This window comes from Mucilaginibacter calamicampi (assembly GCF_042676765.1).
GTDB classification, from domain to species: Bacteria; Bacteroidota; Bacteroidia; order Sphingobacteriales; family Sphingobacteriaceae; genus Mucilaginibacter; species Mucilaginibacter calamicampi.
Map to the genome: position 1 here is coordinate 689,892 of NZ_JBHTHU010000005.1, position 57,671 is coordinate 747,562.

At 41.4% G+C, this 57,671-nt stretch carries 48 protein-coding genes (2 of these 48 cut by a window edge); 31 read left to right on the forward strand and 17 right to left on the reverse strand.

The window, feature by feature from the left end:
- Together gltB and ACFQZS_RS08755 are read left to right on the forward strand one after the other, a co-directional pair.
- Positions 1 to 801: the 3' portion of a glutamate synthase large subunit gene (gene gltB / locus ACFQZS_RS08750; RefSeq protein WP_377099296.1), read on the forward strand. Its footprint begins 3,717 nt before the window's first position; the window shows 801 of its 4,518 coding nt (coding positions 3,718–4,518); its start codon lies beyond the left edge, outside the window; it ends in the stop codon at positions 799 to 801.
- Between the two features lie 3 nt (positions 802 to 804).
- On the forward strand, positions 805 to 2,289 hold the full coding sequence (locus tag ACFQZS_RS08755) for a glutamate synthase subunit beta (RefSeq protein ID WP_377099298.1): 1,485 nt from the start codon (positions 805 to 807) through the stop codon (positions 2,287 to 2,289).
- Between the two features lie 114 nt (positions 2,290 to 2,403).
- Here ACFQZS_RS08755 and ACFQZS_RS08760 read toward each other — a convergent pair whose 3' ends face one another.
- Together ACFQZS_RS08760 and ACFQZS_RS08765 are read right to left on the reverse strand one after the other, a co-directional pair.
- Positions 2,404 to 3,150, reverse strand: a complete 747-nt coding sequence (locus ACFQZS_RS08760) for a hypothetical protein (RefSeq protein WP_377099300.1) — start codon at positions 3,148 to 3,150, stop codon at positions 2,404 to 2,406.
- Between the two features lie 171 nt (positions 3,151 to 3,321).
- On the reverse strand, positions 3,322 to 4,407 hold the full coding sequence (locus tag ACFQZS_RS08765) for a mannose-1-phosphate guanylyltransferase (RefSeq protein WP_377099302.1): 1,086 nt from the start codon (positions 4,405 to 4,407) through the stop codon (positions 3,322 to 3,324).
- Positions 4,408 to 4,743: 336 nt separating this feature from the next.
- Here ACFQZS_RS08765 and recQ point away from each other — a divergent pair, with 336 nt between their 5' ends.
- On the forward strand, positions 4,744 to 6,936 hold the full coding sequence (gene recQ / locus ACFQZS_RS08770) for a DNA helicase RecQ (protein ID WP_377099625.1): 2,193 nt from the start codon (positions 4,744 to 4,746) through the stop codon (positions 6,934 to 6,936).
- Positions 6,937 to 7,028: 92 nt separating this feature from the next.
- Here the strand turns inward: recQ and ACFQZS_RS08775 are convergent, their stop codons facing one another.
- Entirely contained in the window at positions 7,029 to 7,520 is a 492-nt protein-coding gene (locus tag ACFQZS_RS08775; protein WP_377099304.1) for a YajQ family cyclic di-GMP-binding protein, read from the reverse strand.
- Between the two features lie 166 nt (positions 7,521 to 7,686).
- On the opposite strand from ACFQZS_RS08775, the gene ppk1 reads away from it, so the two are divergent.
- The 3 genes from ppk1 (at position 7,687) to ACFQZS_RS08790 (ending at position 11,353) form a co-directional block, all read left to right on the forward strand.
- On the forward strand, positions 7,687 to 9,741 hold the full coding sequence (gene ppk1, locus ACFQZS_RS08780) for a polyphosphate kinase 1 (protein ID WP_377099306.1): 2,055 nt from the start codon (positions 7,687 to 7,689) through the stop codon (positions 9,739 to 9,741).
- The gene (locus tag ACFQZS_RS08785; RefSeq protein WP_377099308.1) at positions 9,738 to 10,622 is read left to right on the forward strand and encodes a Ppx/GppA phosphatase family protein; all 885 of its coding nucleotides are present in this window, start codon (positions 9,738 to 9,740) and stop codon (positions 10,620 to 10,622) included. Before ppk1 ends, ACFQZS_RS08785 begins: the two co-directional genes overlap by 4 nt.
- Before the next feature lie 170 nt (positions 10,623 to 10,792).
- Positions 10,793 to 11,353, forward strand: a complete 561-nt coding sequence (locus ACFQZS_RS08790) for a UbiX family flavin prenyltransferase (protein WP_377099310.1) — start codon at positions 10,793 to 10,795, stop codon at positions 11,351 to 11,353.
- A gap of 6 nt (positions 11,354 to 11,359) precedes the next feature.
- On the opposite strand, the gene ACFQZS_RS08795 is transcribed toward ACFQZS_RS08790, so the two are convergent.
- Positions 11,360 to 13,579, reverse strand: a complete 2,220-nt coding sequence (locus ACFQZS_RS08795; protein WP_377099312.1) for an ATP-binding protein — start codon at positions 13,577 to 13,579, stop codon at positions 11,360 to 11,362.
- A 214-nt stretch (positions 13,580 to 13,793) separates the two neighbouring features.
- On the opposite strand from ACFQZS_RS08795, the gene mtaB reads away from it, so the two are divergent.
- The 4 genes from mtaB to ACFQZS_RS08815 are packed head-to-tail and all read left to right on the forward strand — an operon-like array spanning position 13,794 to position 17,553.
- Positions 13,794 to 15,113, forward strand: a complete 1,320-nt coding sequence (gene mtaB, locus ACFQZS_RS08800) for a tRNA (N(6)-L-threonylcarbamoyladenosine(37)-C(2))-methylthiotransferase MtaB (protein ID WP_377099314.1) — start codon at positions 13,794 to 13,796, stop codon at positions 15,111 to 15,113.
- A 29-nt stretch (positions 15,114 to 15,142) separates the two neighbouring features.
- Positions 15,143 to 16,315, forward strand: a complete 1,173-nt coding sequence (locus ACFQZS_RS08805) for a prolipoprotein diacylglyceryl transferase (protein ID WP_377099316.1) — start codon at positions 15,143 to 15,145, stop codon at positions 16,313 to 16,315.
- Positions 16,308 to 16,793, forward strand: coding sequence for a GtrA family protein (locus ACFQZS_RS08810; RefSeq protein ID WP_377099317.1), 486 nt, complete (start codon positions 16,308 to 16,310; stop codon positions 16,791 to 16,793). The genes ACFQZS_RS08805 and ACFQZS_RS08810 overlap by 8 nt, the downstream gene beginning before the upstream one ends.
- Positions 16,759 to 17,553 carry an inositol monophosphatase family protein gene (locus ACFQZS_RS08815; RefSeq protein ID WP_377099319.1) on the forward strand — a complete coding sequence of 265 codons (795 nt, stop codon included), beginning with the start codon at positions 16,759 to 16,761 and terminating at the stop codon, positions 17,551 to 17,553. Before ACFQZS_RS08810 ends, ACFQZS_RS08815 begins: the two co-directional genes overlap by 35 nt.
- A gap of 67 nt (positions 17,554 to 17,620) precedes the next feature.
- On the opposite strand, the gene ACFQZS_RS08820 is transcribed toward ACFQZS_RS08815, so the two are convergent.
- The 3 genes from ACFQZS_RS08820 to purB all read right to left on the reverse strand — a co-directional run bounded on the left by ACFQZS_RS08820 (position 17,621) and on the right by purB (position 20,358).
- Positions 17,621 to 18,169, reverse strand: coding sequence for a NifU family protein (locus ACFQZS_RS08820; protein WP_377099321.1), 549 nt, complete (start codon positions 18,167 to 18,169; stop codon positions 17,621 to 17,623).
- Positions 18,170 to 18,282: 113 nt separating this feature from the next.
- Positions 18,283 to 18,921, reverse strand: a complete 639-nt coding sequence (locus ACFQZS_RS08825; protein ID WP_377099323.1) for a hypothetical protein — start codon at positions 18,919 to 18,921, stop codon at positions 18,283 to 18,285.
- Positions 18,922 to 19,014: 93 nt separating this feature from the next.
- Complete coding sequence (purB, locus tag ACFQZS_RS08830; RefSeq protein WP_377099325.1) at positions 19,015 to 20,358, reverse strand: adenylosuccinate lyase; 1,344 nt, start codon at positions 20,356 to 20,358, stop codon at positions 19,015 to 19,017.
- Between the two features lie 148 nt (positions 20,359 to 20,506).
- Between purB and ACFQZS_RS08835 the strand changes: the two genes are divergently transcribed.
- From ACFQZS_RS08835 to ACFQZS_RS08860, 6 genes are all read left to right on the forward strand, one after another.
- Complete coding sequence (locus ACFQZS_RS08835) at positions 20,507 to 21,118, forward strand: TetR/AcrR family transcriptional regulator (RefSeq protein WP_377099326.1); 612 nt, start codon at positions 20,507 to 20,509, stop codon at positions 21,116 to 21,118.
- 80 nt (positions 21,119 to 21,198) lie between these two features.
- Positions 21,199 to 22,554, forward strand: a complete 1,356-nt coding sequence (locus ACFQZS_RS08840) for a TolC family protein (RefSeq protein ID WP_377099328.1) — start codon at positions 21,199 to 21,201, stop codon at positions 22,552 to 22,554.
- A gap of 26 nt (positions 22,555 to 22,580) precedes the next feature.
- Positions 22,581 to 23,681: an efflux RND transporter periplasmic adaptor subunit gene (locus tag ACFQZS_RS08845; RefSeq protein WP_377099330.1), complete on the forward strand. Its 1,101-nt coding sequence runs from the start codon at positions 22,581 to 22,583 to the stop codon at positions 23,679 to 23,681.
- Between the two features lie 21 nt (positions 23,682 to 23,702).
- Positions 23,703 to 27,113: an efflux RND transporter permease subunit gene (locus tag ACFQZS_RS08850; protein WP_377099332.1), complete on the forward strand. Its 3,411-nt coding sequence runs from the start codon at positions 23,703 to 23,705 to the stop codon at positions 27,111 to 27,113.
- Positions 27,114 to 27,205: 92 nt separating this feature from the next.
- The gene (locus ACFQZS_RS08855; RefSeq protein ID WP_377099334.1) at positions 27,206 to 27,691 is read left to right on the forward strand and encodes a DUF4126 family protein; all 486 of its coding nucleotides are present in this window, start codon (positions 27,206 to 27,208) and stop codon (positions 27,689 to 27,691) included.
- Positions 27,692 to 27,791: 100 nt separating this feature from the next.
- A complete protein-coding gene (locus tag ACFQZS_RS08860; protein WP_377099336.1) occupies positions 27,792 to 28,406 on the forward strand; it encodes a TetR/AcrR family transcriptional regulator in 615 nt (204 codons plus the stop codon).
- A gap of 190 nt (positions 28,407 to 28,596) precedes the next feature.
- Here ACFQZS_RS08860 and ACFQZS_RS08865 read toward each other — a convergent pair whose 3' ends face one another.
- From ACFQZS_RS08865 to ACFQZS_RS08875, 3 genes are all read right to left on the reverse strand, one after another.
- Entirely contained in the window at positions 28,597 to 28,995 is a 399-nt protein-coding gene (locus ACFQZS_RS08865) for a hypothetical protein (protein WP_377099338.1), read from the reverse strand.
- Positions 28,996 to 29,078: 83 nt separating this feature from the next.
- Positions 29,079 to 30,332 carry a nucleoside recognition domain-containing protein gene (locus tag ACFQZS_RS08870; protein ID WP_377099340.1) on the reverse strand — a complete coding sequence of 418 codons (1,254 nt, stop codon included), beginning with the start codon at positions 30,330 to 30,332 and terminating at the stop codon, positions 29,079 to 29,081.
- 58 nt (positions 30,333 to 30,390) lie between these two features.
- Positions 30,391 to 31,413: an exonuclease domain-containing protein gene (locus ACFQZS_RS08875; RefSeq protein ID WP_377099342.1), complete on the reverse strand. Its 1,023-nt coding sequence runs from the start codon at positions 31,411 to 31,413 to the stop codon at positions 30,391 to 30,393.
- A 122-nt stretch (positions 31,414 to 31,535) separates the two neighbouring features.
- Here ACFQZS_RS08875 and ACFQZS_RS08880 point away from each other — a divergent pair, with 122 nt between their 5' ends.
- Positions 31,536 to 33,512, forward strand: coding sequence for a transglutaminase domain-containing protein (locus ACFQZS_RS08880; protein ID WP_377099345.1), 1,977 nt, complete (start codon positions 31,536 to 31,538; stop codon positions 33,510 to 33,512).
- A complete protein-coding gene (locus ACFQZS_RS08885) occupies positions 33,509 to 35,422 on the forward strand; it encodes a DUF3857 domain-containing protein (protein ID WP_377099347.1) in 1,914 nt (637 codons plus the stop codon). Before ACFQZS_RS08880 ends, ACFQZS_RS08885 begins: the two co-directional genes overlap by 4 nt.
- Here ACFQZS_RS08885 and ACFQZS_RS08890 read toward each other — a convergent pair whose 3' ends face one another.
- From ACFQZS_RS08890 to mutS, 4 genes are all read right to left on the reverse strand, one after another.
- On the reverse strand, positions 35,423 to 35,545 hold the full coding sequence (locus ACFQZS_RS08890; protein WP_377099349.1) for a hypothetical protein: 123 nt from the start codon (positions 35,543 to 35,545) through the stop codon (positions 35,423 to 35,425).
- Positions 35,546 to 35,574: 29 nt separating this feature from the next.
- A complete protein-coding gene (locus ACFQZS_RS08895; protein ID WP_377099350.1) occupies positions 35,575 to 36,006 on the reverse strand; it encodes a DinB family protein in 432 nt (143 codons plus the stop codon).
- A complete protein-coding gene (locus tag ACFQZS_RS08900) occupies positions 36,003 to 36,578 on the reverse strand; it encodes a C40 family peptidase (RefSeq protein ID WP_377099352.1) in 576 nt (191 codons plus the stop codon). Before ACFQZS_RS08900 ends, ACFQZS_RS08895 begins: the two co-directional genes overlap by 4 nt.
- A 96-nt stretch (positions 36,579 to 36,674) precedes the next feature.
- Positions 36,675 to 39,284: a DNA mismatch repair protein MutS gene (gene mutS / locus ACFQZS_RS08905; protein WP_377099354.1), complete on the reverse strand. Its 2,610-nt coding sequence runs from the start codon at positions 39,282 to 39,284 to the stop codon at positions 36,675 to 36,677.
- 563 nt (positions 39,285 to 39,847) lie between these two features.
- Between mutS and ACFQZS_RS08910 the strand changes: the two genes are divergently transcribed.
- Positions 39,848 to 41,113, forward strand: coding sequence for an L-lactate MFS transporter (locus ACFQZS_RS08910; RefSeq protein ID WP_377099355.1), 1,266 nt, complete (start codon positions 39,848 to 39,850; stop codon positions 41,111 to 41,113).
- Between the two features lie 421 nt (positions 41,114 to 41,534).
- Complete coding sequence (locus tag ACFQZS_RS08915; RefSeq protein WP_377099357.1) at positions 41,535 to 42,089, forward strand: thioredoxin family protein; 555 nt, start codon at positions 41,535 to 41,537, stop codon at positions 42,087 to 42,089.
- Between the two features lie 87 nt (positions 42,090 to 42,176).
- Here ACFQZS_RS08915 and ACFQZS_RS08920 read toward each other — a convergent pair whose 3' ends face one another.
- Entirely contained in the window at positions 42,177 to 42,839 is a 663-nt protein-coding gene (locus ACFQZS_RS08920; protein WP_377099359.1) for a hypothetical protein, read from the reverse strand.
- 125 nt (positions 42,840 to 42,964) lie between these two features.
- Here ACFQZS_RS08920 and ACFQZS_RS08925 point away from each other — a divergent pair, with 125 nt between their 5' ends.
- The 4 genes from ACFQZS_RS08925 (at position 42,965) to ACFQZS_RS08940 (ending at position 46,822) form a co-directional block, all read left to right on the forward strand.
- Positions 42,965 to 44,224 (forward strand): putative DNA modification/repair radical SAM protein, encoded by a 1,260-nt coding sequence (locus tag ACFQZS_RS08925; protein ID WP_377099361.1) that lies wholly within the window; start codon positions 42,965 to 42,967, stop codon positions 44,222 to 44,224.
- 133 nt (positions 44,225 to 44,357) lie between these two features.
- Positions 44,358 to 45,134: a TIGR03915 family putative DNA repair protein gene (locus tag ACFQZS_RS08930; RefSeq protein WP_377099362.1), complete on the forward strand. Its 777-nt coding sequence runs from the start codon at positions 44,358 to 44,360 to the stop codon at positions 45,132 to 45,134.
- A gap of 60 nt (positions 45,135 to 45,194) precedes the next feature.
- Positions 45,195 to 45,377: a hypothetical protein gene (locus ACFQZS_RS08935; protein ID WP_377099364.1), complete on the forward strand. Its 183-nt coding sequence runs from the start codon at positions 45,195 to 45,197 to the stop codon at positions 45,375 to 45,377.
- Between the two features lie 260 nt (positions 45,378 to 45,637).
- On the forward strand, positions 45,638 to 46,822 hold the full coding sequence (locus ACFQZS_RS08940) for a PQQ-dependent sugar dehydrogenase (protein WP_377099366.1): 1,185 nt from the start codon (positions 45,638 to 45,640) through the stop codon (positions 46,820 to 46,822).
- A gap of 130 nt (positions 46,823 to 46,952) precedes the next feature.
- Here ACFQZS_RS08940 and ACFQZS_RS08945 read toward each other — a convergent pair whose 3' ends face one another.
- Both ACFQZS_RS08945 and ACFQZS_RS08950 read right to left on the reverse strand, forming a co-directional pair.
- Positions 46,953 to 47,840, reverse strand: a complete 888-nt coding sequence (locus tag ACFQZS_RS08945; protein WP_377099368.1) for an SDR family oxidoreductase — start codon at positions 47,838 to 47,840, stop codon at positions 46,953 to 46,955.
- A gap of 70 nt (positions 47,841 to 47,910) precedes the next feature.
- Positions 47,911 to 48,492 carry a Crp/Fnr family transcriptional regulator gene (locus tag ACFQZS_RS08950; protein WP_377099370.1) on the reverse strand — a complete coding sequence of 194 codons (582 nt, stop codon included), beginning with the start codon at positions 48,490 to 48,492 and terminating at the stop codon, positions 47,911 to 47,913.
- 57 nt (positions 48,493 to 48,549) lie between these two features.
- On the opposite strand from ACFQZS_RS08950, the gene ACFQZS_RS08955 reads away from it, so the two are divergent.
- The 7 genes from ACFQZS_RS08955 to ACFQZS_RS08985 form a co-directional block, all read left to right on the forward strand.
- Positions 48,550 to 48,996, forward strand: coding sequence for a hypothetical protein (locus ACFQZS_RS08955; protein ID WP_377099372.1), 447 nt, complete (start codon positions 48,550 to 48,552; stop codon positions 48,994 to 48,996).
- Between the two features lie 84 nt (positions 48,997 to 49,080).
- The gene (locus ACFQZS_RS08960; RefSeq protein WP_377099374.1) at positions 49,081 to 49,947 is read left to right on the forward strand and encodes an OmpA family protein; all 867 of its coding nucleotides are present in this window, start codon (positions 49,081 to 49,083) and stop codon (positions 49,945 to 49,947) included.
- 60 nt (positions 49,948 to 50,007) lie between these two features.
- Positions 50,008 to 50,187 (forward strand): hypothetical protein, encoded by a 180-nt coding sequence (locus tag ACFQZS_RS08965; RefSeq protein ID WP_377099376.1) that lies wholly within the window; start codon positions 50,008 to 50,010, stop codon positions 50,185 to 50,187.
- A gap of 162 nt (positions 50,188 to 50,349) precedes the next feature.
- On the forward strand, positions 50,350 to 51,594 hold the full coding sequence (locus ACFQZS_RS08970) for an SGNH/GDSL hydrolase family protein (protein WP_377099378.1): 1,245 nt from the start codon (positions 50,350 to 50,352) through the stop codon (positions 51,592 to 51,594).
- Positions 51,595 to 52,097: 503 nt separating this feature from the next.
- Positions 52,098 to 52,370 carry a hypothetical protein gene (locus tag ACFQZS_RS08975; RefSeq protein WP_377099380.1) on the forward strand — a complete coding sequence of 91 codons (273 nt, stop codon included), beginning with the start codon at positions 52,098 to 52,100 and terminating at the stop codon, positions 52,368 to 52,370.
- Positions 52,371 to 52,623: 253 nt separating this feature from the next.
- The gene (locus ACFQZS_RS08980) at positions 52,624 to 55,449 is read left to right on the forward strand and encodes an outer membrane beta-barrel protein (protein ID WP_377099382.1); all 2,826 of its coding nucleotides are present in this window, start codon (positions 52,624 to 52,626) and stop codon (positions 55,447 to 55,449) included.
- Between the two features lie 168 nt (positions 55,450 to 55,617).
- A protein-coding gene (locus ACFQZS_RS08985) for an NADP-dependent malic enzyme (RefSeq protein ID WP_377099384.1) crosses the window boundary here: on the forward strand, positions 55,618 to 57,671 show its 5' portion. It continues 211 nt past the right edge of the window; 2,054 of the gene's 2,265 nt are visible here — the first part of the coding sequence; the start codon lies at positions 55,618 to 55,620; the stop codon falls past the right edge of the window.

Below are 57,671 nucleotides of genomic sequence, written 5' to 3' on the forward strand. Positions count from 1 at the left end.
ACCATTATTGATTGGAAGCTGTGGGAAGATGCAAAAGCAGCTTTAGCTGATAAAACACCTGTATTCGGTACTTATGATGTGAAAAACACAGATCGTACCATAGGCGCGTTGTTATCAAACGAAATATCAAAAATTTATGGTTCTGCAGGCTTGCCTGATAATACCATCAATTATAAGTTTAAAGGCCCAGCCGGTCAAAGCTTCGGTGCATTCTCAACCAAAGGCGTATCTTTTGAGTTAGAAGGCGAAGCGAATGACTATGTAGGTAAAGGCTTGTCGGGTGCGCAATTAGCTATCTACCCTGATGCTACAGCTACCTTTGTACCTGAGGATAACATCATCATTGGTAATGTTGCACTTTACGGTGCAACATCAGGCGAGTTATTTGTAAGAGGTATGGCCGGCGAGCGTTTCGCGGTGCGTAACTCGGGCGCTACAACGGTTGTTGAAGGTGTAGGCGACCACGGTTGCGAGTACATGACAGGTGGTATAGCCCTTATATTAGGTAAAACAGGCCGCAACTTTGCAGCCGGTATGAGCGGCGGTATAGCATGGGTGTATGATGTTGATGGTACTTTTGCCGAAAACTGCAACACCGAAATGGTTGACCTTGATCCGCTAAGCGCGAAAGACGAACAGCAGATAGGCGAGTTACTGCGCAAGCATGTTAGCTTAACCGGCAGCGAACTGGCTAAAGATATCCTTAAAAACTGGAGCGTTGTTTCTGAACGCTTTATTAAGGTGTTTCCTAGAGAGTACAAGAAAGTTATTGAAAAATTAGAATTACAATCAGTTAATTAATAGATGGGAAAAGTTACAGGTTTTCAGGAGTATGACAGGAAAATGCCTGCCAAATTACCGCCTGCGGAACGTATTAAGAATTATAACGAATTTGAAAGTTTATATTCCGACGAGGAATTAAACAAGCAATCTGCCCGTTGCATGAACTGCGGCATACCTTTTTGCCATAGTGGTTGCCCACTGGGTAATATTATTCCGGAGTTTAACGATGCCGTTTATAATAAAGATTGGGAAGAAGCCTACCAGATCTTGTCATCAACCAATAATTTCCCGGAGTTTACAGGCCGTATTTGTCCCGCTCCATGCGAGTCGGCTTGCGTGTTGGGTATCAACAAACCACCGGTAGCTATTGAAGAGATTGAAAAGCACATCATTGAGATTGCTTATGAGAAAGGAATGGTTAAACCAACCGCACCGTTGATTAAAACAGGTAAAACAGTAGCGGTTGTTGGTTCGGGCCCGGCTGGGCTTGCTGCTGCCGCTCAATTGGCAAAAGCCGGGCATGAGGTAACCGTTTATGAGCGCGACGACAAAGTTGGCGGCCTATTACGCTATGGCATCCCTGATTTTAAACTGGAAAAAAATGTCATCGACCGCCGCATGGAGGTTATGGAAAAGGATGGTGTTGTATTTAAAACCAACATTGAAATAGGAAAAGATATTTCTGCGGAGGATTTGGTACGTAACAATGATGCGGTGGTTTTAGCCGGTGGCTCTACTATACCGCGTAACTTACCGGTGCCGGGGCGTGAGTTAAAGGGCGTTTATTTTGCTATGGAGTTTTTAAAACAGCAAAACAAACGCGTTGGCAATTCGCCTATAACTGCCGAAGATATTTTAGCAACAGGTAAAGATGTTGTAGTTATTGGCGGCGGCGATACCGGCTCTGACTGCGTTGGTACATCAAACCGCCAGGGAGCTAAATCTGTAAAGCAATTTGAAGTGATGGTGCAGCCACCTGCTGAGCGTACACCAAATATGCCATGGCCAACGTACCCAATGGTATTAAAAACAACCACATCGCACGAGGAAGGCGTTGAGCGTTTCTGGGGTGTTAACACTAAGGAATTTTTAGGAGACGAGAACGGCGAGCTAAGAGCGCTAAAAGTGAGCGATGTAAGCTGGGAGTTAGATATTATGGGTCGCCCGGTAAAATTTGCTGAGGTTGAAGGGTCTGAGCGCGAAATACCTTGCCAGCGTGTGTTCCTGGCAATGGGTTTCCTTAACCCGCAGTTTGAAGGCATGTTGGATAATTTGGGTGTTGAGGTTGACGCGCGTAAAAACGTAAATGCTAAAGAAGGTGTTTACCGTACCAACGTAAGCAAAGTATTTGCAGCAGGTGATATGCGTCGCGGACAATCTTTGGTTGTTTGGGCAATATCAGAAGGCCGCGAGTGTGCGCGTAAAGTTGATGAGTTTTTAATGGGTCATTCTGTTTTAGAAAGCAAAGACTCTATCAATCAGTTTGAACAAGTATTTCATTCTTAAGCTGAACCCCTGAAACCCTAAGGGTGTTATAAATAATGAATCCTCTTTCGTTTAGGCGAAAGAGGATTTTTTGTTTTGCTTTGTGCTTCTAAATGACAAACAGGTCATTGATTATTACTTCTCCAATACTTCCCGCTTCGTCCAACACTCATCCAGTGGCCCGCCGGTTGATTTTTCGCCCTTATGACGCCAGTCGCCATCAACAAATGAATATTGAAACGATAGTGATTTGCCAATACTTTCAGGCGTTTTGGTAAAGAACTCTATTTGCTCGGTGTATTTGCCGTCTTTAGCGCTATAGTTACCGCCACCGGCGTTTATAAACTCCTTGGTTTGCACGTTATAGGCTATCCAATGAAAACGGCCGCCGGCAATAACTTTCATCGTTCTGCGTGGTATAAACGGGCTTGAGCGTTTGGTTACCTTGTCATTTACGTAGTTGCCGGTTATAACCCATGCACCGGTAAGGTCGTCGCCTTTGCCGTCATCAACTTTATTCCAGTTTTCTTTTGATGTTACGGTTGTGAGCTTTTTTCCGGCTAAAGTGATATCAGTTGTTACCTCCGTACCTACCTGTTGTGGATTTGAATTATTCCATTCTATTTTTTGCACTAGTTTGTTACCGTTTACTTGCCAGGTTCCGCCGTATGAACTAATGAATTTCTTGCCGGGCAGATCGTAAACTGCAACAGCAAAAACTTTGTCAGTATTAATCATTACCGTACGCTTCTCGGCAGGGCCGTATTCCCACGCGCCTTTAAGGTCTTTGCTGTCAATGGCTGATTTTTTTATGGAAGTAAATGCGGTAATGGCTGAAAACGCTAATAAAGCGACGGTGTAAATTTTGAAACTCGTTTTCATAATAATGTAGATTAAGCTCGCTAACCCTCTCAAAGGGGGGATTAAAGAGTGGGTTTATATCATTAAAGATAAATAAAATTAATTATCGTAACCAATTGATATAAAAGCAAAAAGCTTCGGCGCGATAACACCGAAGCTTCATATAAAGATATTAGAAGCTAATCTCTACACTTAAATATATTTTACGCCAAACTGCTGTTTTACATCAGCTACTACTTTTTTAACATTTTGCTCCTGGTCGCGCGGGCAGATTAACAAAGTATTGTTTGATTCAACCACAATGTAATCATGTAGTCCTTGTAGTATCACCAATTTATCTTCAGGTACGTTCACCATGCAATTGGATGAATCGTACATAATCACTTTTTCTGATGGGATTACAGCGTTGCCCACGTAGTCTTTTTCAGAAAGCTCGTAAATAGAAGCCCAGGTACCCAGATCAGACCATCCAAATTCTGACGGTAGCACATAAACGTTATCGGCTTTCTCCATAATACCATAGTCTATGGAGATGTTAGTACATTGCATGTAAGCCTGGTTAACGTGGTTGCGTTCGTTGTCTGTATTGTAATAAGGGCGCGCATCGGCAAAAATATCGTTCATGTCCGGCAAGTACTGTCCAAACGCTTTGACTATCGCTTTAGCAGACCATACAAAGATCCCCGCGTTCCATAAAAAATCGCCGCTTTGTAAAAAAGTCTTGGCTATATCCAACGTGGGTTTTTCTGTAAAGGTTTTTACCTTATGGAAGTCGTCGCCTATGACAGTATCGGTAAACTGGATATATCCGTACCCGGTATCAGGGCGCGATGGTTTGATTCCTAATGTAATAAGGCAATCTTTCTCTTGCGCTACCTTTAATGATTTTTCAATTGTATTAACAAATGCCTGCTCGTCCAATATCAAGTGGTCTGACGGAGCAACAACAATGGCAGCATCAGGATTAAGACTTTCAATTTTAAAGCATCCGTAAGCAACGCAAGGCGCGGTGTTACGCATAACGGGTTCGGTCAAAATCTGGTTATCGGCCATGTCTGGCAATTGTGCCTTTACCAACGATGTGTAGTTCTCGTTAGTTACCACATAAATGTTTTCCTTAGGGCAAACCTTTAAAAACCTGTCATAAGTATTCTGTATCAGGGTTTTACCTGTGCCTAATATATCTATAAATTGTTTAGGGTGCGATGTTCTGCTTATGGGCCAAAAACGGCTTCCGATACCGCCTGCCATTATTATGGCGTAATAATTTTTATTCATTTTTTATGTGGAAATAGTTTAGCATTAAGCTGCAAATGTGGAAATAATAATTTAAAGCAACACCAAAAAAAATGCACCTCTGCTGCCGCTGATAAAAGAAATAAATAAACGAATTGTTTTTGATTTAGGCAATAGTTTTTGGCATTGAAAAAAAGGTAGCCGGCCCGTTAGGACCGTAAAATAAAGGGACTAAAAACCTTACTTTATCAATTTATTGACAATTGCATACAATTGTCATAAATAATCATTTTAGTATAAAATTTATAAGTAAAAGTATCGTTTATTGATAAAATTTTGTTACTTTAAACTTTTATATTAATACAGAATACCATAATGATAGAAACCAAAAAGTCGCTTTTTGATAATCTTCAAAACTTTTTTGGGTTTGATAATTTCAAAGGCGAACAAGAGTCGATAATTACGAATATATTAGCAGGCAACGACACTTTTGTTATTATGCCTACGGGTGGGGGCAAATCAATGTGTTATCAGTTACCGGCTTTGATGAGTGAGGGGACCGCCATTGTAATATCACCGTTGATAGCATTAATGAAAAACCAGGTAGACCAGTTACGGGCATTTGGCGGATCAGACAGCATAGCACATTTTTTAAATTCATCGCTTACAAAATCAGATATAATACGTGTTAAAGAAGATGTGCTGAGTGGAAAAACAAAGTTACTTTACGTTGCCCCCGAATCACTTACTAAACAAGAAAATGTCGACTTTCTTCGCCTTAATCATGTATCGTTTGTAGCGGTTGACGAGGCGCACTGTATATCTGAATGGGGACATGATTTTAGACCTGAGTACCGCAAGATCCGTCAGGTAATTAGCAATATTGGCGATGGGATTCCTATTATAGCACTAACCGCAACAGCTACGCCAAAAGTTCAGCAGGATATCCAGAAAAACCTGCAAATGAACAACGCTACGGTTTACAAATCGTCGTTTAACCGGTCTAACCTGTTTTACGAAGTGCGCGCCAAGCGTAACGTAAATAAAGAGATTGTTAAATACGTTAAACAAAACGCGGGCAAGTCTGGCATTATTTACTGCCTTAGCCGTAAAAAGGTGGAAGAAGTGGCCGAAGTGCTTGCGCTGAATGGCATAAAGGCTTTGCCGTATCATGCCGGTTTGGATGCTAAAGTGCGTGCAGATACGCAGGATAAGTTCCTGATGGAAGATGTTGATGTTATTGTAGCTACTATTGCTTTTGGGATGGGTATTGACAAACCGGATGTGCGTTATGTAATACACCATGATGTGCCTAAAAGCATGGAAGGGTATTACCAGGAGACCGGGCGTGCCGGGCGTGATGGGGGCGAGGGTGTTTGCGTAGCCTTTTATTCGCAGAAGGACGTTGATAAGCTGCAAAAGTTTATGAAAGACAAGCCGGTTTCTGAACGCGAGATCGGTACACAGATATTGAAAGAAGTAATTGACTACGCTGAATCATCTGTATGCAGGCGCAAACAGTTGCTCCATTACTTTGGCGAGAACTTTAACGAAGCCGGTTGCAACAACATGTGCGATAATTGCTGCGCATCTAAACAGCATTTTGATGGCGAGGAGCAATTGCATAAAGCACTTAGCATTATAAAGCAAACCGGCGAAAAGTTTGATGACCACCATATCTTTAACATTTTAATGGGTATTGACGGGCCGCAGATACATAATTACGAGCATCATTTACTTGATCTGTTCGGATCAGGTAAAGCGGATGGCGAAATACTATGGCACTCATTATTACGCCAGGCTTTGCTAAACAACTATCTTTCAAAAGATATTGACCAATACGGCTTATTAAGGCTAACCAAGTTGGGGCATTCGTTTTTAGAAAACCCGCACAGCATTCGTTTTGTAATGAACCGCATTATAGAAGCTTCTGATGATGATGACAGCGAAGACGGCCCTAAACAGGCAGGTGGCGCGCTTGATTCGCAATTGCTGCAATTGCTGAAGGACCTGCGCAAAAAAATGGCAAAGCAAAAGAATCTGCCGCCATTTGTACTCTTCCAGGATCCGTCGTTAGAGGAAATGTGTACGCACTATCCCATCTCGCAGGAAGAACTTCGCCAAATATCAGGCGTTGGTGCCGGTAAAGCCATGAAGTTTGGCGGACCGTTTATTGATCTGATAAAGAAATATGTTGAGGATAATGATATTGACCGTCCGGTTGATATGGTTATAAAAAGCGCTGCCAATAAATCTGCGCTTAAGGTATTCATTATCCAAAATATAGACCGCCATTTAAATCTGGAAGATATTGCAGCATCAAAAGGCCTTACTTATGAGGAGGTTTTAAAAGAGGTTGAAACTATTGTTAACTCGGGCACCAAGCTTAACCTTAATTATTATATTGATGAGGTTATAGATGAAGACAAGCAGGAAGAAGTGTTTGATTATTTCCGCTCGGCCGAGATAGATTCTATTGATGATGCCCTTGTTGAACTGGGATCTGACGATTATACCCGCGAAGAAGTACAGCTGATGCGGATAAAGTTTATGTCAGAGTTGGGGAATTAGATTTTTTTTGATTGCACCGATTTTTTATATGATTACACCGATGATTGACTATAAAAATCGGTGTAATCAAAACTAAATCATTGTAATCACCATTAATCTCTCATATTAATATACTGCAACGGCTGCCCGAAATCGTCTTTTCGGCATAAGCTGATGACCGCCTGCAGATCATCTATTTTCTTACCTTGTACCCGCACCTGGTCGTCCATAATAGAGGCCTGAACTTTTAAGCCGCTGTCTTTTATTTTCTTCACTATTTTCTTGGCGGCTTCTTTGTCTATACCCTGCTTAATTTGGATCTCTTTACGTATCATATTGCCTGATGCATATTGCTCCTTGCCAAAATCCATCGCCTTTGGGTCAAGCTGCTGCTTTATCATCCGGCTGATGATGGCATCCTGAATAGCCTTCATGCGCATATCATTCTCGGTAACAACAGTTACTACGTTGGTTTTTTTATCCAGCTCAATAGAGCTCTGTGAGCCGTTGAAATCATAACGGTTCAGTATTTCTTTTTTAGCGACGTTAATAGCGTTATCTAACGTTTGTCCGTCAATTTTACTTACAATATCAAAGGTTGGCATAATAGTTTATTTAAAGGCGGTAAAGATAATGTATATAAGCTTTTAATTGTTGAAAAATAGGCGAGTGTATATTAATCAAAACATTCAATATACCAATCTCTTAATATTAAGTTAACAAATAAATAAGCAGTTTTGCAATTAATGCCTTCCGGCAGATGATGATTCTATGGATATTAAACGTATACCTTTAGTTAACAGGGAAATAAGTTGGTTGTTTTTTAATGATCGCGTTTTGCAGGAAGCTGCCGATCCGACTGTTCCGCTTATTGAAAGAATTAAATTCCTGGCCATATTTTCATCCAACCTTGATGAGTTTTATCGTGTTAGAGTGGCAACGCTAAGCAGGCTTACCAACCTTAACATAAAAGCTAAGGAGATATTAGGATATAACCCTAAAAAACTGCTTAGCCAAATAAAAAACGTGGTGGTAAAGCAGGAACGGAAGTTTCACAACCTTTACGAGAATATAATTGTAAAACAGCTTGCTGAGGAAAAGATATTCCTGTTAAATGATAAACAGCTTAACGTTGCCCGTGGTACATTTGTTAAAAACTACTTTCGCGAAAAATTATTGGCTACGCTTGTGCCTGTTATGCTTGAAGCAAGTAAGCCCTTACCCGAACTGCGCGACCGCGCTATTTACTTTTTTGTTAAGCTCACGCGTGATAAGAAAGTAAACTATGCTTTGATAGAGATACCTGATAACCTATCGCGGTTTATAGTACTGCCTGATACCAATAATCTTAAGTTCATTATTTTATTGGATGACGTTATAAGGTACAGCTTAGAAGACATCTTTTTCATTTTTGAGCACGATGCTATAGAAGCCTTTTCTATACAACTAACCCGCGACGCGGAGCTGGATCTGGATAAGGTAGTTAGCGAGAAGTTTATTGACGCTTTATCTAAAAGCCTGGATAAAAGAAAAAAAGGCAAACCCATGCGTTTGTTATACGATGCGGACATGCCTTTAGAAATGCTTAAGTTTTTAGTAAGCAAAATGGGGGTGCATGGCGAAAGTTTGATACCGGGTAACCGCTACCATAATTTTAAAGATTTTATTGCCTTCCCCAATGTAGGCAGGCCGGAGCTGGAGTATGCAAAATATCCTGCTTTATCTGTGGATGGATTAACGTTTGACAGAAGCCTTATAGCCATGATCGCGAAGCGCGATTATTTGATAAGTACACCTTACCAAACTTATGATTATGTGATCCATTTTTTGCGCGAAGCGGCAATTGATCCCAAAGTTAAAGAGATAAGCATAGCTGTGTACCGTTTGGCCGAAAACTCAAGGATAATGCACGCCTTAATAAACGCTGCAAAAAACGGCAAAAAAGTGAACTGCCTGGTTGAGCTGCGTGCACGCTTTGATGAGCAGAACAATATTGGCTGGAGCCGTAAACTGGAGGAAGAAGGCGTAAATGTAATTTACGGCATCGAGGGCTATAAGGTGCACTCTAAAATATGTTTAGTTAGCCGTGCAGAAAAAGATAAGATAGTTTATTATGGCTGCCTTTCAACAGGTAATTATAATGAAAAAACCGCTCGCATTTATGCTGACCACACCTTGCTTACAGCTAACAAGAAGATAACGGCAGATATGGCAGAAGTTTTTAAAGCCGTGAATAAAGGCATTCTGCCAAAAGGTTTAAAGCATTTAATTGTATCGCCTTTTGACTCAAGACCGGCAATTTATAAGCTGATAGACAATGAAATTAAGCAAGCCAAAGCAAAAAAGCCTGCTTACATGATATTGAAAATGAATAGCCTGGCCGATGAGCAGTTGATAACTAAACTATACCAGGCCAGTAATGCCGGCGTTAAAATCCAAATGATAGTGCGTGGCATGTGCTGTTTGGTGCCGGGCGTAAAAGGCTACAGCGAGAACATTGAAGTAGTAAGTATAGTTGATAAATACCTTGAACATGCGCGTGTACACATATTCTGCAACGGAAGTGATGAACTGATTTACCTTACATCTGCCGATTTTATGAGCAGGAACATTGATAGCAGGGTGGAAGTAGGTTTCCCTATTTACGATAAGGCGATAAAAAAAGAAATACGCGACATCATTGACATACAGTTGGCTGATAACACCAAGGCGCGCGAGATTAACAGCCACAATAGTAATAAGTACCATAAAACCCGTTCTGAAATTCCGTGCAGGGCGCAGATAGACATCTACAATTATTTGAAATTTAAAAACACCGCAAGTTGAGATACGCAGCAATAGATATAGGTTCAAACGCAGTAAGAATGCTTATTGCAGATATAATTGATAACAATGGTTCAGTTTCCTTTAAGAAGAACACGCTTATCCGCGTTCCGTTACGTTTAGGTGATGACGCGTTTTTAAACAAACACTTATCTGATAAGAAAGCGAATGATCTTGTTAAAACTATGCACGCTTTTAAGGGCCTGATGGATGTTTACAAGGTAACCGATTACAGAGCCTGTGCTACGTCTGCAATGCGCGAAGCTAAAAACGGAGCGGAAGTTGTAAAGCGCATTAAGGAAGAAGCCGATATAGATCTGGAGATAATTCATGGTGAGGTAGAGGCCAAAATTATATATGCCAGCCATGCCGAGGATGAGATAGACCGCACTAAAAACTATTTGTACATTGATGTGGGTGGCGGAAGTACAGAGTTATCATTGTTTTCGGCAGGTAGCCTTGTCGCTTCTCAATCTTTTAATATAGGTACCATCCGGATATTGGATAATCAGGATACCGAGGAGACCTGGAACGATATGCGGGAGTTTCTGCGCGAACACACCCGGCATTACAAATCCATAGCTGGCATAGGTACCGGTGGTAACATCAACAAGCTTTACCGTTTGTCTGACGAGAAAGATAAACAGCCGCTTAGTTTCGCTAAATTAAAATCGCTTTATAACTATCTGGAGTCGTTCTCACTTAAAGACCGCATCAATGTTTTGGGCCTTAATCAGGATAGGGCGGACGTTATTATCCCCGCAAGTGAGATATACCTGGCGGTGATGAAATGGGGAGGTATAAAGCATATTTACGTGCCAAGTGTTGGTATGGTTGATGGTATAATACAGACGCTTATAGATAAAAACCTGGCGGGGCGTTAAATTAATTTTTACTAATTGTTAAAAATTAATAAAAACTCTTATTATATTTGTGTTGCCCTTTCCAAAGGGCATGTTTTTCATAGGTAGATGTGGGGTCGGGTACTTGTATTCGACCCTTTTTTATACCCATAACTTTCTTCATCTTTGCTCCACTATTTGTTTACCGGTTTATGAAAAAAAAGCTTGTTGTTGCTGTTACAGGTGCAAGCGGATCTATATACGCTGATCTGCTTTTTAAAAAACTGGCGCAATTGAGCGATCAGCTACAAGAGGTGGCTGTTGTAATGAGCGATAACGCCAAGCAAGTGTGGCGGTTTGAGTTAGATAACGATAACTACCAAAAGCTACCGTATAAATTTTACGCCAAAACCGATTTCATGGCTCCGTTCGCATCCGGATCTGCAAAGTTTGATACCATGATAGTCATCCCTTGCTCTATGGGTACTTTAGGCCGTATAGCAGCCGGAACGTCAGACGATCTTATAGCCCGGGCTGCCGATGTAATACTGAAAGAAAGAAGGAAGCTGATTTTGGTTGCACGCGATACGCCCTTAAACCTTATCCACATTAAAAACATGTATACGGTTACAGAAGCCGGCGGTATTATTTGCCCGGCAATGCCATCGTTTTACAGTAAACCGCAAACTGTTGAAGAAGTTGCGGCAACTGTTGTTGATAGGGTGGTAGACCTTGCAGGTTTACAGAACCAGAGCTACCGCTGGGGCGAATAGCGGTTATTAAGCAATAAATCTTATCGCGCTTATATTGTGCTGAATATTTGCTGCTATTTTCCCAATCAGATCGTGCTCTAAAAAAGGTTTTACAACAACATCATTGGCACCTGCCATTACATACTTATCGCGGTCCTCTTTTAAAACATTAGCCGTAAGTGCCATTATTAATGTATTAGCTTTTGACTCGTCGTTATGGGTGCGGATGTATTCCATCAATTGAAGCCCATCAAACTCAGGCATCTCAATGTCAGTTAAAACTATATCATAATCATTAGCATCTATTAGCCGTGTAGCCTCCAATCCGTTGTAAGCTTCATCATAGGTTATCTTCCATTTTTTTAAAATGGTTGCAGCAAGTAGTACGTTAAAACGGTTATCATCAACTATAAGAGCATGCTTGCCGCGTACTATGTCGGCTATAAAATCTATGTTAAGCGTTTTGTCAGCTACGCAGTCGTTGCTCTCAGTTATTTTAAGTGGTAATTCAAAGCTGAAAGTTGAGCCAACGCCGGGCGTACTGGTTACTTTTATGCTGCCACCCTGCAACTCAATTATCTTTTTGCAGATAGCCAAACCCAGGCCGGTGCCTTTGTGGCGGGTAGCTTTCTGTGCTTTCTCAACCTGAGAGAATTCTTCAAAAATGTGAGGCAGGTCATCCTTATCAATACCTAAACCCGTATCAATAACACTAACTTTTAAAATGGGATTGTTAAGATGTGACTTATCTATATCGGCATACAAAGTTACCTTACCTTTAACTGTAAACTTTATGGCGTTACCCAGCAAATTCATTATTACCTGTTTTAAACGGGTAGCATCACCATCACAGCAAAAATTTTCGGGAACGTTATTGTATTTTTCAAGTTGGATGCCTTTCTTTTTAGCATGAATATGCATGGTGGTAAATATGTCTTCAACAGCATTGCAGGGTAAAAAAGGCTGACTGTCAAAGTTCATTTTACCGGTTTCGTATTTAGAAAAATCCAGTATCTCATTCACAAGCTCCAATAGCATTTCTGATGAATTGCGAATGGCCATAACTTGTTCTTTTTGGGTAGACGAGAGGACGCTTTTAGTAAGTTGCTCAGAAAAGCCTATTACAGAGTTAAGCGGGGTGCGTATTTCATGACTCATGCCGGCCAAAAAATTACTTTTAGCCTGTGCGTATTCTTCGGCTTTCTCACTGTATTCAATTATCAATTGCTCATTGCGAAATATCTTCCAGATATTGTAAAAAACCAACACAAGCAAAAACACCACAAAAAGAAAATTTACAACAGATACTTTCTTGAACTCCCAAAAAATACCCGCCAAATTTTTCTGTAAAAAGTTTTTACTGTTCTCGGCATACACGATCTCTGAAGCGCGGTAATTTTTTAAACCCGATATTATTTGTTGAGTAAGGTTGTTATTCAACAGTAACAGTTCTTCCTCTTTATCACGTAGTTTATCATTTACCGTGTTTAGGTTATTAGAATAAGTTTTGTAAGCATGTGTATGCCTGGTTATTGCAGCTTTATTAAGTACTTGTTTATAAACAACGGTGTCTTTTTTAACTATAACCTCTTTTTCAACAGGGGTACCTGTTTCGTTTTTATTAGTTTGTAACCTGTTTTTAGGGTTTAGCGAGGAGATCAACTTTCCAAAAAACTTTTTCTTTGGTTGTGCCGCGATATTTTGTTCGGGCTGCGATACAGTTACAGTATCAAAAGTTATAGTATGTTCAACTTTTACAGCGGGTTTGTCTATTTGCTTTTCAACCTGCGTTAAAGATTGGACTATAGTTTTTGACCGATCTATAAGCTTGTCGTTGAGTATCTTTAACTTAATATATTCGTTACTCTTTGCCTTTTTTTGTTTAATAAGGTCGCTTAAATTCTGCGCGGTGTTTTGGTTGACGCCGCTGGCAGCTCCCAATCGCAGCTTTTCGCTTATGCCCAACACATCATCAATATCTGCAGATGATCTTTGAAAATAATATTTTTCGCCAGTAACAGTGTAAAGCCTGGCATTGTTATCGGCATTATTAAGTTTAATGATGCAGCTATCTATAAGCTCCGAGTTTTCCCGCGCCGAAATTAGTTTGCCAATGTTATTTCTTAAGGCATCTGCCTTTTGGTAATGAAGCAGCAGGTATTCTGTACTCACAAATAGCACGACAAATAATAGCACTACAAGGCCATAGCGCATTACAGGTATTTTTTGTTTACTAAGGGGAAGCATAAGCAAAAACAGGGGTAGTGTAAAGTATCAGTTGTTAATTAATAATTAAGTAACGCCTTGCTATATAAAAGGTTCATAATAAAGCCATTCTATTTAGTTGTAAAAATGAACGAAATGGATGATTTGTTAATTTGTGAATAGATGAGAACGGCTTGCTTGAAATGCCAAACTGATTTTCAACCTCGGTTTAAATAGCTATCTTTGCAGATTGAAAATGAACAAGAAAGTTGCTTTTTATACGCTGGGGTGTAAGCTCAATTATTCCGAAACTTCCACCATCGGTCGGCTGTTTAATCAAGCCGGTTTTGATACGGTTGATTTTACTGATACACCCGATGTATTCGTAATTAACACCTGCTCGGTAACCGATAATGCTGATAAAAAATGTAAAAAGGTTGTTAAGGAAGCGCTAAAAATATCTCCCAACGCATATGTTACTATAGTAGGCTGTTACGCACAGCTAAAACCAAAGGAAATAGCCGAAATACCGGGCGTCGACATGGTTTTGGGTGCTGCAGAAAAGTTTCAGATAGTTGACCATATTACAGACCTTACCAAGAAGGAAAAGGCGTTGGTGCTTAATCAGCCGGTGTCTGAAGCTAACGAATTTGTATCTGCCTTTTCCATAGGTGATCGTACCAGAACTTTTCTTAAGGTGCAGGATGGTTGCGATTATTCTTGTACATTTTGCACTATACCATTGGCCCGCGGCGCCAGCAGAAGTGATACCATTGCAAGCGTGTTGCTGCAGGCTGAAAAAATTGCCGCTTCGGGCGTACGCGAGATAGTATTAACGGGTGTTAACCTTGGCGATTTTGGAATAATAAATGGAGAACGCGCCAATAAATTCTTTGATTTAGTGCAGGCATTGGATGAAGTGGTTGGAATTGATCGCATACGTATATCATCCATAGAGCCCAACTTACTTACAGACGAAATAATTGAATTTGTTGCCACATCTAAAAAATTTGTGCCGCATTTTCATATTCCCCTACAATCAGGCTCTAATAAAATTCTGGGTTTAATGCGCCGTAGATATAAGCGCGAATTATATGTGGATAGGGTAGAAAAAATAAAACAAGTAATGCCCGACTGCTGCATCGGTGTGGATATTATTGTTGGTTTTCCCGGCGAAACCCGCGAGGATTTTATTGATACATATAACTTCCTGAATGATCTGGATGTTTCTTACCTGCATGTATTTACTTATTCTGAACGCGAAAACACACTTGCTGCCGAAATGAAAGGCGTTGTGCCGGGCTCAACCCGTGCCGAGAGGAGTAAAATGCTGCATATTCTTTCGGATAAAAAGCGTCGCGCTTTTTATAACACCCAGTTAGGTAAAACTGCCGAAGTTTTATTTGAGGGGGATGTTAAAGAAGGCTTTATGCATGGCTTTACACGTAACTACGTTAAGGTTAAAACTAAATTTGACCCGGTGCTAGTTAACGAGTTAAAAACCATACAATTAACACAAATTTCACCCGATGGTGATGTTGAAATAACCGAAAGCGAAGAAATTTTGGTGCATTAAAACCTATATTCGTTTCAAATAATATAACTATGTTTCCAAGCCTGAGTTCGCTTATTGAATACCTTTTTGGTTGGAATGTCCCCCTGCCCATACAAACGTTTGGCTTCTTTGTAGCACTTGCTTTTTTAGCAGGTTATTGGGCTTTCTCATCAGAATTTAAGCGGAAAGAGCAACTTGGTGTAATTCATCCCTTTGAAAAAGAGATAACTGTTGGCGAGCCGGTGTCTATGTCTGAATTGGCAGGCAACGCTGTGTTTGGTTTTCTGTTTGGTTTTAAGGTGGTTGATATGCTGTTTAACTACCGCGCTTTTGTTGACGACACACAGGGGTTTATCCTGTCAGGCCGGGGTAATTGGATTGGTGGAGTTGCTGCTGCGGCTATATTTACGTACTGGGCCTATGCAGAAAGTAAAAAACAGGTTTTAGCTAAACCGGTAACAAAAAAGGTCAAGGTACATCCGTACGAATTAATGGGTACTTTGTTACTCTGGGCTGCAGTTTTTGGTTTTGCCGGCGCAAAGCTGTTTAACGCCTTAGAGAACTGGAACGATTTTATGAGAGACCCCGTTGGCATGCTGATAGGGTTTGAAGGACTTACCTTTTATGGCGGCTTAATATGCGGCGGAGCTGCTGTGCTTTATGTAGCTAATAAAAACGGTATCAACTGTCGCACCATGTTAGACATTGGCGGACCCGGCATGATGTTAGCTTACGCCGTTGGCCGCATAGGCTGCCAAATGGCGGGTGATGGCGATTGGGGGAAACCAAACATCCACCCAAAACCGGGGTGGTTAAGCTGGGCACCTGATTGGATGTGGGCATTTAAGTATCCGCATAACGTAAGTCATATGGATTACGATAATGTGATACCTGGCTGTGTTGGTAAATTTTGTAATGAGTTGAAATTAGCCGCTTACCCAACACCATTTTACGAGTGCGTGATATGTTTAATACTATTCGCGTTTTTGTGGAGCATACGCCACCGGATAAAACTTCCGGGTGTTATGTTTGGCATTTACATGATATTAAACGGCGTTGAGCGTTTTTTAATAGAGCTTATACGTGTTAACACTAAATACATATTGTTCGGCATACCATTTACGCAGGCCGAGTTAATTGCACTTTGTTTGATTATAGGTGGCATTGCACTTATTGCAACGGCAAAAAAATATACAGTAACACCCGCAGTTAAACATGGCTAATGCAATTGCAGGGCATAAATTATTAAAGAACCAGGCTGTAAGGTTTATCCTGTCTGCCGGGGCTGGCTTTTTGGTTGATATTTGTGCCTTTTACCTGCTATACCACAATTTTTTTGAAAGACCTTTTTATACCTTCTTTGGGTTTGAATTTAATAATCACACGCTGTCGTTAGGTGTGTCATTCTTTTTGGGGGTGATGGTTAACTTTTTAATTACCCGGTATTTCGTTTTCAATGAATCTGTCTCTACGCCGCTCAAGCAGTTTTTACGTTTCTCTACAGTAGCGGTTATCGGTTTCTTTGCTAACCTGTTTTTGTTAGAGATCTTTGTAAAACAACTCAATATGTATCCGCCGGTTGCACGTATAACCGCGGCATTAAGTTTGTTCTTCGCCAGCTTTTTTGTGCATAAAGCATTTTCATTTAGTTTATCATTACGTCACCATGCATCTACAAGAAATAACAGCGAAGGTAATTGAAGTATCAAAACAGGCCGGAGCATTTATACGGAAAGAACGCGAAACTTTCGCCGCTGATAAAATAGAATTCAAAGGACTGAATGATCTGGTATCATACGTAGACAAAACCGCCGAAGAGATCATTGTAAAGGGACTGGAACAAATACTGCCTGAAGCGGGTTTTATTACCGAAGAGCAAACCACTACAAAATTAGGAGAACGCTATAACTGGATAATTGATCCGTTGGACGGTACCACCAATTTTATACATGGCCTGCCTGTGTTTTCTGTAAGCATAGCGCTTAAGGAGGATGATGAGTTGGTTATAGGTGTAGTTTATGAGGTAAATCTAGACGAGTGCTTTTACGCCTGGAAAGGCGCTCCGGCTTATTTAAATGGTAAAGAAATTAGCGTAAGCAATGCGCCAACCATTAGCGACAGTTTATTGGCTACGGGTTTCCCTTATTACGATTTTAGCAAGCAGCGGCAGTACATAGCTTTGTTTACACATTTAATGAAAAGCTGCCATGGTCTGCGCCGTTTAGGCTCTGCAGCTGTTGATCTGGCTTATACTGCCTGTGGCAGGTTTGATGCTTATTACGAGTATAATTTAAATCCGTGGGACGTAGCTGCAGGTATTGTAATTGTGCGACAGGCAGGTGGCCACGTAGTTAACTACAGCGGTGGCGATGAGATACTAAACTCGCGCGAGTTACTGGCAACTAACGGTAAGCTAACGGGGGAGATGCTGGGAGTGATAGATGAGTATTTTAAAGATTAGTTATTGAAGATTAAAGATTGGTGTTGGCTTGACTACTAATCTTTAATCTTCAATAACTAATCTTTAATTATAATGCTTCCGATACTACTTCAGTAACTTCAGGCACCATACGCTTAAGTAAATTCTCAATACCCGCTTTAAGTGTAACAGTTGATGATGGGCAGCCACTGCATGAGCCACGAAGCTCAACAGTTACAACACCTTCGTTAAACGAGCGGTAAGATATAGCGCCGCCATCCTGCTCAACAGCCGGGCGTACGTAATCATTTAATATTTGCTGTATTTTTATTTCGGTATCAGTACCTTCAAACGCAACTTCTTCCTGCTCTTCCAGCTGAACCTTATATTCAGATTCAACGGCGCCTTTAACAAACTCTTTTATTATCGACTCAATATCGTTCCATTCCGCATCCTCAGTTTTAGTAACCGTAACAAAGTTGCTGGCAAAGAATACACCGTTAACAAACGAGAATTTGTACAACTCCTTAGCAAATGGCGATTTCTCGGCGCTTTCTTTAGTAGGATAGTCAACACTGCCGTTTATCAGCAACTTGTTCACTATAAACTTCATGGTGGCCGGGTTCGGGGTGCTCTCGGTATATACGTTGATGGTCATCTTAATCTTATTTAAATTGAATAAACAAAGTTAAACAGGTTTTTCAATTAATGTAATCCGCTCGTTTCATTTGACTTCGTTGTGACTAATGAAACATTCCCATTCAACGAATGTTATTTTTCGTAAGGAAAATTCCTTGCCACTTTTTTCATCATACGCTGCATCATTTCGTCAGCGGTAGAAAATACCCCCTCATTCATTTGCTTATAAAACCTCCATAACAAGTTTCCATCCTTACCGTCGTTTATTTGCATAGTAAGAGAGCCGGATGCAGTACTACCCCCAAACCCAAATACAAGCGTTTTCGCAATAGCGGCTGCTTCGCTACCAGTACGTTGGTATGCGTACCCCGCCTGTATAACTGCATCCACCTTCAATATCTTACAGATAGAATCGGCGGTTATAGCGTCAATTTTATCGAATATGTTGGCTTGTTTAAGTAATATATTAGTGCGTTGAGTTTCTTGAAATGTTACAAAGTAATCATTAGATTTTCTTAAAAGATAAGTATACATACCTTGTTGCATATTGATACCTTCTTCCCGTTCTTGAACAGCATTATCCGCAGCATTGTAATTTTTAGGGAATTTTTTATAAGATATCGTAACTCTCATGGGCAAAATGGCGACGGTTTTATGTGATGTCAGTATTTGCTTGAGATTGGCAATTTCATACGTCTGTTTTGCTTGACCGAATGAGTTTGAAGCGACAAATAAAATCAGGAATGTCAATAAAAGGAACGTTTTCTTCATAATCAAAGAATGTTTAGGGTTTGAATGTTAAAAATTGTGAATAAGTATCTAATATAAGAGGAATAACCGAAATCATGAATGAGAAAATATGAGTCAAATACCTGTGTAATTGCTCGGACTAATTCCCTTTATTTCTTCTTTTATATCCTCATCAACCTGCAGTGTCTCTACAAATTCAGCAATAGTCTGCGCATTAACATGTGTATTAGTGCGCGTAAGCTCTTTCAATGCTTCGTAAGGATTTGGGTAACCTTCTCGGCGCAATATGGTTTGTATAGCTTCGGCAACAACTGCCCAGTTAGCTTCCAGGTGGTTGTTCAAGGCATCCTGGTTAAGTAATAGCTTATTCAAACCCTTTATGGTTGATTTTATAGCAATTAATGAGTGAGCAAACGGCACGCCAATATTACGCAGCACGGTTGAGTCGGTAAGGTCGCGCTGTAAACGGGATATAGGCAATTTAGCCGCCAAATGCTCAAACACCGCGTTAGCTATACCCAGGTTACCTTCAGAGTTTTCAAAATCAATAGGATTTACTTTATGCGGCATGGCAGATGATCCTATTTCGCCCGCTTTTATCTTCTGCTTAAAGTAATTCATAGATATATAGGTCCACATATCCCTGTCCAGATCTATCAATATGTTATTAATGCGTTTTAAAGCATCACACTGTGCAGCAAAGTTGTCGTAATGCTCAATTTGGGTGGTTGCCTGCGAACGATTTAGGCCCAAAGTATCATTAACAAATCCGTTGCCAAAGGCTACCCAATCTATAGCCGGATAAGCAATTGCATGCGCGTTAAAGTTGCCGGTAGCCCCGCCAAATTTTGCGGCATGTGGCACATGCTTTAACTGAGCTAATTGCTTTTCTATCCGCTCTATAAACACCTGAATCTCCTTGCCCAAACGGGTAGGAGATGCAGGTTGCCCATGCGTATGCGCCAGCATGGGGATGTTGTCCCAATCGGCAGCATATTTTTTAAGGATCGCTATCAATTCATCAAGCGCCGGATAGTAAACTTCATCAAGTGCCAGTTTAAACGAGTAAGGTACAGCCGTATTATTTATATCCTGTGATGTAAGGCCGAAGTGGATAAACTCTTTGTAAGCCTCCAGGCCAAGACCATCAAATTTCTGTTTAATAAAGTATTCAACTGCTTTAACATCATGGTTGGTTATCTTTTCGATGTCCTTAATGCTTTGCGCATCAGCTTCGGTAAAGTTTTGATAAATGCCGCGTAACTTACCGGATGCGTCTTTGTCTAAACCCTGTAGTTGAGGTATAGGATGCTGGTATAAAGCTATAAAGTATTCAATTTCAACAAATACACGGTGTTTTATAAGGGCGAATTCCGAAAAATAAGCGGCAAGCGATGATGTTGTATTCCGGTAACGTCCGTCAATAGGTGATATAGCTGAAAGTGCAGTAAGATTCATTTACTTATGGTCTGAAATTTTCTGCAAAGGTAACAAATTTTGAGTTGTGATTTGCTTTTTGAGCAGCTGTTGAAGGAAGTTGAAAAATATTTTGATTTGGAAACTTTAAAATCTAAAAATGTTTCCATAGTTTTGACCAATTAATTCAATGGTTCAAATAGAAAGAATAATACAAGGCGGCGAGGACCTGTTTTTAAAGGCAGGGATAAAGAGCGTAACGATGGATGACATAGCCAAACATGTAGGCATGTCGAAAAAAACCATCTATCTTTTTTTTAAGGATAAGAACGAGCTGGTGATAGCCCTGGTGAAGAAAAAATTGCATGAGGATGAATGCCAGATCAAGGATATCATAAGTAAGTCAGCCAATGTGATAGACGAGATGATCAATATGATGAAGTGTTCAGAAGACGTTTTTTCACGTATCAATCCTATTGTTATCCATGATATGCAGAAGTATCACCCAGAGGCCTGGGAAGTTTTTCAAAATTTTAAGGCAGATGTGATAATACACACATTGGAGGAATTGCTGACCAAAGGAATAAACCAAGGCTACATACGCCCTGAAATTGATGTTAGAATAATGGCTCGTATGCGCGTAAACCAGGTAGAAATGGGTTTTAACACCAAGCTTTTTCCATTGGCCGAGTTTAATCCCTGGAAAGTGCAGAGCCAGTTTCTGGAGCATTTTAACTACGGCATCTGTACGCTAAAAGGGTATAAACTTTTAAATCAGTATAAAAATATTAACAATGAGTAATGCTGCTGACATAGGGCTGTCATTACAGAGAGCTTACTTTGACAACAATAAATAGAAACAAACCAACACACAATATATACATGAAACATATACTATTAATTACATCGCTCTTCTGCGCCACGGTCCTAACGGCGGTTGCGCAGCAGGCACCCGCATCGCATAGCTTTTCGCTGGCTGATGCCATTAAATATGCCCATGAGCACCAGGACTCGGTTAAAAATGCCCAGCTTGACGTGCAAAGTGCAGAATATAAAGTTAAGGAAACCATAGGCACCGGATTGCCGCAGATAAATGGCTCAGCTACCTTTCAGGATTTTATAAAGCCGCCAGTATCTGTAGGTCCTAACTTCTTGAGCGGAGGTCCTATTGATCCAAAAGCCAGATTAATAACCTTCCCTTTTGGTCCTATAAAGTATAACAATACTTATTCTTTAACGCTAAATCAATTGTTGTTTAGCGGGACTTTTATTGTTGGCTTACAGGCTGTTAAAACATTTAAAGAGCTTTCGTTCCGCAGTTTGAGCAGGTCTAAGATCGAAAGCAGTGTTAATGTTACCAAGGCATACTACCAGGTATTGGTAAGTGGCGAACAGGTAAAATTGCTCGACGCTAATATCGAGCAGTTAAAACAACAGTTTGACCAAACTTCACAACGCAACAAGCAAGGCTTTGTTGAAAAGATAGACGTGGACCGTTTAGATGTTCAATATAATAATTTGCTTACCAATCGTGAGAATGTGGTAAGATCGCTTACGTTATATAACCAAATGCTGAAGTTTCAAATGGGAATGCCTATTGAAGAAGAGTTGGTTTTAACAGATAAGTTGGCAGATCTGAAATTGGATGCTCAGGTTGGGCAAAATACTGTAGATACTTCCTTTTATCGCAATAGAATAGAGTACAAGTTGTTAGAAACTAACATCACACTTAATCAGTTAGATGTAAAAAGCAGAAAAGCAGAGTTTTTGCCTTCACTTGGTTTAAATGCCGGGCTGGCAGGAGTATTCCAGGAAAACCAGACGAAGTATCTTTACGATAACATTTACTATAATAGCTATTTTGGTTTAAGCTTAAATGTTCCAATTTTTAGCGGTGGCCAACGGGTGGCACGTTTACGCCAATCGCAAATAAACGTTTTAAAAGCTAAAAACGATCTATCTAATGCTGCCAATGGGTTTAAATTACAGGCTAATGCCGCTAACCTAACTTATTTAAATAGCTTACAATCGCTCAACAATCAAAAACGTAGCCGGGCTTTAGCGCAGGAAGTTTTGCGGGTATCAAAGATAAAATATGAGCAAGGTGTTGGCTCAAGTATTGAAGTTACTCAGGCTCAGACAGAATTGGAAACCGCCGATAATCAATATATAGAAGCTTTGTACAATGCATTGCTCAGCAAGGTAGACGCAGACAAGGCATACGCACGTATCAATTAAACTAAACTCACAATACAAATTATACAATGAAAAAAATTATATACATACCCGCAATATTGCTTTTAGCAGCATGCTCAAAGCCGAAAGATAAAAAAGCTGAGTTGGCTGAACTTAAAAAACAGCAATCTGAGTTAAGCGACAAAATAGCAAAGCTACAGGCAGAAATGCCCGCAGCTGATTCTGCAAGAACTACTGACGTTGGAGCAGTTACTGTTAAAACAGGCAACTTTACTAACTACGTAGAGATACAAGGTAAAATTGATGCCCAGGATAACGTTACAGCTTACCCACAGGCGCAAGGCACAATTACAAATATTTATGTAAAGCCGGGCCAGCATGTAAGCAAGGGGCAAACACTTGCAGTGTTGGATAGCCGCGTATTAAAACAAAATATTTTGCAAGCCGAGTCGCAGGTTAGCCTGGCTAGAACGTTGTTTCAGCGCCAAAAGAACCTTTGGGATCAAAAGATTGGTACTGAAGTTCAGTTTCTGCAGGCCCAAACTAATCTGGAAGCCGTGCAAAAGCAATTAGACGCTTTACGCGAGCAAAATGATTTGTACCGGATAGTATCACCTATCAATGGTACTATTGATCAGATGGATCTAAAATTGGGTCAGGCTGCAAGCCCGGGTCAAACAGGTATACGTATTGTTAACGCTGATAACCTTAGGGTTAAAGCAGATGTTCCTGAGTCGTATGCAACCAGCGTAGCGCAAGGTAACAAAGTAAAAATTGTGTTTCCTGATGCGAACGATTCCCTGATAACCAATATCACCTTCGCAGCTAAGGTTATTGATCCGGTGTCAAGAAGTTTTGGTGTAGAGATCAAATTGCCGTCAAGCAGAACGCTTCGCCCTAATATGACCGCTGTTTTAAAGATCGCCGATTACTCAAAAAATAATGTAATAAGCGTGCCTATAAAGGCTGTACAAAACTCGGGCGCGGGTAACTATGTATATGTTAACGCAAATGGTGTTGCTACACGCAAAACAGTAACGTTAGGGTCTACCTCGAACGGACAATCTGAAATATTAGCAGGTTTAGCTTCCGGTGATCAGGTAATTGTTGAAGGTGCGAGCGATATTGAAGAGGGTGACAAAGTTAGAGTTATACAAGTAGGTAAATAACCTTTTAAAAATATCGATCTAATGAAAGATCTGGACAAACAATTTGGACCCTCCAGTTGGGCCATTGAAAATAAGACCGCTATATACGTGATGGTGTTTTTGATCACAGTATTGGGCTTGGTCAGCTATAATAATTTGCCGAAAGAGAATTTTCCGGATATCGCACAATCAAAGGTGTTTGTTACAACACAATATATCGGGCAGTCGCCGCAGAATATTGAAATATTGGTAACCCGGCAGATAGAGAAACAGTTAAAATCACTTAAAGGCCTTAAAAAGGTTACATCAAACTCTTACCAGAACGTATCTATCATTACCTGCGAGTTTAATGGCGGACGTGAAATACGGGAAGCAAAACAGGATGTAAAAGAGGCGGTTGATAAGGCCGACCCCGACCTGCCGCAGGGAGATGTTAACTTAAAGGAATCTACAGTATCAGACATTAACGTTGCCGACCTGCCTATTCTATACATCAATATATCAGGTAACTATGGCTTGAAAAAGTTAAAAGAGTATGCTGATAATTTGAAAGACGAGATAGAAAGCTATAAGGAAATATCACAGGTAAAAGAAATTGGCGCGCTTAAGCCGGAGATACAGGTAAATGTTGATCTCAACAAAATGACTGCCGCGCAAATTAGCTATGGTGATATTATTCAAGCTATAGGTGCCGAGAATATTATTACATCTGCAGGTAATTATAAAGTAGATGGCATGCAGCGTGCTATTGATATTAAGCAGGATTTTAAGAACGCCGAGGAAGTAAAAGCAATGGTGGTTAGAAATCCTAAAGGACAAGCTATCTATCTGCGCGACATTGCAGATGTACAGGATGGTTTCCACGAGCAGGAAAGCTACGCGCGCTTAAAAAACAACAATGATAACGACTTTAAAGACGTTATTACCCTTGCTGTTAGTAAACGCGCAGGCGAAAACCTTATTGAGGCATCGGATAAGATAACCGAGATGATAAAGGAAAAGCAGAAAACAGATTTTCCTAAAGGCCTTAATATTGTAGTAACAGGCGATCAATCTGAAAAAACGCGTACTACTATTAATGACCTGGTAAATACCATCATTATTGGTTTTATTTTGGTAACCATTATTCTGATGTTCTTTATGGGTACCACAAACGCTGTTTTTGTGGCCTTATCGGTTCCGCTGTCATGTTTTCTGGCGTTTATGGTAATGCCTGTGATAGGGTTTACGCTCAACATGATCGTGCTGTTTTCTTTCTTGTTGGCCTTGGGTATTGTTGTGGATGATGCCATTGTGGTTATTGAGAATACACACCGGATATTTGACAACGGAAAGGTACCTATTAAGCAAGCTGCTAAAATGGCGGCAGGAGAGGTGTTCATGCCGGTATTTTCAGGTACCATGACAACCCTTGCACCGTTTGTACCTTTGGCTTTCTGGAATAGTTTGATAGGTAAATTCATGTTCTTTTTACCTATTACATTGATTATAACGCTCCTTGCATCGCTATTGGTAGCTTATATTTTCAACCCTGTTTTCGCGGTTGATTTTATGAAACCTCATGTTGAAGGTGAGCATGACAAGCCAAAGTTTGACAAAAAGGTAGCCCGCGTAGTTATAATCATGGCCATTATTGCAGGCCTTGGTTATATGGTAAACGTAGGTGTGGGTAACTTTGTAATATTTGCAATTTTTATCTACCTGCTTAACCACTTTGTATTATTAAGGGTGATAGACAGGTTCCAGAAAAATGCATGGCCTAAAATACAGGGAGGATATGCTAATTTGATAGAATGGGCTGTGCAACGCCCATGGCAAATATTTCTGGCAACCATTGGTTTGTTTATTTTCAGTATCATGTTCATGGTGGCGCGCGCCCCTAAAGTGGAGTTTTTCCCGCAGGCCGATCCTAACTTTGTGTACGTGTATATAACATTGCCTACAGGTACAGATCAGGCTTATACCGACCAGGTAACCCGCCAACTGGAGCAACGGGTAGCTAAAGTTGTTGAGCCCGATAAGGACATTATATCTTCTGTAATCTCCAACGTTACAGTGAGCGTTACCGACCCGCAGGATGAGGATCAGGGAAACTATCCCAATAAGGGTAAAATTACCGTAGCTTTTGTTGAGTTTGGTAAACGTAATGGCAAGGATACTAAGGAGATACTGGCGAGGATACGTAAAGCGGTAACTGGCGTTCCGGGAGCTAAAATAACTATCGACCAGGAAAACGGCGGCCCGCCAACGCAGAAAGATATTAGTATTGAATTGATAGGCGATGATCTGGATTCGTTGGTGAAAACATCAGACAGACTGAAAAAATATCTGAATAAGCAGAACATTGCAGGTATTGAAGAACTGATACCCGATGTGCAAAGCGACAAACCCGAAATAGTATTTGATATTGACAGGGAACGCGCTAACAGAGAAGGTATTAACAGTACCCAGATAAGCCAGGCGTTAGGTGCCAGTATTTTTGGCGCGAAAGCCGCTGATTTTAGGAACACTAAAGAGGATAACTACGAGATAAATATAAGGGCACGCGAAGACCAGCGCAATAATTTAGACGCGCTGCGCAACCTTAAAATAACCTACCGCGACATGGCTACCGGTGGTGCAGTAAGGCAGGTGCCTATCTCGGCATTTACCAACATAAGGTACACTAATACTTATAGCAACATTAAGCACAAGCAGCAAAGGCGTGTACTCACCTTAGGTTCAAACGTGGTTAAGCCGTTTAACGCCAACGAGGTTAACGCTGAGATAGCACAGGCTTTAACTGACTTTAAAAAACCGGATAACATTTCGATAAAAATGGGTGGCGGACAGGAAGACCAGGCAGAAGCCATGAATTTCCTTTTAGGAGCCCTGGGCGCATCGTTTGGTATCATCCTGATCATTCTGATGGTTCAATTCAACTCTATCGGCAAAACGTTCATCATCCTAAGCGAGATATTGTTTAGTATAATAGGCGTGTTTTTAGGCGTGAGTATATTCGGAATGACAATAACCATTGTAATGACAGGTGTGGGCATTATAGCCCTTGCCGGGGTGGTTGTAAGGAATGGTATTCTACTGGTTGAATTTACCGACCTGCTAATGGAGCAAGGTCAGAATTTGCATGATGCAGTTGTGGAAGCCGGAAGGACCCGTATGACGCCTGTAATACTAACTGCTTTGGCGGCTATATTAGGCTTGATACCGCTGGCAGTTGGTTTCAATATTGACTTTGTGGGACTGTTCACGTCGTTTAAACCACACATTCACTTTGGTGGCGATAACGTAGCATTCTGGGGCCCTTTATCATGGACAATGATATTTGGTTTGGGCTTTGCTACACTTATTACATTAATATTAGTGCCTTGCTTGTACATAATACATTACAGGATGAAGCAACGTTTTTCCGGTAATAAAAAAGTAGATAAGAAAGCTGAGTTAAAAGCTGTATAAATACAGTAAACTATACTTTAAGCCGCCCTTATAAACAGGGCGGCTTTTTTGTTTTGGGAATGATTATTGTATTATCATTGGAAACATCAACAATGGGTAAACAGAACAATATAAGATCCTTTAAGCAGGTATTAGGAATGGGTTTATTGGCGGGCATGCGCTCTGCTGCTGCACCTGCATTGGCCAGCCATATTTTAAGCGATCATAAAGGGGCTGCATTCCGTAATCACCCCATCGGTTTTTTATCATCCATCGCTATAGCAGATGTTTTAAAAGTAATGGCATTGGGCGAATTTTTAGTGGACAAATTGCCTTTTACACCTAATCGTACCAGGCCTGTTTCTGTAGCAGTCCGCTGTTTGTCGGGTGCTTTAGCCGGAGCAGGAATATATAGCGACGCGGGTAGAAAGCCATTAACCGGCGCGGTATTGGGTTGTTTGGTGGCAGGCGCGTCAACCTATGCCAGTTTTTATCTGAGGAAAGGACTCTCTCGTACGGGCGCGGGTAACTTTATATCGGGGGTAATTGAGGATGCATTTGTGGTAAGTGCGGGTATTAAACTAGCTCAAACTGTATAATCTATACGTAACATTTACAGGTTGTAGCAGCTAAATCAAAGCAAACCATAGAATTTTTGATACTTTTGTTAAAAAAGTCAGTTTTAATAAAAAGTTTTTCATGAGTTCAGTAGTTGATCAGCAGGATATAAAACGGGAAAAGATTTTAGAGGCAGCTTATCAGCGGTTTTTGCATTACGGTTATTCCAAAACAACCATGAACGAGATAGCCGGCGACTTATCTTTTTCAAAAGCACTACTGTATTATTATTTTCCTGATAAAAGTCAGTTGTACATAGCGGTAATGCGCAAACTGGCAAATAACTATTTGGATAAGTTAGCAATGGAAGTAGCCGGGTTTGACAACCTGAAAAGCGCCTTTATTTTCCAGATAAATACGCAACATGATTTTATTGTAGAAAACTATAATTTTTTTGACTATTTCAGGCTTAACGAGCAGAATTTGCCAGAAAGCATATGGGAAATAATAGGGGAGATACACGAGACGGAAACCGCCTTGTTAACATCTGCAATAAAAAACGAGGTTGATAAGGGCAGGATAAAACCGGTAGTAAATCCCGGGGAAATTATAGATCTGTTGCTGGATGCTTTACACGGCGTAAGGGTAAGGTCTGTATCCTATAAAAAGGCCATGTTCCCTAAAAAAGAGCATTTAGAAGAGATAAGAGGAAAGAGATTACTTCTTGCCGAAATATTTATCAGAGGGCTTAATTAAAGGGTTTGACTCTGTCAGGTTTCAGTAAAAAAAGCTGAAACAATGTTTAAACACTTAGATGGTAGGTATATTTGTAGATGATTGACAGATAAGGGTTTCCTTATCTGTACAATTAAAGATACTTCTAAAGTTAAGAGGTGATTGTTTTAGAGTGATTAACAGGTTGGCTGTATAGCCAGCCTGTTTTTTTTTAAAATATACTCAGATCAATAACCGACCAGTTTTTTTGCTTGCTGGGCTCGCCACCTTTGTATTGTAGTTTTATTTTAAACTCAGTAGTCGTTCCTTCGGTTTCTACGGTGGATTTTATCACATAAACCGAATCGGAAGTCTTAGCGAACTGGTAACCATCGTCGGCAAAAGATACGCTTGACGATTTTAGGGTGGGCCTTACATATTCTTTTGCAATTTTATAGGCATCCTCATTACTTGGCAGGCCTCTAAAAAACTCCGGCTTTAACGATCCTGTTAATGATATCTTTACCATCATGGAAATTATAATTGCACAAAAAAACAGTACTATCCATACAGCTTTATTAGCAGATTTTTTCTTTACAGATTTTTCTTTTAGGAACTTGTTTTCGGCCATTGGTTTTCAGAAGAAAATTTCGTTAAAATTAAAATTAATTCACAAGAATACAAGGTGAGTGAAACAATAAAAATGGTTGTTAATTACGCAAAAAAGAGGTAGGATATGAGTATCGCTGTGATGATACCGAATACATCTGCAATAAGCATGGCCGGTATGGCGTATCGCGTTTTTTTAACATTTACCGCTCCAAAATAAAGCGCTACTATATAAAAGGTAGTATCGGCAGTACCGTATAAAACGCTTGATAAATGGCCGGTAAAGCTATCTACGCCAAATGTTTTCAAATTATCCAGCATCAGCGCTCGTGCACCCGAACCGCTTAACGGACGAAGAAAGGCGATAGGTAACACATCGGTAAAGCGGGTATCCATATTAAAATGGCTGAAGACCCATTTAAACGCGTCGCCTAAATACGTAAGGGCCCCACATGTTCTGAACAAACTTACAGCGGCAAGTAAGCCAACCAGATACGGTATAATTTTAACTGACACCTCAAAGCCTTCTTTTGCGCCATCAATAAAGGCCTCAAAAACATTTATTTTTTTACGCAACCCGCCTAAAATGAATAATACGGGTATAGATAACAATACCACATTGCTAAATACTTTTGAGAATTCTGATATTTCAGTTTTGTTTAAAAACACGGTAAGATACCAAACTAAGCCGGCAACAACTGCAGTTATACCGCCCAGCCACGCTATAATTACCCTGTCAAAAAGGTTAATGCCCTGTTTTATGCTGACGATAATGAGAGCCGCTAAGGTTGCTACATAAGATGCAACTATACAAGGGATGAAAACATCAGTAGGATCTGCAGAATTATATATAGCCCGTTGCGCTATTATGGCGATAGGTAATAAGGTTAACCCGGACGCATGCAAAGTAAGGAACATGATCTGCGCGTTGGAAGCGGTATCACTTTCCTTACCATCCTTATCTTTGTTTAATTCCTGCAAGCCACCCATGGCCTTTAAGCCGAATGGAGTAGCGGCATTATCCAAACCCAATAAGTTAGCCGAGAAATTCATCATCATCTGACCCGTAGCCGGGTGATCTTTTGGAACTTCTGGAAACAAACGGTTAAAAAATGGCCCTACAATGCGCGAAAGGAAATTAATAGCGCCTGCCTTTTCGCCTATTTTCATAATGCCCAGCCAAAGCGACATAATACCTACCAATGGCAGGGCTATCTTCATAACCGCGGCTTCAGTGGTCTCAAAAGTACCTTCCGCCATTAATTTGAATATCTCGGTATCTCCGAAAAATATCAGTTTAATAAGCCCTATAACAAAGGCTATTATAAAAAACGATACCCAGATGTAGTTTAAGGCCATATAATTTGCTGAAGTGAAAGTAAGTAATGATTTTTAATTCAGCAAAGGGAATAATGGGTTAGCCCTTTTTAAATTTGTCAGCTAGTTGCTTTAACATATCATCATTAACAGGTTTTGCGGGCTCTTCTCTTCTCTTAAAAGGTTGATTATAAGCCTGGCGCTGATTGTCTGGTCTTTTATAAGTTTGCTCAGTGTTTGATTTTATATTGTTTTCTGCAATGGTCGCTGCTGGTTCAGGTTTGTTTTGTGTTGCCTTTTGCTGCCTTTCTGCCTGTTTTCTGGCGTTCATACGGGCATAGATCTCTTCCAGTTTGCGTTTGGTATAAAGCGGGAAATCGCCTTGCATCATCCACGAATAGTAGCTTGGCTCCAGGTTAAAAACATCCTCTACCTTTTTTCCTTTATGCTTGCCAAAGTTAAAAACTTCTTCGCCTGCATCATTAAAGGCCAGGCGCCCTGCAAAATCAACGGGCCTGTGCAGGTTGGTAAATTTGTGCAGCGCTGCTACATCATTTACCACCGGGATACTTTTGTTGCCCTTTTTATCTTCCCATTCCACATCAGCGTAACGTTCTAACTGAGCAAGCAAAACTTCCATTGTAGCACGCGTATCAGCTTCGGCAGAGTGCGCATTGATAATGTCTTTGTCGCAATAAAACTTGTAAGCTGCTTTCAACGTGCGTTGCTCCATTTGATGGAAGATGTTTTGTATATCAACAAAATGCCTGTTATCCAGGTTAAATTGCACACCACCACGCAAAAACTCTTCCATCAGCATAGGGATATCAAATTTATTTGAATTGTATCCCGCCAGGTCGCTATCGCCAATAAATTCAGCTACATCAGCCGCTAAAGCATTAAATAAAGGCTCATCTTTAATATGGTCATCATAAATGCCATGTATCAATGATGATTCCAACGGAATAGGTATCCCCGGATTAACTCGCCAGGTTTTTACTTCTTCGCTGCCGTCAGGGAACAATTTTATAACTGATATTTCTACAATACGGTCAACACCAATATTTATTCCGGTTGCTTCCAGGTCGAAGAACGCCAGAGGGCGTGTAAGGTTTAATTTCATAAGTTGATGTTCGGCAGTGCCGAATTGCAAAAGTCAAAAAAAAACGGCAAAATAAGATACACTGTTAATATTATTCTATTAAAAAGATTTATCTTAACCTCACTTAAATATAACATCACAATATGAGAGCCCCCTTTTTTGCTATAATAGCTCTTTTTTTATTTACCTGCCGTGCCGGTGCTCAGGATTTTGCGTTTGGGAATATTACGCAGGAAGAAACAAGTATGGTAAACTATGTAAAAGACCCTGCGGCCCATGCGGTGGTTTTAAATGAATATGGCGATGCCCGGATAACGATGACCAACGCGGACGAAGTAAGGCTGATCTACAAGTACCACGTAAAAATTAAAATATTTGATAGCGAAGCCTTTAAAAAAGGAACGGTTGAAGTGCCTTTATATATTGGCAAGGAGCGGCAAGAGAAGATTGACGATATTGAAGGTATTACTGTTAGTACTGATGCCAATGGCGGTGTTAAGCGGGAGGAGTTGCTGAAATCGCAAATATTTACGGTGGCTGTAAACCAAACGCACGAGTTAATTAAGTTTGCTATGCCTGGTTTACGCAATGGAAGTGTTATTGAATATAGATATACAATTACTACACCTTATTTTGAAGATTTTCACGATTGGCAGTTTCAAAGTGATATCCCTAAGATCCACTCGGAATATGAGGCTCATATACCTGGTTTTTGGCAATATAATGCCGTAAAAAGGGGAGCCCTAAACCTGGACAAAAATATTTCTGAAATAGAAAGAGACTGTTTTAGTTCGCATGGTGCACAGTCGGATTGCGCGCATTTTATTTACGGTATGAATAATATCCCGGCTTTTGTTGAGGAAGATTACATGACCGCTCCCAGAAATTTTATATCAGCCCTTTACTTTGAACTGTTTGAATACACTAACCCTTTTATTGGTGGAACAACTAAATTAGCTAAAGAGTGGAAAGATGTTGATTATCAGCTTAAAAGAGATAGTTATTTTGGATCTCAAATTAAGAAAAGCGATCAGTTTAAGGATAAAATTGCCCCTGTTATTGCCGGAAAGACGGACGAACTACAAAAAGCAAAAGCGGTTTACGCGTTGATTCAGAAAAATATAAAGTGGAATGAATTTATTTCGTTCGGAAGTGAAAACGTTCGTAAAGCTTTTGAAAATCATACAGGCACTTCTGGCGATGTTAACCTGGCTCTGGTTGCGGCGCTCGCGTCAGCAGGAATAAATGTTGAGGCTGTATTGATATCAACCCGCAGCCATGGTGTAGTTAATAAACTTTTCCCGGTTATTACTGAGTTCAATTACGTATTGGCTAAGGCAAATATTGGTGGCAAAAGCTATTTACTTGACGCTACCGATCCGCTGCTTTCATTCGGTATGCTACCTATGCGCTGCCTTAACGATCAGGGCCGGGTAATGAGTCTTGATAAACCTTCCTACTGGATTGATATCAACACCCCCAACATACAAAATACAACACGCATATTTGATCTTACCTTATCAGGTGATGGAAAATTGGTAGGTAAAATAACAAATTACTCCAGAGGTTATTCCGGCTATCAAAAACGACTGGCCATAAAAAAATTCAATACGGTTGATGAATTTGTTGAAAATATGGACGAAAAACTCAGCAAAACAAAGGTTAAAAAGTTTGAAATAACCGGACTTGACAGTCTTGATGGAGCAGTTGCCGAAGTTTACGAGGTTGAAATGGATGGATATGAAGGACTAAATCACGAAAAATTAAGCTTTAATCCGTTTGTATTTAGTCAGATAACTACCAATCCGTTCAAACTTAATGAGCGCAGTTATCCTGTTGATTGGGGTATGGCGTCTGAAGAGCGTGTTATACTAAATATGAAATTGCCCGAGGGCTATGTAATTGAAAACAAGCCACAAAATACCAGTGCCGCACTACCCAACCAAGGCGGAGTGTTTATAGTTGATTATCACGAATTAGGCAACTCTTTTTCTCTGTCGCATGTTATACAATTCAGAAAATCAATTTATGCTCCGGAGGAGTACCCGTATCTCAAAGAGTTGTATAATAAAATAATCCTGTCTGAAAAAAGCGAGATGGTATTTAAGAAAAAGATATGAGAGCTGTTTTCTGGATTTCACTTTTCTGCTGCCTCAACTTTAGTGTAGCGGCACAAACCGTTTATACAGCTGCATCTATTCCTAAAGAGCTAATGCCTTACGCCAGTGCTGTGGTAAGAAATGAGGTTGTCTCTACCGAAGTTAAATCAGTTGATAATGTAATTTACCACGTTAAACGTATTGTTACTATACTTAACAAAAATGGGGATGATGAGGCCGAAGTAAATATTTTTTATGATAAGGCCAATTCAATAAAGGAAATGCATGGTGTGGTTTATGATGAATTTGGCAAACAGGTAAGTAAATTTACAGCAGGTAGTTTTAAGGATGAAAGCGCCGCATCTGATTTTTCGTTATTTGAAGACGCCCGCGTAAAGCATTATCAGCCTCAGTCCATATCATACCCCTATACTATAGAATACGAGTACGAAACCAGGTCGCGGCAATCGCTTAATTTTCATGACTGGCACCCCATGCGCTCAAGGGGCGTTGCTGTAGAGAAAAGTATATTCACATTCATTAACAGGTCTGGTTTCAACGTGCGTTACAAAGAGATTAATACCCCACAGCAAGTTGAGATAACTAACAGCCCTGAAGGTAGCAAAGTATATACCTGGAAAGTTGATAACATACATGCAGCCCGGTTTGAGCCATATGGTCCGGACCCCGATCTATATAGGATAGGTGTAAAAATAACTCTCGAAAAATTCTCATACGGCGGCATTGAAGGCACATATACAAATTGGAACGATTTGGGTAAATGGGTATATGATAAATTATTAAGAGGCCGCCAGGCTTTGACGCCCGAAACGGTTAGCCTGATAAAGCAACTTACTGCCGATGTAAAGGACCCAAAGGATAAGGCGAGGAAAATATATGAGTATATGCAGAAAAAAACGCATTACATTAGTGTCCAGATAGGTATTGGCGGTTATCAACCCTTCCCGGCATCTGATGTAGACAAGCTTAATTACGGTGATTGTAAGGCTTTGGTTAATTACATGCAGGCACTATTAGCCACCGTAAATATCAACTCGTGGTATTGCGCGGTAGCGGCGGGCTCTGATTATAAATCCAGCCTTTTGCCGGGTTTTGCCAGCATGGGGCAGGCTAACCATGTTATTTTGTGTATACCTTTTACTAATGATACTACCTGGCTGGAGTGTACAAGCCAAAAAATACCCTTCGGGTTTTTAGGTAATTTTACCGATAACCGTAATGTACTGGCCTGTACACCTGATGGTGGTAAATTGCTGCACACGCCAAAGTATATCAGCAACAATAATTTACAGGTGCGTAAGGCAAATTTTAACATTAACCACGAGGGAGAACTATCTGGCGGGATTGAAACCCGTTTTACCGGAACGCAATATGATAACCGGGAAGAACTGGTAGATAAATCAGAAACGGAAAGGCTAAAAGCAGTTGCCAGGATATACGCTATTAACAACCTTGATATAACTGAGTACGGCCTTACGCAAAACAAAACAGATGAGCCGGTCACCACGGAAACGATAAGATTTTCCGCGCCATCATATGCTTCTGTGACTGAGGGAAAAGTCTATTTTTTATTGAATGCCACTAATCGCACTGCAAGGACGCCTGCCGAGGTGAGAAATAGAACAACAGACGTTTACATAAATGATGGTTATGTTGATGAAGACGAGATAGTTTACAATCTCGCTTCCGATAGTTATCGCACAGAAAAAATACCCTTGAATATTGTAATAAGCAAGCCATTTGGAAGTTACAGCGCTACTATGCAGCTTAAAGGGAACCAATTAATTTACCACCGCAAAATTCAACTGTTGGCGGGTACGTACAGTAAAACTGTATACGATGATCTGGTTGACTTTTACCGCAGAGTTGGAGATGCCGACGCTTATGGCGTAGCATTGGTTAAGAAATGATCAACTAAAGATCCAAATGCCCAGCACAATGCCCACTATCATTATTACGTATAATAAGATCTCGTTTACGGCAAAGCGTTTATATTTTGTCCAAAAGGAGTAATCTTCTTTTTGTTTGGGCATAGCGCAAAGGTACTAATTGCATTATAAAGCTAATCGGTGTATTTCAGCTCAATTATCTGATCCAGATGATGCCGCATGTGGTCAATATAATCAATGGCCAAAAATTCAACAGTATGATCATTGCACCTGGCGTCCCAACGATCAGCAGGGTAATTGTCCAACACAACAATTATCTGCTTATTGATTAACTGCCATAAGGTAAGCAGCTCTGTTACATCAGCTTCTTCACAACGTTGGGCTGCTACCCATTCGTCCTGCGCATAGGTGAGCACAAAATCACTTTCGTAGGTACACCTTACAAACCTTTGCAGATTTACCAGGGCGCTATCTGTTAAGTGTCCTAATATTTCAATTCCCAACCACGATTCGCCGGTAGCTTGCTTTTTCCAGTCGATATCGGGAGCATGGTTACAAACAAACCGCTCAATTGTATTTAATAGATCGGCCGTTATATTTATCATGGATCATCAGGCTGAGCGGCAATAGTTTGGTTGATAATAGTGCCGCCACGAGAAAAATACTTATAGATACCGTTATCGCGCAGCCGCGCTACCATAACCCCTTTACGGGTGCTGGCATGAACAAACCAACCATTTTGCAGGTATACACCTACATGACTGAACTGCTTGCCATCAAAATCAAAAAAAACAAGATCACCCTCTTTTAGCTCGTCTTCGTACTTCCTTTTTATAACGTTTATTTGCTGCGATGTCATCCGCGGCACTTTCACGCCATATACTTCCTGTTGCAGTAATTGGGTCAGTCCGGAACAGTCTATGCCGCCTTTATCCTGTCGGCCAAATTTGTAAGGAGTGCCGGTCCATTGCTCTATAAATGCATACAGACGACCATTTTGAATATCGCGCTCTTTAACACCCATAATTTCCGAGTATTTTTCGGCAATGCTAGCCTGAGGTTTTACCATTTCGCCCGGGTGCCCTTTCATAGCCGCTTTACGGGTATGGCAGGAGGACAAAACAATAACACCAATAAATACGATCAGCGCATGTTTAAGGTAGCGATGCAGGGTCATGATTCAAAAATACACGTCATGCAAAGAATACCATCCCAAATCTTCTCAACATATCAACATCAAACAAATCCGAAATCGAAAATTCTATATTCGAAATCAAGACTTTATCAGCCTATGTATCTCATCCAGCTTCATCAAAGCCTCAACAGGGGTGAGGGTGTTTACATCAAGATTGTTAAGCGTGTCGCGAATCTTCACCAGCACCGGGTCATCAATACTAAACATCTGCATTTGCACGGCTTGCTTTTGTACTTTGCGGATACTCTCTTTAATGTGCTCGCCGCCTGTGCGTTCGTGTTCCAGCTTTTTCAAGATTTCGTTTGCGCGACTTAATACTTTTGGCGGCATGCCTGCAAGTTTAGCCACATGGATACCAAAACTGTGCTCGCTTCCACCCGGTACCAGTTTACGCAGGAAAATGATCTGGTGACCGATCTCCTTAACCGTGACATTGTAATTTTTGATACGGCTAAAGCTGTTACTCAGCTCATTCAATTCGTGGTAGTGGGTAGCAAAGAGTGTTTTTGCTTTGGCTGTAGGGTGATTATGCAGATACTCAGCTATTGACCATGCAATAGAGATCCCATCGTAAGTGGAGGTGCCGCGACCTATCTCATCCAGTAATATCAAACTTCTGTCTGATATATTGTTCAGGATACTGGCTGTTTCGTTCATCTCCACCATAAAGGTTGATTCGCCCGAAGATAGATTGTCTGATGCGCCCACGCGGGTAAATATCTTGTCAATAATGCCCAGGGACGCAGATTTAGCCGGTACAAAGCAACCCATTTGCGCCATCAGTACGATCAGCCCGGTTTGGCGCAGTAAGGCTGATTTACCCGCCATGTTAGGCCCGGTAATGATAATGATCTGCTGGCTTTCTGAATCAAGAAAAACATCATTAGTAATATAATCCTCGCCAACAGGCAGCGTTTTTTCAATAACCGGGTGGCGGCCGCCTTTAATATCAATTACCCGGCTGTCGTTCAGCTCGGGCTTAACGTAGTAGTTTTTTATAGCGATATCGGCAAAGTTGAGCAGCACATCCAGGTGGGCTATCAGCTGCGCGTTTAGCTGTACGGGTTTTATAAACTCTGCTACGGCGTACAACAATTCGTTATATAACCGGGTCTCTAACGCCAGTATCTTTTCCTCGGCACCTAATATCTGCTCTTCGTATTCCTTTAGTTCCGGGGTTATATAGCGCTCCGCGTTTACAAGCGTTTGCTTGCGGATCCAGTCGGTGGGTACCTTATCGCGGTGGGAGTGGGTTACTTCCAGGTAATAACCAAATACATTATTGAAGGACACTTTAAGTGATGGTATCCCTGTGCCTTCTGCTTCACGTTTCTGTATCTCCAGCAAATAACCTTTACCCCCGAAAGCTATTTTACGCAGGCGGTCCAATTCCTCATCAATACCATCATTCATCACCGATCCTTTTATCAGCATTACCGGCGGCTCGGGATGAAGTTCCTTCGCTATTTTTTCGCAAATTATACCACAGGGGTTCAGTTGCTCGCCAATAGCCTTTAGCGGTAAGCTATCAGATGTTTCGCAGATTTTTTTGATATCAGCAATAGCCGTTAACGCTTTTTTAAGCTGGCAAACCTCGCGCGGGTTGGCCTTTTGCAAGCCGATCTTAGATATCAGCCTTTCCAGATCGCCTATTTGGCGGATGTGCTGCTGCAGGGTCTCGCGTAGTTCTTCCCTGCCTATCAGGTATTCTACAACGCCCAGACGGTCGTTAATTGGTTTTAGCTCTTTAAGCGGCATTACAATCCAGCGGCGCAGCAGGCGGGCACCCATGGGCGAGCAGGTATGATCCAACACTTCAACCAGCGTATGCGCGTTCTCATTGGCCGAACTTATCAGTTCCAGGTTACGCACGCTAAAACGATCCAGCCACAGGTAACGGTCCTCTTCAATACGGCTGATGGACGAGATATGCTGAAGGTTTCTGTGCTCTGTTTCATTTAAATAATGCAACGCCACACCGGCAGACACAATACCTAAATTAAGCTTATCAATGCCAAAGCCTTTTAAAGATTTTACACCGAAGTGCTTCAACAGCGTCTCGTAAGCATAATCACCGCTGTAGGGCCATTCATCAAGCGTGTAGGTGTAGTAGCGGTCGCCGTAGTTTTCTTTAAACTCCGTTTGACGGGATTTTTGATAGATTATCTCGCTGGGGTTAAAACCCTGCAAAAGCTTATCAATGTAATCGCTATTGCCTTGCGCGGTTAAAAACTCGCCTGTTGATATATCAATAAAAGCCGCGCCGATGCTGTTCTTCTCAAAATATAAGGAAGCCAGGTAGTTATTGCTTTTTTGTTGAAGGATATTATCATTGGTTGAAACGCCGGGCGTAACCAGTTCGGTAACGCCACGCTTTACTATGGTTTTGGTGGTTTTTGGGTCTTCCAGCTGATCGCAAATAGCTACGCGCTGACCCGCACGCACCAGTTTGGGCAGGTAAGTATCCAGTGAATGGTGCGGAAAGCCCGCCAGCTCTATATGCGTTGCCGCGCCGTTGGCCCTGCGGGTAAGGGTAATGCCCAATATGCCTGATGCCTTAATGGCATCCTCGCCAAAGGTTTCGTAAAAATCGCCTACACGAAAAAGCAGCAACGCGCCGGGGTACTTGGTCTTAATGGCATTGTACTGCTGCATTAAGGGCGTTTCTTTAGTTGCGTCTTTGGCCAAGCGTTTTACTCCTTTTTAACTGAACGGGTAAAGTTAATGCATTGCCGCTGCTTTAGCTGCATTGTTGAAAATTTGACGATTTGTGGAAAGCGACGTGTTGCAAAGAATATGCAACAGTTTGCAACACTTGCAACAGTGTTTTTTGCATTCAGTTGACTATTAGTTATTTACGAGTATTATAAGTTTAAACATGCAACACTTTGCAACACACTTATTCGTCAGTAAATTTAGCTGTGAATTGTAGTTAAGTTATTGTTTTTCAGATGATTGAAAAATGGAAAATTATCGCGTTTTTTTGTGTCCCCTTGCAACACCTTAATTATTCAATCGCCTGCATGCTCAACCAACTTTATGGTAGTAAAGAGACTACTGGCATGGTAGTCATGCGAGGTTTTAATTTACGGACAGGGCAGGGGGATGTTCCCCAAACAGAGATAATAAGCATTTGCCTGTTGTGCAGAGATTGCTTCATATCCTCGCGATGATGTGCAGCGTACATTATTTATATTCAATTGCTTATAAATAATTATTTACCTTATCTTCAAAAAACCAAATTCATCACAATGTCTTCTAAAAAGTTAAAAAACCGTTGGTTAATCGCGGCTTCGGCGGTAGGTATCCATATTGCTATTGGTTCTGTTTATGCCTATTCTGTAATGACCAATCCCGTTAAAGATATTTTTGGTGTTGATGAAGCTACAATTAAATGGTCGTTTAAAATAGCCATTTTGTTTTTGGGCTTATCGGCCGCTTTTATGGGTAAATGGGTAGAACGGGTTGGGCCAAGGGTAAGCGGTACCGTTGCCGGTATATTTTACGGTGCGGGCATTTTAGGTGCTGGTGTGGCTATTCAAACAGGTTATATGCCTTTGTTTCTTTTTTGCTACGGCGTTATTGGTGGCATTGGTTTAGGCATAGGCTACATAACGCCGGTAAGCACGCTGGTAAAATGGTTTCCGGACAGGAGGGGCCTGGCAACGGGTATGGCCATTATGGGGTTTGGATTTTCGGCGTTGATATTTGGGCCGCTGATGCAGGCGCTGTTTGATGCGGTAAGCGTTATAAGCGCTTTTTATATTTTGGGTGTGGTTTACCTGGTTCTGATCTTATCGTCTGCCAGGTACATTGAGAAACCGCCCGAAGGCTATTTGCCCGAAGGGTACAAACCCGGGGAAGGAAAAAGCATAAAAACAGACCTGGCCTATATGGGTGCCAATGATTCTTTAAAAACAGCACGTTTTTATTACATCTGGATAATGATGTTTATTAACATCACCTGTGGCATTGCCGTAATAGCGGCTGCAAGTCCGCTAATGCAGGAGCAGTTGCACTACACGCCAATGCAGGCCGCCGCTGTAGTTGGTTTAATAGGTGTGTTTAACGGCTTGGGTAGAATAATATGGTCGGGTTTGTCTGATTATTTAGGGCGATCAAACATCTACGTTCTGTTTTTTGCGTTTCAGGCCCTTGCCTTTTACTTGCTGCCGGGAATACGGAGCGAGCTATTGTTCCTCATTATCATCTTCACTATCATTACCATGTATGGCGGCGGATTTGCCGCGTTACCTGCTTTTTTGGGCGATCTGTTCGGCACCAGGCAATTGGGTGCCATACACGGCCTGGTATTAACCGCTTGGGCATTGGCAGGTGTGGCGGGCCCAACAATTTATGATGTGGTGAAAAAGGCAACCGGATCTTTAACAATAACCTTGCAGGTATTTTCCGGTTTATTTATTATCGCCCTATTGGTGTCGCTGTTGATGAACGTAAATATTAGGAAAATCCGTCGCGGTCAAAAATTTGGTGCTTCTTCTGGGGTGGTAGTTTAAATAATTTTCGTTCCGGGGAGGGTAGCGCGCGCCAGCAATGGTCCGGCGTCTTTGCGAGGAACGAAACAATCTCTACACGCGCTAATAAAAACCGAAGTGATCAAACTTGGGCAAATGTCTTTTGCTATCATCCGGCGTCTTTGCGAGGAACGAAGCAATCTCTACACGCGCTAATAAAAACCGCGGTGATCAAACTTGGGCAAATGTCATTTGCTATCGTCCGGCATCTTTGCGAGGAACAAAACAATCTCTACACGCGGTAATAAAAACCGCGGTGATTAAATTGAGGCAAAAGTCTTTTGCTATCGTTCCTCGCAAAGACGGGTGGGAATGAAGCACACGTTAGGTTCGCTACCCTGAGTACCACAATTATTTCTTCCTTTCCAACCAAATTTCTATAACTTGCTTAAAAAACCAAACCATGAAAAAGCACCTGTTCCTTTCAATCGCATTACTGCTGGCCTTTGTTACAATAACTTTCGCTCAAACCGCCGTTCTATCAACAGAAGAAGTAATGAATAAAGCCTACGCGCAGGCCAAAAAGGAGAATAAAAAAGTAATGGTGATCTTCCACGCTTCGTGGTGCGGCTGGTGCAAAAAAATGGAAGCATCAATGAACGACCCCAAGCTGAAAAAGTTTTTTGATGACAATTATGTAGTAGCCGCGCTTACAGTAAAGGAGAGCAAGGGTAAAGAAAACCTGGAAAACCCCGGTTCGTTAGATTTTATGAACAAACATAAAGGCGATAAGGCCGGTTTGCCGTTTTGGTTTATTACCGATGCCAGCGGCAAAGAACTGGCAGATAGTCAGGCCCGCCCTGAAGGTGCCGGTTTAGATACTTATGGCAACAATGTTGGCTGTCCGGCATCGCCCGCGGAGGTGGCTTATTTTGCTAAAGTACTTAAACAAACTACTCCGTTAAAAGATAGCGAGATAGCTATGATAAGCGAGCGTTTTGCTAAAAATCAGGAATAGTAGCAGCGGTAAAACGATCAGCCATAATTGATAAAATCTTCAACGCTGGCTGTTGTTTCAACGGTTTTATTAGGCACAGGTGTTAATTTATTTTATTGGCGGAAAAGATAAAGTTTCTGTTTGGTCTTTTCTTTCTTCTTCGTCACGGTATAAGCCATAAGCCACAACTCTCGTTGAATCGGCATCAAAAAAAACTTTGATGTGACCCACATCCATTTCGTTATAATCGCTGGTTTTTAAATGTTTTTCAAAAATAAAATGCTTCGCAAATATGTCAATCTTAGCTGGTATCAACATCCCTTGGTAGGTTGATTGAACCCTTAATTTCTCATCTTCATAATAGATATTATTAACGGGCATAACAAGTTTTCCAATCAGGGATAATACCATCACTACACCTAAAAAAGGTATTAATAACGTTCCTGCCATAAACATAGGGACAAGCGAAAATATTTTAAAATACCATTTTTCAATTTTACTTTTTGATGCCTCGTTTGATATTAAACGAAAGAATATGCCGGTTAGTAAGGTAAGTATAATAACAATTCTTGTTGTCCACTGGCCCCTAAGCCCCAATGAAAATACCCCGTAAAGCAGGGCAACTATTATACAGAAAAACAAGGCGGTAAAATGCACCTTTTTTAAGGGGCCTGATATTTTAGGCGTTAATTTCCAGGCTACATTTTTGTTCCGGTAAAAAAAAGCTACCAGATAAATGCAGATAAATAGTACAGTTAAAACAAGCGACATACGTTGTGATAAAAAGGGTTTTGACTATAAATATAAACGAAAAATGAATTCTACTCCTATAACCTCTAATTAAAAATATTAATTACTAAAAAAATTAGTAATTTAGCTTTTGTTAGTATTATGGTATGAAGGTAAGCGAAAGAGCATTTGAAAAGCTGGAAATATTGGCGGATGCGGCAAAGTACGACGTATCATGCGCATCAAGCGGGAGTAAGCGGCAAAATAAAGACAAAGGTTTAGGCAACGCCAGCAACGGCATTTGCCATGCGTATACCGAAGATGGGCGGTGCGTATCCTTACTTAAAATTCTGTTAACCAACCACTGCATATTTGATTGCGCTTATTGTGTTAGCCGCAAGAGCAACGATGTTAAACGCGCTGCTTTTACGGTAGAAGAGGTGGTTGACCTCACCATAAACTTTTACCGCAGAAATTACATTGAGGGCCTGTTTTTAAGCTCGGGGATATTTGACAGTGCCGATGTTACCATGGAGCGCCTGGTGCGTATTGCCAAAAAACTACGACTGGAAGAAAACTTTAATGGCTATATCCATTTAAAAGCCATACCCGGTGCCAGCGCCGAGTTATTGAAAGAAGCAGGCACTTACGCCGACCGCCTGAGTGTTAACGTAGAAATGCCTACTGAAAGCGGCCTCAAACTGTTAGCGCCTGATAAAAGCCACAAAGACGTAATACAACCCATGCAATATCTTAAAAAGGCAATTGTGGGCTATAAAGAGGAAAAAAAGCTAATTAAAAGTACCCCCGCATTTGCACCCGCGGGGCAAAGTACGCAAATGGTTATTGGCGCTACCGGCGAAAGCGATATGGAGATTTTGGGGATGGCCAATTACTTTTATAAAAAGATGAATTTACGGCGGGTGTATTATTCGGGTTATGTGCCGATAAGTATGGATAACCGTTTGCCTGCCATTGGTACGCCTGTGCCGATGATCCGCGAGAACCGGTTGTACCAGGCCGATTGGCTGGTGAGAAATTACGGCTTTAATGTTAATGAACTGGTGGGTTTTGATCTGCCTAATCTCGATCTGGAAATTGACCCTAAATTGGGATGGGCATTGCGCAATTTGCACGCGTTCCCGGTAGACATAAATACTGCCGAACTTGAAATGATAAAGCGTATACCCGGCATAGGTGTTTTAAGCGCGCAAAAAATAGTTTCGGCCAGGAAGTTTAGAACGCTGCAACCCGAAGATCTGCAAAAAATGGGTGTGGCTTATAACAGGGCAAAATATTTTTTGGCGGCGAGTAGTCCGTTTGCTATGCATAAAGATTATACGCCAATACAGATACGGCAGCAGATCTTAGCGATACAAAACAGCAAGTACGTTAACAACTTTTCGCCGCAGATGGCAATGTTTTAAAAGAAAAAAATCTGTCATTCTGAGCGATAGCGAAGAATCTTATAAAAGAGGCTCTACCAAGCGCTTGGTTTGCAAAACGTATAAGATTCTTCGCTGTCGCTCAGAATGACAATACATTTAGAGTGAAGTTATTATGACCACCATAATTTACGACGGCACCTATAAAGGCTGGCTTACCGCAGTATTTGAGATCTATGAGCATAAATTGCAGGATATAACTTTCGCAAGGGAAGGGGAGCCGGCCGCGTCGCTTTTTGGTGTAACGCATCATGTAGTTACCAACCAGGGTAAGGCAGAACGGGTGCTTAATGGTTTGAAGCAAAAACTATCTGCTGACGGCTTAAATCAGCTATACAAAACCTTTTTTTCTGAGGTGGATAAGTTTGATGAGAAGATGTGGCGCTACGTACAATATGTTTTTGCATCGGCGCATAATGTAGAGGGGGACCTGAGTAATAATGCCATTTGGGAAGTTAGGCAGGCGGCTAAATTTGTACATCGCGAAAGTCACCGGATGAAGGCGTTTATCCGCTTTAAACTAACAAAGGATCAACTGTTCTACGCTATTGTTGAGCCCGACTGTGCTGTGCTGCCGCTAATAGCTGATCATTTTAAAAAGCGCTATGCAGATCAGCGTTGGTTGATCTATGATGCCAGGCGAAGGTATGGCGTTTACTATGATCTGGAAACCTCAAGCCATGTTGAGTTAACGTTTAACACATCAGCATCAGCTCAAAATATTACCGAATTATATGATGAACGCGAGGAGTTCTTTCAGGATATGTGGCGGCGTTATTTTGGCTCGGTAAATATTAAGGCCCGGAAAAATTTACGCCTGCATGTGCAGCATATGCCCAAACGTTACTGGAAATATCTAACAGAAAAACATCCCGAAAGCCGGCTGCTTTAAAAGAAGAACATGCTTGTTTAAAATATTTTTTTTATTGTATTCCTCATCGTAAATTTAAGTGTGAAAATAGCGATCATCATTTTGAGTTTGCTAAATGGTGGGTACATGCTGGCCGATGGAATTTATGTACTTGTTAATGGCAAATATATAGGGCCAGCCAAACCCGGCCCCTGGGCCAATGTTTTTCAGTTTTTTAAAGTAGATGTATTTAAGCTGGTCCGCTATTTATTGTGTTCGGCATAGCCTGGTTGAGTTTTGTATTACTATATCTGGCTAATGTTAGCTGGGCATTCACTTTTGGCATTATCCTATGTATGCTCACATTTTGGTATCTGCCTGTTGGTACCGTTTTTTCGCTTATTATTCTTAGCCTTATTCTGTTTTTAAGATCCAAGTCGGGATAACTGTGAGGATTATTCCCAATTTTAATAGCCGTTAATACTTTGAAACAATGCCCGTTGCCGGATGTTGTAAATAACAGTATCTATCTAATTGTTAAAGCAATGAAAAATACCGCCATACTGTTATTGGCAGCTCTCTGCATTCTGATCAGCTGTAAATCAAACAACACACCCCAACCCGATGATGAGAATGCCAACCCACCTGCATTGGGAAAATATAGCATTGTGCAGGCTTTTCCTAACATGGCCGCCATTACCAATCCCATAGAACTTACTGCACCCAATGATGGTACCAACCGTATTTTTGTAGCATCAGTAAAAGGCACTATTAATGTATTTGCTAATGACGCTACCACAAGTGCGAAAAATGTTTTTTTAGATATTATTAGCAAGGTGGCCAGTGGGGGGGAGTTGGGTTTGTTAGGGTTGGCTTTTAGTCCGGATTATAAAACCAACGGGTATTTCTATGTAAATTATACAAGACGCAATCCGTCGTTGGAGACGGTTATAGCACGCTATAAAGTAAGCGCGGGCAATCCCAACCAGGCTGACCCGGCAAGCGAGGAGATCCTGATAACCTTTGCACAGCCGTTTGAAAATCATAATGGCGGTAAATTGGCCTTTGGTAATGACGGCTTTTTATACATAGCCACCGGTGATGGCGGCAGCGGGGGTGACCCGAACAAAAACGGACAGAACAATAAAACCCTGCTTGGCAAAATTTTACGGATAGATGTAAGCGCGGCAGGTGCTTATAAAATTCCGGCGGATAACCCTTTTAAAGGCAATACAACCGGCTTACGCGAAGAGATATATGCTTATGGCATGCGTAACCCATGGCGCTTTAGCTTTGACCGTACAACCGGGATGCTTTGGGCGGCAGACGTTGGCCAGGACAAAACGGAGGAGATAGATATTATTGAAAAGGGCGGCAACTACGGTTGGAACCCAATGGAAGGTGGCGATTGTTATGTATCCGGCTGTGATAAAACGGGGCTTACGTTACCTATATATTCTTATAGTCATAGTATAGGCTCAAGTATTACTGGTGGCTACGTATCGCGTGATAAAAACCTGCCGGGTTTAAACGGCAGGTATATTTATGGCGACTACGTATCGGGTAGTATATGGGCCTTGTCTAATGCCAACAAAACCGCCGGTCAGAATGATCTGATAGGTAAAGTCAGCGGTGGTACATTATCATCCTTTGGTGAAGACAGTAATAATAACCTGTATATTTTGAATTACAGCGAAGGTAAGATCTATAAGTTTGTTGTAGCTCCTTAGCAAATTTTGTCATTGCAAGGTACGAAGCAATCGTACGGAGAAAAGCCGTATGCAAAGCTCGAGATTGCTTCGTGCCTGGCAATGACATCTTTTTATTACGTCACGGGTATACCCACGAAGAGATTTTATGTTAAAAATAATTAGCATTGATATCGTCAATCAGGCCAATGTTAGTTGGTTGCCAGCCTAATGCGTTGCGCGTATGTTCGCTCACCGAAGGGCAGCTAACCGCGGCAAAATGAGCCAACCAGCCAAAATGTTCGGCAACCTGTTCCCCGGTTTTACTTTTTACAGGGATGTTTAATTTTTTGCCAATTACCTCTGCTATTCCGCGGAACGGCACACCACGCTCAGCCACGGCATTAAGTACCCTTAAACCGGGTTGCTTTTCAATTACCAGGCGGTAAAGCGCCGCAGCATCATTACGATGAACGCCGGGCCACAGGTTGCTGCCATCGCCTACATAAACGGACTCATCTTTAGCGCGTGCCATATCTATCACCATCGGCACAAAGCCATGGTCTCCTTTACCGTGAACGCTGGGCGATAAGCGAACAATGTATGCGTTTATTCCCCTGGTCATCGCCTCATTCGCTGCTTCTTCAGACGCGGCCCTCGGTATTTTATCAGCGCCGGCTGGTAAAGCGTCCAACTCGGTCACCTCCCTGCCATCGCTTATTAAGCCTACGCCGGATGTTACCACCAGTGGCTTTTGGGTTCCGGCTAAAGCGGCGGTAAAAATGCTTATTACGCGACGATCGGCCTCGCAGCTTGCTTTATACTGCGTAAAATCGTGATTGAAAGCGGTGTGAATAATAGCGTCGCAACGCTGCGCGGCCTTGGTTATGGCGATTTCGTCATTAACATCGCCCAGCAAAACTTCGGCACCCATGGCTGCAACATCCTGTGCGCCGTTTTCAGAGCGTACCAGCCCCAGTACCTTATGGCCGTTATTCAATAATTCCTTAACCACTGCCGAGCCTACAAATCCAGAGGCTCCTGTTACAAATACTTGCATAATTTCAAATTTTATATCACAAAATTGAAAAATGCCAAAATGGAAAAAGAGGTCATTTGACGCTATTTTATCAATAGCGCTGCAATTGCGCCTGCCTTACGCGGTTAAGTGTTTTTAAAGAAATACCCAGATAAGCAGCTATCATTTTAAGCGAGAGCCTGTTGGAAAGGTGAGCGCTGTTTTTTAAAAAGTCCTCATACTTTTCTTCGGGACCGGCGCTTAACAACGTGTGTAAACGGTTCCTGGCACCGTGCATATTGTCTGAGATTAGAAGATCAGAAAATTTTTTAAGTCCTGGTATAGTAAGCAGCAAATGATCAAAATCGGGCTTTACCCACATTAGAATTTCGCTGGGCTCAACAGCGCTGATGTTATATTTTGACGGAATACCCCTGTTATAGCTTTCTGCATCAAGCGTCCAGTTATTTTCGGGTGCAAATTGCAGAATATGTTCATTTCCGTCGGGTGTTAAACCGTAAGTTCTTAGTAAACCTGATAATACGAAAACCTTATGCCGGCAGGTATTACCCGCTTCAAGCAAAATTTCATTCCGGCGCAGTTTTCTGGCAACGGCCCTTTGACATACAAGTTCTATATCGCTCGCCGTCACCGAGCTGTTGTTTAGCAAATAGGCTTTAAAAATATCCATCATCCACCCAAAGTTAAATATTCATTTACTAAAATTGCGCTCAATAATATTGTGTTATAAGTGAAGATCTACATAAAAAAGGTTTCGCATCACCGTTGCGAGTATAAATTGAAGGGCGAACATCAAGACGCTGTTATATCCGGTCTTGATGTTAAAACCTACCTCATACACGACATAACTCACTTTGTGGTTGAACAAAACTTAGAATATACCGATGGTTTTTGGGGAATGCTTGCTCAAGGCTATTCGTTTACCCAATTGGCAGGTAAGCAAAACGAACTAACGCCCGGATTACGCGCTATTGAAAAAATTGTGGGGCCCGTACAATCAGTTTATATGGGCTTTATTACTATAGACCAATTTGATACCTACACTTCGCACCTTGATGTGCATACCGATATTCATTGGCTAAAAAATTGTATAGAATCAGTTGAAAATATCTATGCAGAATGGGAAAAATTAAAGCCGGGCGAGGAGTTTTTTTTGGTGTGGCCTTTGCATAAATAGTTAGTTTCTAAACTTTTCGGCAACGTTTTTGTTATTAAACAGTGTCATAAATAATATGACTAAGTATTAACTAACAACAAGCTTATGAAAAGTAAAATATTATTAGGGGTACTATTTACCGCGGCTGTAATAACACAGGGATGTGTGAGTAAAAAAGAATACGCAGCGCTGCAGACCAGCTATTCTGATCTGCAAAAAAAGCAAAGTGAACTTAAGCAAAGTTATGATCTTACCCAACGCGAACTGGAAGGCTCCAGATCAAGGGTAAAAAGTTTAGAGGAGCAGATAGCTTCAGAAAAATCAAACCTGGCGGGATTACAGGACGCTTTAAACAAGTGTTTAGCGGGTAACACACAGGGAGGTGCCAATATTTCAAAACTGGTTGACGAGATCAACGCATCTAACAAATACATTAAGCAACTTATAGCAGCAAAAGGTAAAAGCGATTCGCTTAATACCGTGCTAACCAATAACCTAACCCGCTCATTAAGCAGGGAAGAAATGCAGGGAGTAGATGTACAGGTACTTAAAGGTGTAGTGTATATCTCGTTGTCTGACAATATGTTATACAAATCAGGTAGCTATGAAATATCAGACAAAGCAGGTAGCACTTTAGATAAAATTTCTAAGATCATAAAAGATTACTCAACTTATGATGTATTGATTGAAGGTAACACGGATAACGTGCCGATTAAGCAAACCAACATCCGCAATAACTGGGATCTGAGCGCGCTGCGCGCATCTTCTGTTGTGCAATCGCTGCAAAACACCTACGGGGTTGATCCTAAACGTTTAACAGCGGGTGGCAGGGGCGAATATAACCCTGTTGCCGAAAATACGACCGATGCAGGTAAAAGCCGTAACAGGCGTACACAGATCATAATTACACCTAAGCTGGATCAGTTTATGGATCTGATAGGTAAGCCACCGGCAACTGCCACCAATAATTAATTGATCGCTATTTTCGGTACAGTTGTTGCATCTGTTATATCGTACTAAAAATAAAAACCTATGAAAGCGCAGGATTTTAAGAATAACGAGAAACATCAAGGTAAAACTACAGCCGACAGGGCTTTTACAGACCATCGCGAAGACCAAAAACAACGCGGTATAAGTAATTCCGGCGGGCAGCCATCCTTTACAACATCAACTAAGGATAGCGCTCATCAGCCACAAAAAAGAAAAGATTAGTAGATGTATTGATACAGTAAAATGCCCTTCCGATAATCCGGAAGGGCATTTTTTGTTTATCATTTATAGCGCGTAAACTATTACGTTTTCGTAAAAATACCACTTCAATTAAGCTGCAGTTGGCATAACTGTGCTAATTTTAAGCTTTAAACCAATTAACCTATGTTTAATAGAAATAACACTTTTCTAGGTGCGTTAAAACAATGCGCGGTAATATTATTTGCGGTAGTTTATACCCAGGGAGCACTTGCACAGTCTGCTCAAAAAGGTTGGGTAGGTACATGGGGCACTGCCCGCCAACTGGTTGAACCTAACAACATGCCACCTGCTCCGGGCTTAACTAACAATACCATACGGCAAGTTGTAGCTGTGTCTATAGGTGGCAGTAAAATAAGGCTTAAATTCTCTAACGAGTTCAGCAAAACGCCAACTACCTTAAAAACTGTACAGATAGCGATATCAAAAGGCGGAAGCGCTATTGACGAGGCCACCACTAAAACCTTAAAGTTTGATGGCAAGGAAGAAGTAACACTGGCACCCGGAGTGGAGATCACCTCAGATGCTATTGCATTTAAACTACAACCAAGAACGGAAGTTGCAATTACCATTGCTTACGGCGAGACATCACAGACAGTTACCGGCCATCCTGGTTCGCGTACAACATCATATATACTTACAGGTAATCAAACAGTGGCTAATACGGATTATGCTGCCGCTGTTAAAACAGATCATTGGTATAACATTACCGGCATAGATGTAGAAAATACTTCAAAAAACGCGGGTGCTGTAGCTACTTTCGGCGATTCTATTACTGATGGTCGCGGATCTGGCACTAATAAGCAAAACCGCTGGCCCGATATTCTGGCGATGGAACTGTTGGGGAATAAAGCCACTCAAAACGTTGGTGTGCTTAACATGGGTATTGGTGGTAACGCTGTGCTTAGAGGAGGCTTGGGCCCTTACGCGCTTAGCCGTTTTGAGCATGATGTGCTTAACCAGGCTGGTATAAAATGGGTGATAATATATGAAGGCGTAAACGACCTGGGAAATAAACGTGATAGTACAGTAGCCTATAAAATAGCTGCCGACCTAATAACCGCATACGAAAAAATGATAACTGATGCCCACGCCAAAGGAATAAAGGTATATGGCGCTACCATTACGCCGTTTAAAGGCAATGGTTATTATAGCGTGCATGCCGAAGGCGCCCGCCAAAAGGTGAACGAGTGGATACGTAAGAGCGGTAAATTTGATGCCCTTATTGATTTTGATAAAACAGTGAGAGACCCTGCCAATCCTGAAGCATTGTTAGATGCAGCGCAATCTGGTGCTAACGACCATTTGCACCCTAATGAACAGGGGTATGTAATGATGGGAAAATCAATAGATCTAAAACTGTTTAAATAACAGTTAATTTGATTTTAAAAATAGAACGCCTGCAATATTTATCTGTTGCAGGCGTTGTAGTAGTATTATGTTAGCAGGAATATCAACATATAAGGAAAAGATAGCGGCGCATACAATTAATTGTATTTATGCATTTGCTGTGTTTGTTGGTTTTCGCTTCATCAATTATCATCTGCAATATGCTTTTCTAAAAAGCAGTAAGGACTTCATCAATTAAGCCCCACCACATTGTGGTTAGGGGCCGGTTAAAAACTCAGTTTTTTCACTGTATTGATAGGTTAAATAATGATCCATTTTCTTAGTCCAAACAAGCATCTGTTATACAAGCGCAACCAAATGCGGCAACCGCTCGCCGGGTGTAGCTTATCTGTGGCTATTCATTCTCATTTTGGCTTTTTTGCCCAAACTGCAAGTAAAGACTTTGTCAGGTAAGCCCCTGCCACAATAGTGGTTAGGGGCCGGTTAAAAAACATAGTTTTTTCACTGTCTAATCTTTACTTGTTATGAAAAAAAATCAGATCAGACCCTTGGGTGGTCTATATTTAGCGCTTCTTTTTATTTTTAACATTAGCCTGGTAGCTATCGCCGTTATAAAAAACGATGATATTTATGTTGCCTACGCTATTTTGATATCATGTTTTCAGTTTTACATATGCCATAAGAGCAGGGTTTTCCGCATTCTATTTAGCGTTGATACGCCTGAATCACAGCGACCTATGCAGCCCCGCGACGCACATAAAAAGGAACCAAAATACCACGAGATCCATCTGAATTAAGTAGCCCGTAGATGGCTGTATCTAAATAATAAGTGTTAAAGCAACAATTATATTACATTATAATATTGGATGCTTTTTAGCGTAATTTCATATATAACTAATACCATATTTATTAACCTGAATATTTATATGAAAAGCGTGATATGCCACCGCCGAACGGGGTAACGTCAGTTTAAATTACTGACTATTTTTACTTGTTTCTGTGTAAGCAAACCTTATCAATCTATCGTACTCACAACTCATCTTAACTACCTTGAAAACCTTAATTAACTTAGCATTCCTTTTGCTCATTTTTTCGTGCCGGTCATTTGCGCAGGCACCCGCCGCGCGTGCGCGGCGGCAGGAACCGTTACCGCCACCATTAACCAGCAGGCAAGTGAGCGGGGTAGTTAAAGACGCAAAAGGTGAAATAATTGTAGGAGCTGTAGTTACATTAAAATCAACAACTGATAGCCTGGTGGCGGCTACCAATGAGGATGGTATATTTATATTTAAGGAAGTAAAACAGGCCACTTTTTTATTAGAAGTAAAAGCGCTGGGCAATCTGCCGTATATAAAAAGATACTTAAACAACGATGTTGCCCAACGGATTGTACTTGATCCTGTTTTAATGAAAAACCAGGAAAATTTGCTTGATGAAGTTAAAATTGATGGTTCACCAAGTATTGTATACAAAGTTGATACGGTTGAATATCGCGCGGCTGATTATAAGGTGAGGCCAAACGCCACGCTTGATGAACTATTAAAAAAAATGGAAGGCATGGAGGTGGGTACCGATGGATCCTTAACACATCAGGGCCAAAACATAACCCGGGCAAAACTTAACGGAAAAGAATATTCGGGTGGGAATGTGGCGCAGGCCATACAAAATTTACCGGCAGATATTATTGAGAAAGTACAAATAGTTGACGACTATGGCGACCAGGCCGCACGTACAGGTGTAAAAGACGGCGACCCGCAGAAGATATTAAACGTAACTACCCGGGCCGACAGGTCTGTAGGTACTACCGGACGTTTAACCACACAATACGGAAGTAATGACAGGTATAACGGCCAGCTATTTTTACAACGCTTAAATGGTAACAGGCAGTTAGGCGTTATTGCCAACTTTCGTAATACGGTTAACGGCGTAGCCTCAACCGGCGATACCGGCGGCGGTGGTGGCGGAGGTAGCGGAGGTACGACCAAAACTGCATCGCCAACACTAAACTACCGCGACCAATGGAACAAGAAAACACAGGTAGTTGGCAGTTACGCTTACACTTACAGTAACAATAACGTTATCAACAAAAGCTTTGGGCAGCGCTTTAGCGCAATTGCAGTTAGCCCGGGTACGTTTATTAACGATCAAAGCAGCGGGTCGCTAAGCAACGGGCACCGTGCAGCATTTGAAATAGATTATGACCTTGACAGCGCCAACTATATGCAAATAAACCCAACCTTTAATACTACAAGTTCCAACTCAGTTTCTAACTCTTTATCAGACAATGTAAATAACTACACCACTACGGGTTTCGAGCATAAGCTGGTAAAATCAGTTACTTCAAGTATAAATAACAATTCATCTTTTGGCTTAACGGCGCTGTATCTGCATACTTTTAAAAAGCCCAAACGTAATGTATCTGTTCAGCTAAGTGTTAACCGATCACAAACAGATGGGAGCACTGATGCTAATACACATACTAAAAACTACGCCGATACCACACAAAACACATTGTTAGCAGACTCGCTATCGCATGTGCTCACAGATCGTAAAAGTGATAACACTACTTACCGCGCAACATTAACTTATGTAGAGCCATTAAGTAAAAACGCCTTATTACAATTTGCGGGCGAAACGCGTTACGCCGTTTACGATAACACAGCCTTAACAGATACCGTTAAGGCTGATGGAACTGTAGTTCGCAATCCTAGTATGGATAATATTTACAACTATTCAATACACGAGACGCGACTGTCGCTTAATTATCGATACAATGCCGAAAAATACAATCTGTCGTTGGGCGCGGCGGTGGTGCCTTTTGCTCTTAACGGATCAAAAATCAACAATTCTACCGGCCTTTTCGAACCTACTACGCGAACCTATACCCGCATTATACCGGTGCTGCGGTACAACTATAATTTTTCGCGTACAGAAAAGTTGCAGATAACCTACACCGGCCGTAACAGTGAGCCTAATTTTTCCCAAATTCAGCCATTTATAGATCGTTCCAACCCTAATAACGTTATTATTGGCAACCCTGACCTGAAACCAACATTTACCCATTCAATTAATACCAGTTACAACAACTACCTGGCTAATGCAAAGCTTAATTTTTCAATTACGCTGAACGGAAGCCTTATTGATAACCAGGTAAGCACTAACACGTTTATTAAACCCGTACCTATTGGTAACGGCAAAAACCGGTCAATAAGCGAGGTGCATTATGTAAACATCAGTGGCGCAAAGCAATACAGCAGCAGGTATAATTTTTCTAAAAGCTTTGATAACCGCGCCTATGTTCTTGCTGTAAACGGAAGTATTGATTATAATTTTGGCTACGGTATGAGCGAAGGGATACGCTACAACACTACCACCTGGAATATAAGCCAGCGCTTTGGCCCACAAATAAACCCCGCGGAATGGATTGAATTTAACCCCTATTATGAATACCGGCTTCAGCGTACATTTTCAACCGCTGCTAAGGCTACTGCTACTTCACTGCAAACCAACTCGTTTGTGGTAACCAGCAAAATGTATTTCTTTAAAACTTTCCAGGTTAACTATCGTGTATCCAAAAGTTTTGTAACCGGTTTAGCTAATAATAATACCAAACCACTTATTATCAATGCCGGTTTTGAGAAGGAGTTTTTTGCGCGTAGGAATCTGGTGTTAACCTTTAATATTTTTGATTTGCTGCATCAAAATAACTTCGTTCAGCAAACTGTATCATCGCAAGGTGTAACCAATACGTTGTCAAATGCTTTAAGCAGGTACTTCCTGTTTGGGTTGCGGTTAAATCTGCAAAAATGGAGCGGAAGGCCACAGCGCGGCGGACGCGTGCTGGAGCGTCGCGGTGACGGAAGCTTTATTTATTAGATAAAATCTTACTATAGCGATTACCCACCTATAAGCTGCCATATATCTTTTGTGGCAGCTTATGGGCGGGTTTGCTATTTTCTAAAACTTCCGTCTAATAATGCCAATAATTTGTAGCTTTCCCCTTTTAAAGCTGACAGAAAATTTTAATCCAACCATAATAACTTTATGACTGAAAATAAAAAAACGACCGACGCGCTGGACTACCATGCTATGGGTAGGCCGGGTAAGATAGAGGTCATCCCTACTAAACCTTACCGCTCACAACGCGATCTCTCGCTTGCTTACTCACCCGGCGTAGCCGAACCCTGTTTAAGAATTGCCGAAAACGAAGAGGATGCCTACAAATACACTGCAAAAGGAAATTTAGTTGCAGTAATAAGTAACGGCACCGCGGTATTGGGTTTAGGTGATATAGGCGCACAGGCCGGCAAACCAGTAATGGAAGGCAAAGGCTTGCTGTTTAAAATATTTGCTGATATTGATGTGTTTGACCTGGAGTTGAACACCAAGAATATAGATGAGTTTGTAAATACTGTAAAAATACTTGAGCCTACTTTTGGCGGTATTAACCTGGAAGATATAAAGGCACCTGAGTGTTTTGAAATTGAAACCCGGTTAAAGGCCGAGATGAATATTCCGGTAATGCACGACGACCAGCATGGCACGGCCATTATATCATCTGCTGCCTTAATAAATGCCTGCGAATTGCAGCAAAAAGACATAAGCAAAGTAAAGATAATTATTAATGGGGCAGGGGCTGCAGCGATATCGTGTGCGCGTCTTTACCTGAGCGTGGGCGCTACCAAAGAGAATATTGTGATGCTGGACAGGAAAGGCGTTATCCGTGCCGATAGGGCCGACCTTGAACCTATTAAAGCAGAGTTTGCAACTACCAGTACGCATTTAAATACATTAGACGAGGCTATTAAAGATGCTGATGTGTTTATAGGCCTATCAAGCGCCAATACCTTTAGCCCGGAAATGCTGCTGTCTATGGCCCCGAATCCTATAGTTTTCGCTATGGCTAACCCTGATCCGGAGATTGCGTATGATCTGGCGGTTAATACACGTAACGACGTTATTATGGCAACGGGCCGCTCTGATTTTCCTAACCAGGTTAACAATGTTTTGGGTTTCCCATTCATTTTCAGGGGAGCTTTGGATGTGCGCGCCAGGGCCATTAATGAAGAGATGAAAATAGCGGCGGTATATGCTATTGCAGAGCTGGTTAAAAAACCTGTACCCGAGTCGGTTACGCAGGCGTATAACGTTAAGCACTTAACATTCAGTAAGGAATACATTATTCCTAAACCAATGGACCCACGCTTGATAAGCACGGTGTCTCCGGCAGTTGCAAAAGCGGCTATAGCATCAGGAGTGGCCAGGAAGGTAATTACAGATTGGGATGCTTACGAAGAGGAGCTAAATCAGCGCCTGGGTGTAGAAAACGTTATGCTGCGCGCGCTTACCAATAAAGCCAAAGCCGCACCTAAGCGCGTTGTTTTTGCGGAAGCGGATAACTACAAAATTTTAAAGGCTGCTCAAATCGTAAAAGACGAAGGAATAGCGATACCAATTTTGTTGGGGAATAAGGAACGCATAAAGGCGCTGATGAACGAAAATAACCTCAACCTGGATGATGTTCAAATATTTGAGCCTGCCTTAGAAGCCGAAAAGCTAAAGCAATACGCTGAGTTTTTATACAAGAAAAGACAACGCAAGGGAATGAGCAGGAAGCAGGCCAATAAGCTGATTCTTGACCGTAACTACTTTGGCGCGTCAATGGTTCAGTTTGGCGATGCAGACGCGCTTATATCCGGTATTACGATGGACTATGCCGTTACGGTGAAACCGGCTTTGCAGATAATAGGTACCAAGCCATCAATAAAAAGGGTTGCAGGCATATATATGATGCTAACCAAACGCGGACCGATATTTTTAGGCGATACCAGCATAAACAAGGACCCGTCTGTTGATGAATTGGTGGATATTACCGTATTGGTTAATGATGCTGTTAAGAAATTCAATGTAGAGCCACGTATCGCCATTGTATCTTACTCCAACTTCGGTTCAACCGATGGAAAGATCCCGGAGAAAACGGCTGAGGTGGTGCGTGTGATACGCGAGAAATATCCTGACATTGTTATTGACGGCGAAATGCAGGTAAACTTTGCGCTTAACCCAAAACTACTTGAAGAAAACTTTGATTTCAGCACTTT

What these genes read in the sequence shown, in the direction of transcription:
- ACFQZS_RS08755 (WP_377099298.1), top strand. Translation starts at nt 805, where the DNA reads ATGGGAAAAGTTACAGGTTTTCAGGAGTATGACAGGAAAATGCCTGCC.
- ACFQZS_RS08760 (WP_377099300.1), bottom strand. Translation starts at nt 3,150, where the DNA reads ATGAAAACGAGTTTCAAAATTTACACCGTCGCTTTATTAGCGTTTTCA.
- ACFQZS_RS08765 (WP_377099302.1), bottom strand. Translation starts at nt 4,407, where the DNA reads ATGAATAAAAATTATTACGCCATAATAATGGCAGGCGGTATCGGAAGC.
- ACFQZS_RS08775 (WP_377099304.1), bottom strand. Translation starts at nt 7,520, where the DNA reads ATGCCAACCTTTGATATTGTAAGTAAAATTGACGGACAAACGTTAGAT.
- ppk1 (WP_377099306.1), top strand. Translation starts at nt 7,687, where the DNA reads ATGGATATTAAACGTATACCTTTAGTTAACAGGGAAATAAGTTGGTTG.
- ACFQZS_RS08790 (WP_377099310.1), top strand. Translation starts at nt 10,793, where the DNA reads ATGAAAAAAAAGCTTGTTGTTGCTGTTACAGGTGCAAGCGGATCTATA.
- ACFQZS_RS08795 (WP_377099312.1), bottom strand. Translation starts at nt 13,579, where the DNA reads ATGCTTCCCCTTAGTAAACAAAAAATACCTGTAATGCGCTATGGCCTT.
- mtaB (WP_377099314.1), top strand. Translation starts at nt 13,794, where the DNA reads ATGAACAAGAAAGTTGCTTTTTATACGCTGGGGTGTAAGCTCAATTAT.
- ACFQZS_RS08805 (WP_377099316.1), top strand. Translation starts at nt 15,143, where the DNA reads ATGTTTCCAAGCCTGAGTTCGCTTATTGAATACCTTTTTGGTTGGAAT.
- ACFQZS_RS08810 (WP_377099317.1), top strand. Translation starts at nt 16,308, where the DNA reads ATGGCTAATGCAATTGCAGGGCATAAATTATTAAAGAACCAGGCTGTA.
- ACFQZS_RS08815 (WP_377099319.1), top strand. Translation starts at nt 16,759, where the DNA reads ATGCATCTACAAGAAATAACAGCGAAGGTAATTGAAGTATCAAAACAG.
- ACFQZS_RS08820 (WP_377099321.1), bottom strand. Translation starts at nt 18,169, where the DNA reads ATGACCATCAACGTATATACCGAGAGCACCCCGAACCCGGCCACCATG.
- ACFQZS_RS08825 (WP_377099323.1), bottom strand. Translation starts at nt 18,921, where the DNA reads ATGAAGAAAACGTTCCTTTTATTGACATTCCTGATTTTATTTGTCGCT.
- purB (WP_377099325.1), bottom strand. Translation starts at nt 20,358, where the DNA reads ATGAATCTTACTGCACTTTCAGCTATATCACCTATTGACGGACGTTAC.
- ACFQZS_RS08835 (WP_377099326.1), top strand. Translation starts at nt 20,507, where the DNA reads ATGGTTCAAATAGAAAGAATAATACAAGGCGGCGAGGACCTGTTTTTA.
- ACFQZS_RS08840 (WP_377099328.1), top strand. Translation starts at nt 21,199, where the DNA reads ATGAAACATATACTATTAATTACATCGCTCTTCTGCGCCACGGTCCTA.
- ACFQZS_RS08845 (WP_377099330.1), top strand. Translation starts at nt 22,581, where the DNA reads ATGAAAAAAATTATATACATACCCGCAATATTGCTTTTAGCAGCATGC.
- ACFQZS_RS08850 (WP_377099332.1), top strand. Translation starts at nt 23,703, where the DNA reads ATGAAAGATCTGGACAAACAATTTGGACCCTCCAGTTGGGCCATTGAA.
- ACFQZS_RS08855 (WP_377099334.1), top strand. Translation starts at nt 27,206, where the DNA reads ATGGGTAAACAGAACAATATAAGATCCTTTAAGCAGGTATTAGGAATG.
- ACFQZS_RS08860 (WP_377099336.1), top strand. Translation starts at nt 27,792, where the DNA reads ATGAGTTCAGTAGTTGATCAGCAGGATATAAAACGGGAAAAGATTTTA.
- ACFQZS_RS08865 (WP_377099338.1), bottom strand. Translation starts at nt 28,995, where the DNA reads ATGGCCGAAAACAAGTTCCTAAAAGAAAAATCTGTAAAGAAAAAATCT.
- ACFQZS_RS08870 (WP_377099340.1), bottom strand. Translation starts at nt 30,332, where the DNA reads ATGGCCTTAAACTACATCTGGGTATCGTTTTTTATAATAGCCTTTGTT.
- ACFQZS_RS08875 (WP_377099342.1), bottom strand. Translation starts at nt 31,413, where the DNA reads ATGAAATTAAACCTTACACGCCCTCTGGCGTTCTTCGACCTGGAAGCA.
- ACFQZS_RS08880 (WP_377099345.1), top strand. Translation starts at nt 31,536, where the DNA reads ATGAGAGCCCCCTTTTTTGCTATAATAGCTCTTTTTTTATTTACCTGC.
- ACFQZS_RS08885 (WP_377099347.1), top strand. Translation starts at nt 33,509, where the DNA reads ATGAGAGCTGTTTTCTGGATTTCACTTTTCTGCTGCCTCAACTTTAGT.
- ACFQZS_RS08890 (WP_377099349.1), bottom strand. Translation starts at nt 35,545, where the DNA reads ATGCCCAAACAAAAAGAAGATTACTCCTTTTGGACAAAATATAAACGC.
- ACFQZS_RS08895 (WP_377099350.1), bottom strand. Translation starts at nt 36,006, where the DNA reads ATGATAAATATAACGGCCGATCTATTAAATACAATTGAGCGGTTTGTT.
- ACFQZS_RS08900 (WP_377099352.1), bottom strand. Translation starts at nt 36,578, where the DNA reads ATGACCCTGCATCGCTACCTTAAACATGCGCTGATCGTATTTATTGGT.
- ACFQZS_RS08910 (WP_377099355.1), top strand. Translation starts at nt 39,848, where the DNA reads ATGTCTTCTAAAAAGTTAAAAAACCGTTGGTTAATCGCGGCTTCGGCG.
- ACFQZS_RS08915 (WP_377099357.1), top strand. Translation starts at nt 41,535, where the DNA reads ATGAAAAAGCACCTGTTCCTTTCAATCGCATTACTGCTGGCCTTTGTT.
- ACFQZS_RS08920 (WP_377099359.1), bottom strand. Translation starts at nt 42,839, where the DNA reads ATGTCGCTTGTTTTAACTGTACTATTTATCTGCATTTATCTGGTAGCT.
- ACFQZS_RS08925 (WP_377099361.1), top strand. Translation starts at nt 42,965, where the DNA reads ATGAAGGTAAGCGAAAGAGCATTTGAAAAGCTGGAAATATTGGCGGAT.
- ACFQZS_RS08930 (WP_377099362.1), top strand. Translation starts at nt 44,358, where the DNA reads ATGACCACCATAATTTACGACGGCACCTATAAAGGCTGGCTTACCGCA.
- ACFQZS_RS08940 (WP_377099366.1), top strand. Translation starts at nt 45,638, where the DNA reads ATGAAAAATACCGCCATACTGTTATTGGCAGCTCTCTGCATTCTGATC.
- ACFQZS_RS08945 (WP_377099368.1), bottom strand. Translation starts at nt 47,840, where the DNA reads ATGCAAGTATTTGTAACAGGAGCCTCTGGATTTGTAGGCTCGGCAGTG.
- ACFQZS_RS08950 (WP_377099370.1), bottom strand. Translation starts at nt 48,492, where the DNA reads ATGATGGATATTTTTAAAGCCTATTTGCTAAACAACAGCTCGGTGACG.
- ACFQZS_RS08960 (WP_377099374.1), top strand. Translation starts at nt 49,081, where the DNA reads ATGAAAAGTAAAATATTATTAGGGGTACTATTTACCGCGGCTGTAATA.
- ACFQZS_RS08965 (WP_377099376.1), top strand. Translation starts at nt 50,008, where the DNA reads ATGAAAGCGCAGGATTTTAAGAATAACGAGAAACATCAAGGTAAAACT.
- ACFQZS_RS08970 (WP_377099378.1), top strand. Translation starts at nt 50,350, where the DNA reads ATGTTTAATAGAAATAACACTTTTCTAGGTGCGTTAAAACAATGCGCG.
- ACFQZS_RS08975 (WP_377099380.1), top strand. Translation starts at nt 52,098, where the DNA reads ATGAAAAAAAATCAGATCAGACCCTTGGGTGGTCTATATTTAGCGCTT.